The 56,452-nt window shown below is 66.6% G+C and carries 50 protein-coding genes, 5 tRNA genes and 1 pseudogene (2 of these 56 only partly in view); 38 read left to right on the top strand and 18 right to left on the bottom strand.

What is annotated here, in order from left to right:
* A protein-coding gene (locus tag ACVCL3_RS06155) for a nitroreductase family protein (protein WP_447099360.1) crosses the window boundary here: on the bottom strand, positions 1–228 show its 5' portion. Its footprint begins 342 nt before the window's first position; only the first 228 of its 570 coding nucleotides appear in the window; the start codon lies at positions 226–228; its stop codon lies beyond the left edge, outside the window.
* 161 nt (positions 229–389) lie between these two features.
* A complete protein-coding gene (gene cdd / locus ACVCL3_RS06150) occupies positions 390–806 on the bottom strand; it encodes a cytidine deaminase (RefSeq protein ID WP_447100718.1) in 417 nt (138 codons plus the stop codon).
* A 129-nt stretch (positions 807–935) separates the two neighbouring features.
* Here cdd and ACVCL3_RS06145 point away from each other — a divergent pair, with 129 nt between their 5' ends.
* The gene (locus ACVCL3_RS06145; RefSeq protein ID WP_447100717.1) at positions 936–2,036 is read left to right on the top strand and encodes an NAD(P) transhydrogenase subunit alpha; all 1,101 of its coding nucleotides are present in this window, start codon (positions 936–938) and stop codon (positions 2,034–2,036) included.
* Positions 2,037–2,066: 30 nt separating this feature from the next.
* Here ACVCL3_RS06145 and ACVCL3_RS06140 read toward each other — a convergent pair whose 3' ends face one another.
* From ACVCL3_RS06140 to ACVCL3_RS06130, 3 genes are read right to left on the bottom strand one after another with little or no spacing between them, the layout of a single operon-like run.
* Positions 2,067–2,600: a DUF3106 domain-containing protein gene (locus tag ACVCL3_RS06140; RefSeq protein WP_447100716.1), complete on the bottom strand. Its 534-nt coding sequence runs from the start codon at positions 2,598–2,600 to the stop codon at positions 2,067–2,069.
* Between the two features lie 4 nt (positions 2,601–2,604).
* Positions 2,605–2,997 (bottom strand): hypothetical protein, encoded by a 393-nt coding sequence (locus tag ACVCL3_RS06135; RefSeq protein WP_447099357.1) that lies wholly within the window; start codon positions 2,995–2,997, stop codon positions 2,605–2,607.
* The gene (locus tag ACVCL3_RS06130; RefSeq protein WP_447101573.1) at positions 2,994–3,593 is read right to left on the bottom strand and encodes an RNA polymerase sigma factor; all 600 of its coding nucleotides are present in this window, start codon (positions 3,591–3,593) and stop codon (positions 2,994–2,996) included. Before ACVCL3_RS06130 ends, ACVCL3_RS06135 begins: the two co-directional genes overlap by 4 nt.
* Before the next feature lie 213 nt (positions 3,594–3,806).
* Here ACVCL3_RS06130 and ACVCL3_RS06125 point away from each other — a divergent pair, with 213 nt between their 5' ends.
* Entirely contained in the window at positions 3,807–4,112 is a 306-nt protein-coding gene (locus ACVCL3_RS06125) for an NAD(P) transhydrogenase subunit alpha (protein WP_447100715.1), read from the top strand.
* The gene (locus ACVCL3_RS06120; RefSeq protein WP_395117180.1) at positions 4,112–5,569 is read left to right on the top strand and encodes an NAD(P)(+) transhydrogenase (Re/Si-specific) subunit beta; all 1,458 of its coding nucleotides are present in this window, start codon (positions 4,112–4,114) and stop codon (positions 5,567–5,569) included. Before ACVCL3_RS06125 ends, ACVCL3_RS06120 begins: the two co-directional genes overlap by 1 nt.
* Positions 5,570–5,650: 81 nt before the next feature.
* Here the strand turns inward: ACVCL3_RS06120 and ACVCL3_RS06115 are convergent, their stop codons facing one another.
* Positions 5,651–6,097, bottom strand: a complete 447-nt coding sequence (locus ACVCL3_RS06115) for a hypothetical protein (protein ID WP_447100714.1) — start codon at positions 6,095–6,097, stop codon at positions 5,651–5,653.
* A gap of 213 nt (positions 6,098–6,310) precedes the next feature.
* Here ACVCL3_RS06115 and sufT point away from each other — a divergent pair, with 213 nt between their 5' ends.
* From sufT to ACVCL3_RS06100, 3 genes are all read left to right on the top strand, one after another.
* Positions 6,311–6,868: a putative Fe-S cluster assembly protein SufT gene (gene sufT, locus ACVCL3_RS06110; RefSeq protein ID WP_395117184.1), complete on the top strand. Its 558-nt coding sequence runs from the start codon at positions 6,311–6,313 to the stop codon at positions 6,866–6,868.
* Between the two features lie 499 nt (positions 6,869–7,367).
* Complete coding sequence (locus ACVCL3_RS06105) at positions 7,368–9,518, top strand: M4 family metallopeptidase (RefSeq protein ID WP_447100713.1); 2,151 nt, start codon at positions 7,368–7,370, stop codon at positions 9,516–9,518.
* Between the two features lie 619 nt (positions 9,519–10,137).
* Entirely contained in the window at positions 10,138–11,052 is a 915-nt protein-coding gene (locus ACVCL3_RS06100) for a LysM peptidoglycan-binding domain-containing protein (protein WP_447100712.1), read from the top strand.
* Between the two features lie 85 nt (positions 11,053–11,137).
* On the opposite strand, the gene ACVCL3_RS06095 is transcribed toward ACVCL3_RS06100, so the two are convergent.
* The 4 genes from ACVCL3_RS06095 to ACVCL3_RS06080 all read right to left on the bottom strand — a co-directional run bounded on the left by ACVCL3_RS06095 (position 11,138) and on the right by ACVCL3_RS06080 (position 15,836).
* Positions 11,138–12,796 carry a protein kinase domain-containing protein gene (locus ACVCL3_RS06095; protein ID WP_447100711.1) on the bottom strand — a complete coding sequence of 553 codons (1,659 nt, stop codon included), beginning with the start codon at positions 12,794–12,796 and terminating at the stop codon, positions 11,138–11,140.
* Positions 12,793–13,326 carry an FHA domain-containing protein gene (locus ACVCL3_RS06090; protein WP_447100710.1) on the bottom strand — a complete coding sequence of 178 codons (534 nt, stop codon included), beginning with the start codon at positions 13,324–13,326 and terminating at the stop codon, positions 12,793–12,795. The genes ACVCL3_RS06095 and ACVCL3_RS06090 overlap by 4 nt, the downstream gene beginning before the upstream one ends.
* Before the next feature lie 105 nt (positions 13,327–13,431).
* A complete protein-coding gene (locus tag ACVCL3_RS06085) occupies positions 13,432–13,926 on the bottom strand; it encodes an asparaginase domain-containing protein (protein ID WP_447100709.1) in 495 nt (164 codons plus the stop codon).
* Between the two features lie 266 nt (positions 13,927–14,192).
* On the bottom strand, positions 14,193–15,836 hold the full coding sequence (locus tag ACVCL3_RS06080; protein WP_447100708.1) for an acyl-CoA dehydrogenase family protein: 1,644 nt from the start codon (positions 15,834–15,836) through the stop codon (positions 14,193–14,195).
* Between the two features lie 102 nt (positions 15,837–15,938).
* Here ACVCL3_RS06080 and ACVCL3_RS06075 point away from each other — a divergent pair, with 102 nt between their 5' ends.
* Together ACVCL3_RS06075 and ACVCL3_RS06070 are read left to right on the top strand one after the other, a co-directional pair.
* Positions 15,939–16,724 (top strand): acyl-CoA thioesterase, encoded by a 786-nt coding sequence (locus ACVCL3_RS06075; protein WP_447100707.1) that lies wholly within the window; start codon positions 15,939–15,941, stop codon positions 16,722–16,724.
* Between the two features lie 467 nt (positions 16,725–17,191).
* Positions 17,192–17,494: a hypothetical protein gene (locus ACVCL3_RS06070; protein ID WP_447097645.1), complete on the top strand. Its 303-nt coding sequence runs from the start codon at positions 17,192–17,194 to the stop codon at positions 17,492–17,494.
* A 713-nt stretch (positions 17,495–18,207) separates the two neighbouring features.
* Here ACVCL3_RS06070 and ACVCL3_RS06065 read toward each other — a convergent pair.
* Positions 18,208–19,774: pseudogene (locus tag ACVCL3_RS06065) on the bottom strand (IS1182 family transposase).
* Between the two features lie 1,025 nt (positions 19,775–20,799).
* Here ACVCL3_RS06065 and ACVCL3_RS06060 point away from each other — a divergent pair.
* The 4 genes from ACVCL3_RS06060 (at position 20,800) to ACVCL3_RS06045 (ending at position 23,724) form a co-directional block, all read left to right on the top strand.
* Positions 20,800–21,261: a hypothetical protein gene (locus ACVCL3_RS06060; RefSeq protein WP_447100706.1), complete on the top strand. Its 462-nt coding sequence runs from the start codon at positions 20,800–20,802 to the stop codon at positions 21,259–21,261.
* A 316-nt stretch (positions 21,262–21,577) separates the two neighbouring features.
* Positions 21,578–22,132: a GNAT family N-acetyltransferase gene (locus ACVCL3_RS06055; protein WP_447107247.1), complete on the top strand. Its 555-nt coding sequence runs from the start codon at positions 21,578–21,580 to the stop codon at positions 22,130–22,132.
* A 5-nt stretch (positions 22,133–22,137) separates the two neighbouring features.
* On the top strand, positions 22,138–22,827 hold the full coding sequence (locus tag ACVCL3_RS06050; protein ID WP_447100704.1) for a GNAT family N-acetyltransferase: 690 nt from the start codon (positions 22,138–22,140) through the stop codon (positions 22,825–22,827).
* A 126-nt stretch (positions 22,828–22,953) separates the two neighbouring features.
* Positions 22,954–23,724 (top strand): SDR family NAD(P)-dependent oxidoreductase, encoded by a 771-nt coding sequence (locus tag ACVCL3_RS06045; protein ID WP_447100703.1) that lies wholly within the window; start codon positions 22,954–22,956, stop codon positions 23,722–23,724.
* Positions 23,725–23,789: 65 nt separating this feature from the next.
* On the opposite strand, the gene ACVCL3_RS06040 is transcribed toward ACVCL3_RS06045, so the two are convergent.
* Entirely contained in the window at positions 23,790–24,164 is a 375-nt protein-coding gene (locus tag ACVCL3_RS06040) for a DUF2069 domain-containing protein (RefSeq protein WP_447100702.1), read from the bottom strand.
* Positions 24,161–24,763 carry an NAD(P)H:quinone oxidoreductase gene (gene wrbA / locus ACVCL3_RS06035; RefSeq protein ID WP_447099345.1) on the bottom strand — a complete coding sequence of 201 codons (603 nt, stop codon included), beginning with the start codon at positions 24,761–24,763 and terminating at the stop codon, positions 24,161–24,163. Before wrbA ends, ACVCL3_RS06040 begins: the two co-directional genes overlap by 4 nt.
* Before the next feature lie 105 nt (positions 24,764–24,868).
* Between wrbA and ACVCL3_RS06030 the strand changes: the two genes are divergently transcribed.
* The 3 genes from ACVCL3_RS06030 to ACVCL3_RS06020 are packed head-to-tail and all read left to right on the top strand — an operon-like array spanning position 24,869 to position 26,882.
* Positions 24,869–26,146, top strand: coding sequence for a YihY family inner membrane protein (locus ACVCL3_RS06030; protein WP_447100701.1), 1,278 nt, complete (start codon positions 24,869–24,871; stop codon positions 26,144–26,146).
* On the top strand, positions 26,143–26,616 hold the full coding sequence (locus ACVCL3_RS06025) for a TlpA family protein disulfide reductase (RefSeq protein ID WP_447100700.1): 474 nt from the start codon (positions 26,143–26,145) through the stop codon (positions 26,614–26,616). Before ACVCL3_RS06030 ends, ACVCL3_RS06025 begins: the two co-directional genes overlap by 4 nt.
* Positions 26,616–26,882 carry an acylphosphatase gene (locus ACVCL3_RS06020; RefSeq protein WP_447099344.1) on the top strand — a complete coding sequence of 89 codons (267 nt, stop codon included), beginning with the start codon at positions 26,616–26,618 and terminating at the stop codon, positions 26,880–26,882. Before ACVCL3_RS06025 ends, ACVCL3_RS06020 begins: the two co-directional genes overlap by 1 nt.
* Positions 26,883–26,995: 113 nt before the next feature.
* Here the strand turns inward: ACVCL3_RS06020 and prfA are convergent, their stop codons facing one another.
* Together prfA and hemA are read right to left on the bottom strand one after the other, a co-directional pair.
* On the bottom strand, positions 26,996–28,078 hold the full coding sequence (gene prfA / locus ACVCL3_RS06015; RefSeq protein WP_447099343.1) for a peptide chain release factor 1: 1,083 nt from the start codon (positions 28,076–28,078) through the stop codon (positions 26,996–26,998).
* 70 nt (positions 28,079–28,148) lie between these two features.
* The gene (gene hemA / locus ACVCL3_RS06010; protein ID WP_395117229.1) at positions 28,149–29,420 is read right to left on the bottom strand and encodes a glutamyl-tRNA reductase; all 1,272 of its coding nucleotides are present in this window, start codon (positions 29,418–29,420) and stop codon (positions 28,149–28,151) included.
* A 165-nt stretch (positions 29,421–29,585) separates the two neighbouring features.
* Between hemA and ACVCL3_RS06005 the strand changes: the two genes are divergently transcribed.
* From ACVCL3_RS06005 to ychF, 8 genes are all read left to right on the top strand, one after another.
* On the top strand, positions 29,586–31,277 hold the full coding sequence (locus ACVCL3_RS06005; RefSeq protein ID WP_447100699.1) for a tetratricopeptide repeat protein: 1,692 nt from the start codon (positions 29,586–29,588) through the stop codon (positions 31,275–31,277).
* Positions 31,274–31,879, top strand: a complete 606-nt coding sequence (gene lolB, locus ACVCL3_RS06000) for a lipoprotein insertase outer membrane protein LolB (RefSeq protein ID WP_447100698.1) — start codon at positions 31,274–31,276, stop codon at positions 31,877–31,879. Before ACVCL3_RS06005 ends, lolB begins: the two co-directional genes overlap by 4 nt.
* Positions 31,880–31,934: 55 nt before the next feature.
* Positions 31,935–33,314 (top strand): 4-(cytidine 5'-diphospho)-2-C-methyl-D-erythritol kinase, encoded by a 1,380-nt coding sequence (gene ispE, locus ACVCL3_RS05995; RefSeq protein WP_447100697.1) that lies wholly within the window; start codon positions 31,935–31,937, stop codon positions 33,312–33,314.
* 40 nt (positions 33,315–33,354) lie between these two features.
* Positions 33,355–33,431: transfer RNA gene (locus ACVCL3_RS05990), tRNA-Gln, on the top strand.
* Positions 33,432–33,482: 51 nt separating this feature from the next.
* Entirely contained in the window at positions 33,483–34,424 is a 942-nt protein-coding gene (locus ACVCL3_RS05985) for a ribose-phosphate diphosphokinase (protein WP_395121353.1), read from the top strand.
* A 161-nt stretch (positions 34,425–34,585) separates the two neighbouring features.
* The gene (locus ACVCL3_RS05980; protein WP_395117236.1) at positions 34,586–35,281 is read left to right on the top strand and encodes a 50S ribosomal protein L25/general stress protein Ctc; all 696 of its coding nucleotides are present in this window, start codon (positions 34,586–34,588) and stop codon (positions 35,279–35,281) included.
* Between the two features lie 53 nt (positions 35,282–35,334).
* On the top strand, positions 35,335–35,916 hold the full coding sequence (gene pth / locus ACVCL3_RS05975; RefSeq protein WP_447101572.1) for an aminoacyl-tRNA hydrolase: 582 nt from the start codon (positions 35,335–35,337) through the stop codon (positions 35,914–35,916).
* Between the two features lie 88 nt (positions 35,917–36,004).
* Complete coding sequence (ychF, locus tag ACVCL3_RS05970) at positions 36,005–37,093, top strand: redox-regulated ATPase YchF (protein WP_395117239.1); 1,089 nt, start codon at positions 36,005–36,007, stop codon at positions 37,091–37,093.
* Positions 37,094–37,186: 93 nt separating this feature from the next.
* On the opposite strand, the gene ACVCL3_RS05965 is transcribed toward ychF, so the two are convergent.
* The 3 genes from ACVCL3_RS05965 to ACVCL3_RS05955 all read right to left on the bottom strand — a co-directional run bounded on the left by ACVCL3_RS05965 (position 37,187) and on the right by ACVCL3_RS05955 (position 41,962).
* Complete coding sequence (locus ACVCL3_RS05965; protein WP_447100696.1) at positions 37,187–40,246, bottom strand: TonB-dependent receptor; 3,060 nt, start codon at positions 40,244–40,246, stop codon at positions 37,187–37,189.
* A gap of 92 nt (positions 40,247–40,338) precedes the next feature.
* Positions 40,339–41,397, bottom strand: coding sequence for a FecR family protein (locus ACVCL3_RS05960; RefSeq protein ID WP_447100695.1), 1,059 nt, complete (start codon positions 41,395–41,397; stop codon positions 40,339–40,341).
* Positions 41,387–41,962, bottom strand: a complete 576-nt coding sequence (locus ACVCL3_RS05955; protein WP_395117244.1) for an RNA polymerase sigma factor — start codon at positions 41,960–41,962, stop codon at positions 41,387–41,389. The genes ACVCL3_RS05960 and ACVCL3_RS05955 overlap by 11 nt, the downstream gene beginning before the upstream one ends.
* Before the next feature lie 132 nt (positions 41,963–42,094).
* Between ACVCL3_RS05955 and ACVCL3_RS05950 the strand changes: the two genes are divergently transcribed.
* From ACVCL3_RS05950 to rpoC, 15 genes are all read left to right on the top strand, one after another.
* A complete protein-coding gene (locus ACVCL3_RS05950; protein ID WP_447100694.1) occupies positions 42,095–43,135 on the top strand; it encodes a cyanophycinase in 1,041 nt (346 codons plus the stop codon).
* Between the two features lie 106 nt (positions 43,136–43,241).
* Positions 43,242–43,730, top strand: coding sequence for an acyl-CoA thioesterase (locus ACVCL3_RS05945; RefSeq protein WP_395117248.1), 489 nt, complete (start codon positions 43,242–43,244; stop codon positions 43,728–43,730).
* 93 nt (positions 43,731–43,823) lie between these two features.
* Positions 43,824–43,909 (top strand) — tRNA-Tyr (locus ACVCL3_RS05940).
* 48 nt (positions 43,910–43,957) lie between these two features.
* Positions 43,958–44,031, top strand: a tRNA-Gly gene (locus tag ACVCL3_RS05935).
* A 172-nt stretch (positions 44,032–44,203) separates the two neighbouring features.
* Positions 44,204–44,279 (top strand) — tRNA-Thr (locus ACVCL3_RS05930).
* 79 nt (positions 44,280–44,358) lie between these two features.
* Positions 44,359–45,549 carry an elongation factor Tu gene (gene tuf, locus ACVCL3_RS05925; protein WP_395117250.1) on the top strand — a complete coding sequence of 397 codons (1,191 nt, stop codon included), beginning with the start codon at positions 44,359–44,361 and terminating at the stop codon, positions 45,547–45,549.
* Positions 45,550–45,655: 106 nt separating this feature from the next.
* Positions 45,656–45,731 (top strand) — tRNA-Trp (locus ACVCL3_RS05920).
* Between the two features lie 81 nt (positions 45,732–45,812).
* Positions 45,813–46,208 carry a preprotein translocase subunit SecE gene (gene secE / locus ACVCL3_RS05915; protein ID WP_395117252.1) on the top strand — a complete coding sequence of 132 codons (396 nt, stop codon included), beginning with the start codon at positions 45,813–45,815 and terminating at the stop codon, positions 46,206–46,208.
* 7 nt (positions 46,209–46,215) lie between these two features.
* Positions 46,216–46,776, top strand: a complete 561-nt coding sequence (nusG, locus tag ACVCL3_RS05910) for a transcription termination/antitermination protein NusG (protein ID WP_136258106.1) — start codon at positions 46,216–46,218, stop codon at positions 46,774–46,776.
* Between the two features lie 299 nt (positions 46,777–47,075).
* Complete coding sequence (rplK, locus tag ACVCL3_RS05905; RefSeq protein ID WP_027491701.1) at positions 47,076–47,504, top strand: 50S ribosomal protein L11; 429 nt, start codon at positions 47,076–47,078, stop codon at positions 47,502–47,504.
* A gap of 3 nt (positions 47,505–47,507) precedes the next feature.
* Complete coding sequence (gene rplA, locus ACVCL3_RS05900) at positions 47,508–48,215, top strand: 50S ribosomal protein L1 (RefSeq protein WP_395117254.1); 708 nt, start codon at positions 47,508–47,510, stop codon at positions 48,213–48,215.
* Between the two features lie 349 nt (positions 48,216–48,564).
* The gene (rplJ, locus tag ACVCL3_RS05895) at positions 48,565–49,098 is read left to right on the top strand and encodes a 50S ribosomal protein L10 (protein WP_136258108.1); all 534 of its coding nucleotides are present in this window, start codon (positions 48,565–48,567) and stop codon (positions 49,096–49,098) included.
* 51 nt (positions 49,099–49,149) lie between these two features.
* Positions 49,150–49,521, top strand: a complete 372-nt coding sequence (gene rplL / locus ACVCL3_RS05890) for a 50S ribosomal protein L7/L12 (RefSeq protein ID WP_136258109.1) — start codon at positions 49,150–49,152, stop codon at positions 49,519–49,521.
* Positions 49,522–49,777: 256 nt separating this feature from the next.
* On the top strand, positions 49,778–53,941 hold the full coding sequence (gene rpoB / locus ACVCL3_RS05885) for a DNA-directed RNA polymerase subunit beta (RefSeq protein ID WP_395121355.1): 4,164 nt from the start codon (positions 49,778–49,780) through the stop codon (positions 53,939–53,941).
* A gap of 154 nt (positions 53,942–54,095) precedes the next feature.
* On the top strand, positions 54,096–56,452 hold the 5' portion of the coding sequence (gene rpoC, locus ACVCL3_RS05880; RefSeq protein WP_395117258.1) for a DNA-directed RNA polymerase subunit beta'. It continues 1,855 nt past the right edge of the window; 2,357 of the gene's 4,212 nt are visible here — the first part of the coding sequence; the start codon lies at positions 54,096–54,098; the stop codon falls past the right edge of the window.

Below are 56,452 nucleotides of genomic sequence, written 5' to 3'. Positions count from 1 at the left end.
CATCGCCGGGTTGTTTCGGATACCGATCGCGGTCACCTGTTCGCCGAACGCCAGCTTGGCCTCGTCGCGCAGCAGGATCAGCCGGAACGGCACCAGCTTGCCGTGATCGGGCACGCGGATGGCCGCTTCGAGCAGGGTGTGCAGCGTGGCGTCATCCGGCGCCGGCTCGCCGAGCTGGCGTGCGGGGACGGAATGGCGTTGCTGCAGCAGGGAAAGCGCGTTGGTCATGGGGTGGTTCGACGGGGCGGAACGCTCCATCCTAGCTGGCGGGTCGCCAAGGTGCGAACCGTCGAACGTAGGGCGGGCACTGCCCGCCGGCATTCTGCTTCGCGACGGCGTGACGGGAAGCGGCGGGCAGTGCCCGCCCTACGCTATTTCCACACAACCTCTCAAGCTCGCAGCGGCAGCTTGAACGAGCCGGGCAGCAGCGCGGCCACGCTGGTTTCGCGGGTGGCGCCGGTGAGGTTGGCCAGCAGCACCGGGGTAGCCTCGTCACACAGTTCGGCCATCACCTGGCGGCAGGCGCCGCAGGGCGTGACCGCCTCCGGGGTATCGGCGACCACCGCGATGGCAGCGAAATCGCCGGGTCGGCAACCGGCGGCGACCGCGCTGAACAGGGCCGTGCGCTCGGCGCAGTTGCACAGGCCGTAGGCGGCGTTCTCCACGTTGCACCCGCCGAACGTCCGGCCGTCACGGGTCAGTACCGCGGCACCCACGTGGAAGCGGGAATACGGCGCGTAGGCGTGTTCGCGCGCGGCGCGCGCCAGCGTGAGCAGGTCATCCAGGGCGGGGGGGCTTGCGGGCATCGTGATCTCCGGCGATGACCCCGGCGCTGCGTGCGGCGCGATCCGGCGGGCCAGCTTACTCTCGTGCGCGCGTCCGGATCAAAGCCAACTGCCGCTAAGATGGCAGGAACATTCCACGGGGATCGCGCCATGCCTGTCACCATTGCCGCCTTGCGAGAGACTGCCGCCGGTGAGCGGCGCGTGGCGATCACCCCGGAGATGGCGAAGAAGCTGCGCGGCAAGGGGCTGCGCGTGCTGCTGGAGCACGACGCCGGGCGCGCAGCCGGCTTTCCCGACCAGGCCTATGCCGACGCCGAGTTTGCCGATGCCAGCGACGTGCTGGCGCAGGCCGACGTGCTGGCGTGCGTGTTGCCGCCCGAGGACGCGGTGTTCTCCAGCCTGCGCGAGGGCAGCGTGGTCGTCGGCCAGTTGCGGCCGTACGGCGCCGCCGAGCGCATCGCCGCGCTGACCGCGCGCAAGCTGACCGCGTTCTCGCTGGAGCTGCTGCCGCGCACCACGCGTGCGCAGGCGATGGACGTGCTCAGTTCGCAGGCGGCGGTGGCCGGTTATCGGGCCATGCTGATCGCGGCCGAGGCGTCGCCGAAGTTCTTTCCGATGCTGACCACCGCGGCCGGCACGATCCGGCCGTCGAAGGTGCTGGTGATCGGCGCCGGCGTGGCTGGGCTGCAGGCGATCGCCACCGCGCGCCGGCTCGGCGCGCAGATCGAGGGTTACGACGTGCGCCCGGAAACGCGCGAGCAGGTGGAATCGCTGGGCGCGAAGTTCCTCGACCTGGGTGTCAGTGCCGCCGGCAGTGGCGGCTATGCACGCGAGCTGTCGGCGGAGGAACGCGCCGCGCAGCAGCAGGCGCTGGCGAATCACCTGAAGTCGTTCGACGTGGTGGTGAGCACCGCGGCGGTGCCAGGTCGGCCGGCACCGAAGATCCTCACCACCGCGATGGTCGAGGGCATGAAGCCCGGCGCCCTGATCGTCGACCTCGCCGCCGAGGGCGGCGGCAACTGCGAGCTGACCCGTCCCGGCGAGCACGTCGAGCATGGCGGCGTGACGATCATCGGGCCGCTGAACCTGCCGGCCGGCGCGCCGCTGCATGCCTCGGAGATGTACGCGCGCAACGTGTACAACTTCGTCGAGCTGCTGCTGCACGACGGTGCGCTGAAACCGGATTTCGACGACGAGCTGCTCGCCAGGAGCTGCCTGGCGCACGCCGGGGAGACCCGCTTCCAGGGCTGATGGCCGCGGTCATCCGCGGCCCGGCGTGAGTTACCGGGGCGGATGCCCGGTGCCGGTGCCGCCGTCGCGGTCGTGCTGCTGGATTCGCTGCTGCCGCTGCTCGGGCGACAGCTGGCGCCATTCGCGTTTCAGCTGTTCGCGCTGCGCGGGGGGCAGGCTCTGGAAGCGCTCGAAGCTGCGGTGCACGCGCTGGCGTTCTGCCGGCGACATCTCGCGGAACCGGTGCTCGTTGGCGCGCGCCTGACGGCGCTGCTCCGGCGTCATCTGCTGCCAGTGGACGATGCGCTGGCGGATCTCCTCGCGGCGCTCGGGTGGCAGCGTGGTCCAGTACCGGGTGCGGTGCAGCAGGTGCGCCTGCTTGCGTGGCGACAGCTGATCCCATTCGTCCTTGAGCGGCGCCAGCATCTCGCGCTGGCTCGGTGCCAGGCCGTTCCACGGGGTGCGTGCAGGCGCGTCCGCGCTCGCCGGTGGCGGCGTGGGCGTTTGCGCGCACAGCGGCGTGGCCGCGACCCCGAGCAGGGCGGCAAGCAACAGCGACAAAAGGGAAGGCAGCGGGTTGTTCATGGGGTCAGCGTGAGGTCGGGTGCCGGTCGTTGGCGGCGAGCCAGGCGTAGAAATCGAGGTTCTGGTACAGGCCCGGATCGACCTGCTCGGCGTCGGGCGGCAGCTCGTTGTCCACGTCCTGCGGGGCGCTGCTGGCCGCCTGGTTCGCCGATGGCGCGTGCGCGTGCGGCAGCGGTTGCCACACCATCATTACCGCCAACGCCATGGCCGCCAGCGCGCCGGTGGGGATCAGCCAGCGCACCGCCTGACGCTGCGGTGCGGTTGACGGCTGCAGCGCTTCGCGACGGGCGGCGCGCAGCCGCGCGGTCGTGCTCGCGTCAAGATGGTGTGCGGCCTCGCGCCACAGCTTGTGCGCGCGCCGTTCGATCGGTTCGTGCTCGTGCTCGGGCGAGTTCATCGCCAATCCTCCAGTTGGTCGCGCAGCTGATGCATGGCGCGCGACAGATGGGTTTTCACGCTGCCTTCGCCGCAGCCCATGGCGCGTGCGGTCTCCGCCACGTCAAGCCCTTCCAGCATGCGCAGGATGAACGCCTCGCGCTGGCGCCTGGGCAAGCGCTGCACCGCCGCGGCCATGTCCGCGTACGACTGCGCGTCGTGCAGCCGGCCCAGCGGGTCCTTGCCCGGGTCGGCCGGCTCCCACACGGGCAGCTCGTCGCCGCCGTCGTCATGCCCGCCGCCGAGCCAGCCGACCACGATCGAGCGCACCTTGCGCCGGCGCTGCAGGTCCACGATGCGTCGACGCAGGATGCCCCAGAACAGCGGCGCCCATTCCGCGGCCGGCTTGTCGCGATAATGCCGTACCAGTCGCAGCATGGCGTCCTGCACCGCGTCCATGGCGTCCTCGCGATGGCGCAACTGCAGCTCGGCCATGCGGAACGCGCGGCGCTCCACGTCGGCCAGGAACGCATCCAGCGTGGCCGGCACCGCGCGCGCATCGCCCGGCTCGCCCGCGGCGAGCAGGTCGGCCTCGAGCATGCCGGCGGCGGCATTCACGGCCGACGCTCCGCTGCCATCGGTGATGTCATCGACGGGCTCCATCGGTGGTTCCTGCCTGTTCAACGCGGCAGGCCCGCCGGGGTTGACCGCCTGCGCGAGTCGCGCGGCGCCGTGCGCCGATCGGCGGCCCGGCTTCGACGCACGCCGGGCTTCCCGTATGATGCAGGTTCGGATGCATCCTGGCGGGCGGCTCTCACGGGGGATGGGCTCATGATCGACGGTTTCCTGGCGCTGTACATCTTCATGCTGGCCGCCTTTACCGGCTATGAAATCATCGCGCGGGTGCCGGTGATCCTGCATACGCCGCTGATGTCCGGTTCCAACTTCGTGCACGGCATTGTGCTGGTCGGGGCGATGATTGCGCTAGGCCACGCGAACACGCCGTTCGAGATCGCGATCGGCTTCATCGGCGTACTGCTTGGTGCGGGCAACGCCGCCGGCGGCTACGTGGTGACCGAGCGGATGCTGGAAATGTTCAAGTCCAGCAAGCCGGGCGCCGGCAAGGGGGCCAAGTGATGAGCTGGCTGCCCACCGTCATCAAGGCCTGCTATTTCCTCGCCGCGCTGCTGTTCATCCTGGGCCTGAAACGCATGAGTTCGCCGCGCACCGCGCGCGGCGGCATCGTGTGGGCCGGTTACGGCATGGTGCTGGCGGTGCTGGCCACGTTTTTCCTGCCGGACATGCACAACCGCGGGCTGATCCTTGCCGCGGTGCTGATCGGCGTCAGCGCCGCGTGGTGGACCGGCCGCCGCGTGGCAATGACCGCGATGCCGCAGATGGTGGCGCTGTACAACGGCATGGGCGGCGGCGCGGCGGCGGCGATCGGCGCGGTCGAGCTGATCGGCTACGCGCGTTCGTCGGGACTGCTGCACGCGGTGCCGGATACCTCGCCGCTGCGGCCCGAAGCCTGGGCGGTGAACGGCCTGCCGCCGGCGCTGTCGCCGACCGAGCTGGCGCTGGGCGTGCTCGGTGCGCTGATCGGCGCGGTGAGCTTCTCCGGTTCGCTGGTCGCGTTCGCCAAGCTGCAGGGCTGGATGGACAAGCGCTTCGTGTTTCCCGGCCAGCGCGCGGTGAATCTGTTGTTGCTCGCCGCGGCGGTGGTGGTCGGCGTGCTGCTGGCGACCGGTCATGCCAGCCCGGCGCTGATCGCGGCGTTCTTCGCGCTGGCGCTCGCCTTCGGCCTGATGATGACGCTGCCGATCGGCGGCGCCGACATGCCGGTGGTGATCTCGCTGTACAACGCGTTCACCGGCCTGGCGGTGTCCTTCGAGGGTTTCGTGCTGGGCAACGAGGCGATGATCATTGCCGGCATGGTGGTCGGCGCGGCGGGTACCTTGCTGACCCAGTTGATGGCCAAGGCAATGAACCGCTCGATCGGCAACGTGCTGTTCGGCAGCTTCGGCGCGGCCGGCGGCGAGGCGCAGGCGATCGAGGGTGCGCAGAAGCCGATCGACGCCGCCGACGCGGCAGTGATGATGGCCTACGCCGAGCGCGTGGTAATCGTGCCCGGCTACGGCCTGGCGGTGGCGCAGGCGCAGCACAAGGTGTGGGAGTTCGCGCAACTCCTGATGAAGCGTGGCGTGAAGGTGAAGTTCGCGATCCACCCGGTCGCCGGTCGCATGCCCGGCCACATGAACGTGCTGCTGGCCGAGGCCGGCGTGCCGTACGACCTGATCGCCGACATGGACGACATCAACCCGGAGTTCGCCACCACCGACGTGGCGCTGGTGATCGGTGCCAACGACGTGGTCAATCCGGTAGCCAAGACCGACCCGGCCTCGCCGATCTACGGCATGCCGATCCTGGACGTGGTGAACGCGAAGCAGGTGATCGTGATCAAGCGCGGCAAGGGCACCGGCTTCGCCGGCATCGAGAACGCGCTGTTCTACGCCGACAACACCCGCATGCTGTACGGCGACGGCCAGGCGGCGGTGGGCGAGCTGGTCAACGAGGTGAAGGCGATCGACGGCTGAGGCCGCCTCGCTGCATGCCGTGGCGGGCACGGCCCGCCGGCTCTTGCTTCGCGGAATGAAAGGCGGCGGGCCGTGCCCGCCCTAGGTGTTCTTCACGGGTGGGGGTGAACGCCGTTGGCGGGAGGCCAGCCACCCGGCCAGCAGCATGGCCAGCAAGGTCCAGATGAAATCGGCGGGGGTCAGGCCCATGCGCGCCAGCTGCCACAGCATGCCGATGCCGGCGGTGCGCATCGCCTCGATCAGGTCCAGGCCCATGCTGCCCGCGACCTTCACGCCGGCGATCAGCAGGTTGACGTAGATCGCCGACAACGCGGTGGCGCCGGCGGCCAGCAGCAGCGCGCCGATGCCGGGGCGATGCACGCCGGCGCGGATGACCCACGCCAGCATGACGCCGATCGGCACCACCAGCCAGGGCAGGGGATGGCGCGAGTACAGCGCCACCACCATCCACGCGGCGCCGGCGGCAAGCCCAAGCATGGCGGCGCTGAACAGCGCAAACAGCAGGGCCGGCACGCTGCGCGCCCTCATTGGTGGCGTCCCGCCAGGTGGGTGCAAGGCATCGCTTGATCCGTCGGCAAAGCGGCCATCATACCGTGCGTTGTGCGCCGGGACGGGCGGGCAAAACGTCGCCTCATCTCCCGCCGGGCTGATCTGGAACAAGCGGTCGCGCGCCGCGGGCGGCATAATGGGCACTTCGGCATGGCATGTGGCCGCGCCTGTGGATACGGGAAAGTCGTTGGCATGAGTGGTTTCAGTCTGAGCAGCGAACCGGTCACCCTGGTGCGCGATTGCAGCGCCGTGATGGTGCCGCAGGGCGAGGTGGTGACGTTGCCCGCGGGCCAGATCGGCTACATAACCCAGGCCCTCGGCGGCAGTTTCACCGTCTACGTCGAGGGCAACCTGTTCCGCGTGGCCGGCGACGATGCCGATGCGCTGGGCAAGGATCGGCCGGTGCCGATCGAAGTGCCGCCGGACGCCACCGATGCCGACGTGGAGAAGCTTGCCTGGGACCAGTTGCGCACGGTGTTCGACCCGGAGATCCCGGTCAACGTGGTCGATCTCGGGCTGGTCTACGACCTGAGCATGGAGCACGGCGAATCCGGCGAACGCAAGGTCTACGTCAAGCTCACCCTCACCGCGCCCGGTTGCGGCATGGGCGACATCCTGGTGGACGACGCGCGCACCAAGCTGGAGATGATCCCCACCATCTCCGAGGCCGACGTGGACCTGGTGTTCGACCCGCCGTGGAACCACTCGATGATGTCCGACGAGGCGAAGCTGGAAACCGGCATGCTCTGAACGGCGCGAGGTCGGTGTCGGAAAATCTTGCGTCGCGCTGACGCGCAGGAACAGTTCGGTACCATCGCGCCCGCAGCGCTCGTCGATGGACTTTCGCGTTCGCGAAAGTGACCACGGACAAGCCATCCGAAAGCTTCCGAAGCATCCGCGACGCTGCGGCGTCGATGTCGTGCGCGCATCCGGCAGGACGTGACCGCGATCACCCGGCGTAGGAAAAAGTCGGATTGTCAGGCGGTATCGCAAGTAATAACGTCGCCGGGTCCACCATCTGGGAGGCTGGGGGATGATCCCGTGGCGACGCCTTTGTCGTCTTGCAGTTACGCGTCCATGTGCTGTCCCTGCAGGGAACCTCAGGGGGAAGGCAGCCACCGGCGGACGTAGTTCGGGATCGCCGGACCGCTGACGAATACCAACGCCGTGTCTCGCACGGAAATTCTTGCATGGGGCTTTGCGGCCGCATCGGGCGCGTTTGTCCCCAATTTTTCCAGGAGCTCATTACATGCCCTATCCATCCCGCCTGAAATTGCTGGTGGCCGCCATCGGCATGGCCACCGCCACGGCTGCCACCGCCGCCAACACGCAATCCCTGCGCGCACAGAACCTGGGCGCCGTACCCGTCGCCTCGCTCGCCACCCAGTTGAACCTGGGCCCGGGCATGACGCTGGCGCCGCACGGCGCCGTGGCGCTCGCCGGCCAGCACCGCGTGGTGCGCCAGCAGCAGATGTACCAGGGCGTGCCGGTGTACGGCCGCAGCATCGCCGTGGTGCAGGACGCCCAGGGCAACGCCTTGCGCGCCACCGGCGAGCTGATGCAGCAGGGCCAGCAGCAGATCTCGGTGCGCCCCCGGCTGAATGCCGCGCGCGCGATCGCGGCGCTGAAGGCGCACGCGCACACCGTGCTGGTCGCCGGTACGGCGATGGAGAACGCCCGCGCCGACCTGTTCGTGTATCCGCAGGAAGGTGCGGCGCCGCGACTGGTCTATCGTGTCTCGTACTTCGTCAACGGCGCCAACCCGACGCGCCCCACCGCCATCGTCGATGCCAACACCGGCGCGGTGATCAAGAGCTGGAACGGTCTCACCGACGCCTCGGCCAACGGCCCGGGCGGCAACCAGAAGACCGGCATGTACACCTACGGCACCGACTACGCGGCGCTCGACGTCACCCAGTCGGGCAGCACTTGCACGCTGCAGAACACCAACGTCAAGACCTACAACCTCAACCACGCCAGCAGCGGCGGTTCGGTGGTCAGCTTCACCTGCCCGACCAGCAACACCGACGCGATCAACGGCGCCTATTCGCCGGTCAACGACGCCCATCACTTCGGCGGCGTGGTGCACGACATGTACCAGTCCTACACCGGTGCGCCGCCGCTGAGCATCCAGCTGCTGATGAAGGTGCACTACCAGTCCAACTACGAGAACGCGTTCTGGGACGGTTCGGCGATGTACTTCGGCGACGGCGCCAGCACGTTCTATCCGCTGGTGTCGCTGGACGTGACCAGCCACGAGATCAGCCACGGCTACACCGAGCAGAACTCCGGCCTGGAATACAGCGGCCAGTCCGGCGGCATGAACGAGGCGTACTCCGACATCGCCGGCGAGGCGGCTGAATACTTCGATCGCGGCTCGGCCGATTTCCTGGTCGGCGCGGACATCGTCAAGGCCAGCGCCGGCATCGGCGACGCGCTGCGCTACATGTGCAACCCACCGCAGGACGGCGGCTCGATCGACAACGCGGCCGACTACACCTCCAGCCTCGACGTGCACTACTCCAGCGGCGTCTACAACAAGTCGTTCTGCCTGCTGGCCAAGACCACGGGCTGGGACGTGAAGAAGGCATTCCAGGTCTACGCGCTGGCCAACAAGGTGTACTGGACGGCCACGTCCACGTTCAACTCCGGCGCCTGCGGCGTGGAGTCGGCCGCGACCGACCTGGGCTACGACAAGAATGCGGTGATCGCCGCGTTCAACGGCGTGGGCGTGACTTGCCCGGGTACCGGCGGCGGTGGCGGTGGCAGCACCACCGAGCTGCAGAACAACGTCGGCGTCACCGGCGTGTCGGGTGCCGCCGGTGCCGACAACGACTATTTCATCACCGTGCCGACCGGCGCCAGCAACCTGGTGATGTCGATCTCCGGCGGCACCGGCGACGCCGACCTGTACACCAAGTTCGGCAGCGCGCCGACCACCAGCAGCTACGACTGCCGCCCGTACAAGGCCGGCAACTCGGAAAGCTGCAGCGTGGCCTCGCCCGCCGCCGGCAAGTACTACATCAAGGTGCACGGCTACTCGTCGTACTCCGGGGTAACCGTCAAGGCTTCCTATTCCACCGGCGGTGGCGGTGGTGGTGGCAGCTCCGACTCGGTGAACCTGCCGACGGTAAGCACGGGCAACTGGTCGGCCACCTACAGCGAGACGGTGCAGGCCGGCCACACCGCGACCTTCGCGATCTCCGGCGGTAGCGGTGATGCGGACTTGTATGTGCGGGCGGGTGCGGAACCGACCACCAGTTCCTACAGCTGCCGCCCCTACAAGACCGGCAACAGCGAGAGCTGCACCTTCAAACCGTCGACGACCACCACCTATTACATCAAGGTGCGGGCGTACCAGACGTTCTCCGGCGTGACGTTGACGGAAACGATGAACTGAGGGTTGGTGGATTTTTCCACCTCGAAGCGGGAAGACCCGGCGTGGGCATGCTGAGGACATGGCGAGGGCATGGATGCCCGGGTCGAGCCAACGCTTCAGCAGTTGCCCGATGCCCGGGTTGAAGCAACGCTTCGGGCAGTTGCCCGATGGCCGGGCGCGAGGGGTGCGCAAGTGCGCGATGCGCCTGAGCGCGTCCGGACGTGTGTCAGGCTCGCGATCGAAGAAGGCCGCAGGAAGCGGCTTTCTTCATCAGCCTGGACGGGCCATGGACAGCCCGTTGTACTGATCGGGGAGAAGTACCTGCAAGGCAGGCCTGGCTGGTTCGAGCAGGCCTGCCTTGCCTTGTCCTGGAACCGCCGCTGGCGGCATGACGGGATTTCACGAACATTCGTCGCGGCCCCGCGCCGCGGCAATCCGGGCGCCCGCCGCTATAATGGCCTTCGCCGAACGCATGGCCCGTCCCCGGGACGGATGCGGCGCAGGGGGACTGCCGGATGATGTTCAAACACCTTGGATTTCCGCGTGTCGCCACCCGCGCTTGCCGCGCCGGGCACGAGCGCGCACGCCGAAGCCGCCACTGGTCGTGGCCGGCGCGTGATGGGCTGACGAATCAATGGGCATGAGCCATGCGCATCGCCTGGCCTCGACACGCCACGTTCGCCTGCCTTGGCGGCCGGCGACGACGCTGATTCTCGCCGCACTGGCCGCCGTGTGCGTGTCCGGCTGCCGTTCGTTGGGCGGCTATTCCTCGGCCGTGGTCACCCCGGCGCAATCGTCGGCGCCGCCGACACCGGCCGTGCCCGCGGCGACAGCCCCGGCACCGTCGCTGGCCTCGATCGTCGAGCACCAGCTGCAGCCTGGCCACTACGCCGAAGGCGAGCAGGCGCTGCGGCTGTACGTGGAGCAGCATCCGCAGGATCGCGCCGCGCGCGGCATGTTGCGCCAGCTCACTGCCGATCCGGAGCGTTGGCTCGGCAGCCGCTCGCGGGCGCATGTGGTGCAGTCGGGCGAGTCGTACAGCACGCTGGCGGCGCGCTATCTGGGCGACGCCAACCTCTTTCTGATCCTCGCGCGCTACAACCACTCCACCAATCCGTCGCTGCTGCGCACCGGCCAGACGCTGCGCATCCCGTTGTCGGCGCGAGGCGCATCACCGGCGGCGGGAGCGGCGGCCAGCAGCGCGGCGCCTGCCGGCCAGGCCGTCGCCGAATCGTCGGTGGCTAAGGCGCGCCGCTTGCAGGACGAGAGCGTGTCGCTGTTCGACCAGGGCCATGCGCAGCAGGCGCTTGCCCGCATGGACGAGGCGTTGCGCCTCGATCCGCGGCTGCAACCGGCCGGCGCCGAAGCTGCCAGTCTGCGCAGTCGCCTGCTGGACTCGTACCACGAGCAGGCCGTGGTGCTGTACCGCGACCAGCAACTGGACAAGGCCATCGCGCTGTGGAACCGCGTGTTGGCGATCGCCCCGAACTACGAGCCGGCCGTCGCCTACCGCGCGCGTGCGCTCGAGCTCAAGCAGCGGCTGAAACAATACTGATTCACGCCACCGCAGGAGCCCGCCCGCGGGCGATGCTCTTGTGTCGGTACTCGGCAAAAGAAAAGCATCGCCCGCGAGCGGGCTCCTACGGTGGTGCGGGCGGAACGGGCGTGAGGGTGACCTCGGCCGCTACCGTCGACATGATGCGGGTCGGGCGGGTGACGTCCGCCTCGCCGGCTGGCGGTGCGGCTTCGGCGGTGCGGCGCCGGCGGGCCTGCAGGGTGCTGTTCATCAGGTTGAAGGTGGCGAACAGGCGGCCGAATTCGTCGCGCCGCACCAGGCGGATGCGGTGGCCAAAGTCGCCGCGGGCCACGCGCAGCAGGGCGTCGCCGAGCAGGCCCAGCATCATCAGCGGGCGGCGGAACAACCAGTATGCCGCGCCGACCACGGCAGCCAGGGTCAGCGCCAGCACCAGCGCGATCACCCACAGCGTGGTCTTCTGTGCCGCGCGCAGTCCCGCATTGCTGATGCCCAGGCGCAGGCTGCCGATGGTCTTGGTCTGGTACTGGATCGGCACCTCGAACAGCAGCATGTCGCCTTGCCGCTCCGCAGCGGGCAGCTTGCGGCCGACCTCGGCCTGCTGCGTGCTGGCGATGACTTCGCCGCTGCGGTCGGCGATCGCCAGGTAGTGGATCTGCCGGTTGCGCGAGACATCGGTAACCAGCGCGCGGGTGGCGGCGTGGTCGCCGAGCAGCAGGTTCTCGGCCGATTCGCCGGCGATCATGCGCCCCATCGAACTGCCGAAATCCAGCGCCAGGCCGGTCACCGCCGCATGCTGCTTGGCGTAGATCGCGGCCAGCCCCAGCACCAGCACCAGGCTCAGGATCGCGCCGAGGCTGCTGGCCCAGCGCAGTCGCAGCGAGATGATGCGCTTGGCCAGCGGCTTTTCGCGTTCGCGTTCGTACTCGCGTGCGGCCAGGCGCAGGTCGTCGATGACTTCCGCGCCGCGCTGGTAGCGCGACTCGGCCGCGCTCGCCAGCAGCGTGCGCGCGATGCTGATCAGCATCGACGGCGTGGCCGGGTCGCGCGGGCGGATCGGCGGCAGCGGCGAGCGCAGCCGCTTGCGCATCAGCTGCTGCACATTGCCCGGCTCCGGCCACGGCAGCTTGCCGGTGAGCAGCCAGTACAGCACCACGCCCAGCGAGAACAGGTCGCTGCGCGCATCGCTGCGTTCGCCGCGCAGGCGCTCCGGCGCCATGTAGGCCGGCGTGCCGCCGACTTCCTTCGCTCGCCGCGGCGTGTCGCGGGGCGAGGCGCGGCGTTCGGCGATGCCGAAATCGCTGATCTTGGCGTAGCTCCAGCCGTCGAGCAGCATGATGTTCTCGGGCTTGATGTCGTGGTGCAGCACGCCGCGCGCATGCGCGTAGTCGAGCGCGGCGGCGAGCTGGCCGATCAGGTCGATGATCGCCGGCAGCGGCGGGAATCCCTCGCGGCTGACCTTGCCGGCCAGCGTCTCGCCCGGCAGTCGCTCCATCGCGATGTACGAACGGCCGTCGTCGGTCTCGCCGACGTCGAAGATGGTGACGATGTGCGGGTGGGTCAGGTGGCCGGCGGCGCGGGCCTCGACCAGGAACCGGCGCCGGTACGCGGGGTCGGCAGCGACCTCCTGGTGCAGGCACTTGATCGCGACATTGCGCTGGATCTCCGGGTCGAAACCCGCATAGACCACCGCCATCGCGCCTTCGCCGAGCACGCCCTCGACGCGGTAGCGGCCGACCCTGGACGGCAGTGCGCGCGCGCTCACGGCGAACGCAGCCACCACCAGGCCACGGCACCGGCAACCAGCAACAGCGCCACGGCAGCGCCGATCCAGCGCCACGGCGAGTGCCTCGGCTGACCGTGCTCGCGGGTGAGGAACACGAACTCCGCCTGACCGAGGCGGATGTGGTCGCCGTGGCGCAAGGCCACTTCGTGGATGCGCCGGTCGTTGACGAAGGTGCCGTTGGTGGACAGCGTATTCATGATGATGCAGCGGCCATGCTGCTGGGTGATCCACGCATGGCAGCCGGACACGCTCAGGTCGTCGACGACGATGTCGTTGTCGAGCCGGCGGCCGATCGCCTGCCGGCCGGGGCGGATGACGAAGCGCCGCCCTTCGATGCCGGGGCTGCTGCCTTCCAGCACCGGCGTGCGCGTGCTGACTTCGCTGTCCCGCCCGTTCGCGGCATCGCTGGCGTATTGCCGCAAGGCCTCGGTCGAGAAGAAGCGGGTGCCTTGCGGCCCGGAAGATCGCTTGCCGGAATGGCGAGACGGTTCTTGCTTGCTGTCACTCATTGATTCCCCGGATGGCCCCTGCCTGTCGGCACTATAGCCAAGCCGCGGGTGCGGCAAGCGTGATCGCCACCTCAATGGCGTTCGGCCGGCACGGCTGCCGGGGGATCAGGAGGGCTTCGCTTCCTCGAAGCGGTTCTCCGCGCGGTTTTTGCGCACCTTGGCCGGATCCCACACGCGGCCGTTCATGGCGATGTAGACGCCGTCGGGCAGGGTCTGCACCGCGGCCACCGCGCAGCCGATGTTGAACACCGCGTCGGAGCCCTGGAAGCGCGCCGGGTTCAGCGCGCCGGTCAGCACGATCACCTTGCCCTTGATGCTGGCCAGCTCGCGCGCGGTCTCGACCATGGTGTCGGTGCCGTGGGTGACCAGCACGTGGCGGTGCGGCTGCGCCTCGATCGTCGAGCGCACCAGCGCGCGGTCCTCGGCGCCCATGTGCAGGCTGTCCTTGCGCAGGATCGGGATCACGTCGAACTCGAAGGCCACGCCGAGGTGGCCCAGGATCTCGCCGATCTGCGGCGCGCCGATCTTGTAATCCGACTTGTCGTCGAAATAGATCTTGTCGATGGTGCCGCCGGTGGTGACGATGGTCAGGTGCTGCATGTCGGTGCGCCAGGGAGGGAATCGCCGCATTTTAGCCCGCGCCGGCCAGGCGCGCCCGCGGGAGCGTACCTGGGCGATCCGTGCCGCCCCGACGTCCCGGTAGGAGCGCACCCTGTGCGCGATTCTCTTGCTGCGGGGATTCGGGATTCGGGATTCGGGATTCGCAAGAACATCGCGCACAGGGTGCGCTCCTACGGCGAGGCGCTTCAGGGTAGGGCGGGCACTGCCCGCCGCTCTTGGTGCCGGCGCGCGGCGCCCGCCCTGCGTCAGCTCAGCAGCGACGCGGTGTTGCCGGCATCGGGTGCGACCAGCCGGTCGAGGCCGCGGCCGACGAAGCGGTGCAAGGCTGCGGCGGGGCGCGGCTCGCCGCGACCTTTCGACCATGTGGCCTGGCGCGCCAGCAGCGCCGCGGCGGCGCAACGCGCGAGGGTGAAGGCGAGGCCGCGTGCGCCGGCTTCCAGCGTGTCGCGCGCGGACGCGTGCTGGTCGAGCCAGCGCGCGGCGGCGTCCAGCGTCTGCCGGATCGCGCTGGCCGCGTGCATGTCGTCGTTGCCGTCCAGCCAGCGGCCGGTCGCATGGCGCAGGGCGCCGAGGCTGTCGCCGGCCAGCGCGCGCAGGCTGTCCAACGAAAGGACATTCGTGGTGCCTTCCCAGATCGCGTAGACCTGCGCGTCGCGCAGCAGCTGCGGCAAGCCGGTGTCCTCGATGTAGCCGGCGCCGCCAAAGCATTCCAGCGTTTCGGAGCAGGCCTTCACCGCCAGCTTGCCTGTCCACAGCTTGGCCAGCGGCGTGAGCAGGCGCAGCACCGCGGCTTCCTCCGCGCTGACTGCGCCGTGCTCGACGCGGCCGAGCAGATGGGCGACCTCGAAGGCCAGCGCGAATGCGGCCTCGAAATCCGCCTGCATGTCGGCCAGCGTCTGCGCATGCAGCGGCTGCTCGATCAACGGACGGCCAAACGCGCGGCGGCGGGTAGCGAAATCCCGCGCCAGGCTGATCGCGCGAGCCATGCTGGCCACCGCGCAGATCGCGTTCCAGCTGCGGGTGACGTTGAGCATCGGCGCCACCTGGCGCACGCCGTTGGCAAGCTCGCCCAGCGGCCAGGCGGGCAGGCCGTCCAGATGGATTTCCGCGGTGGGCAATTCCTGCGTGCCGAGCTTGTCCTTCAGGCGGTCGATCACCAGTTCGCTCTTGCGCCGCGCGCCGTCCATCGTCTCCACGTAGAACAGCGCCAGCGCCGCGGTGCCCGCGGCAGCCGCGCCTTCGGGCCGCGCCAGCGCCAGCGCCGCCTCGCCGACCACCGCCGAGCTGAACCACTTGCGGCCGTACAGCCGCCACTGGCCGGCGGCGTCCTGCCGCGCGAGGGTTTCGGTATCTCCCACGTCGGAGCCACCGGCGGTCTCGGTCATCCATTGGCCACTGAGCCAGAAGGTGGCCGGATCGCGGCTGAGGAAATGCGGCAGCACGCGCTCGATCAGTTCGCGGTTGCCGGAGGCCTTGAGCGCGGTGGCGGCGCCGTCGGTCATCGCCAGCGGGCAGGTGTAGAACCCGCTGGCGAGGTGGTACAGGTAGACGCGGGCGAATTCCTCCAGCCGCGCGTGCTCGCTGTCCGCATGGCCGGCGGCGAGCACCGCATGCCGCGTCGTCATCGCCGCGCCTTCCTGCCACGCCGGTGTCAACTCGATGCGGTCCACCCGTTGTCCCCACGCGTCCCACTGGGTCAGTACCGGCTTGCGCCGCGTCGTGGTGCATGCGCGCTGCCAGGCCATCAACGCGTAGTCGCCCAGCGCGTCGAGGTCGGCGTCCAGCGCGGCGCGGCGCTCGGCCGGCAGCGCACGATCGAGCAGGGCCAGCAGAACGCGGTCGCTGCGATACGGGTGCGGCAGTTGCGGTGAATCCTGCAGGAAGGCCATGGCACGCTCCGTCCAGAGTCGAGGTGTCGAGTATAGGCATGCGGGCATTCGGCGCGTGGCGCTGGCATCATCGAAAGCCATTCCCCGGCGCAGGCGCCTTCCATGCGATTTTCCGAAGCGATGCATACGGTCACGCGCCATGGCGATGGCTGGCAGGCCACGGTCAGCGAGGACTGGCTGCAGGGGCGCAGCGCCTTCGGCGGACTGCAGGCGGCGCTGGCCCTGCGTGCGATGCGCGAGTTGGTGCCGGCGGACATGCCGCTGCGCACCCTGCAGGTGACGTTCATCGCGCCGGTGCCGGCCGGCAGCGTGGCCATCCGCGCGCGATGCCTGCGCACAGGGCGCAGCGTCATCCAGGTCGAGGCCAGCCTGTGCGACGGCGAGCAGACGCTGTGCCGGCTGCTCGGCGTATTCGGTAGCGCGCGCCCCTCGGTGCTGGACTTCCAGCCCGAACAACCTCACGTCGAGGCGCCGGCGCCGCAGGAACTGCACTACGTCGAAGGCCGCATGCCCGCCTTCACCCAGCACTTCCGCGCCAACTGGCTGCGCGGCGACCTGCCGTTCAGCGGCGGCCAGCAGCGCGACAGCGTGCTGCAGCTTTCCCTGCACGACGACGGCCCGCCCGACGAAACCCACGTGCTCGCCTTCGCCGACTTCATCCCGCCGATCGCCCTGTCGATGTTCGCCGCGCCCACCCCCGGCAGCTCGCTCACCTGGATGCTCGAACTGCTGCGCGACCGCTACGACGACCTCGGCCTGGACGACTGGCGCGTCGACGCCCAACTGATCGCTGCCCGCGACGGCTACACCAACCAGAGCGTGATGCTGTGGGGACCGCGCGGGGAGGCGGTGGCGTTGAGCCGGCAGAGTATGGTGGTGTTTGGGTGAGGTGGGGTGATTCGGGTACGGCGTTCGCGCCTGGATCGTGCGCGTGGAAACACGGCGGGATTAGGCGGCGAGATTAGGCTGCACCAAGCGCAGCAACTCGTTGATCTGTTTAGGCCTGAGCCCGGTCGTGTAGGGTGACGAGCGCGGGATAGGCTGCGGGGTTACACTTCATTTCGTAATCTACATAGCGTTAGTCGGCAGCTCGTGTTGGTTTGTCGTATCGTGTGTTTCGCCCAGCTTCGCGCTAGCTTGTCGTCCATCGTCGCAGCAGCATTTCGCGCAGCGTCGTCGCAAGCCTGAGCTTTCAGAGCTGGCAGTTTTGGGGTGGTTGGTTGCTCAAGCTTCGCGTTCGTCGTGCGCCCACATCGTCGCCCGAGCGTGCTGCGTCGCAACCGTCTAACTCCTCGTCCAAGCGGACGGCTGCGCCGCCGCTTAACTCAGGCGTTAGGCCATATTCGGACACATTCATGCAGCCAGAGGCCCATCTCGACCGACATTACATCGGCATTCGGAAGCGGTCCGAGACAGAACAGGTATGCCACTATGAGTTCATCTGCACGGAATACAGGCGGATCGGCACCAAGCGTCTTGAACAGCTCGGGCACGTTACCGGCACCTTTCAGATAGACAAGCAAACGGGGGCTACAGAGCTGGTGCGTCCTATGCCCGGCGATGAGAGTCTTAGCGCCTTCAACCGTGCGAGCTACATGATCCACAAGCGCTGGCTGGCCGGCGAGCTTCCAAACTCAGCGCAATACTGTGCGGGCTGATGTGGCCTAACATTTCGTTCAAGGCGGACGGCTTCGCCGCCGCTTAACTCCAGCGTTAGAGCCCATGAAGAATATCGCACGCCTTGCCCTTGCCGCCCTTATATTGACTAGCCTGCTGGCCTGCTCAGATGCTTACAATTCGTTCTTTGGATGCAAGCCCGATCTCATTAGTACGGTTCCATCTCCTGACGGAAAGTACAAAGCAATCACTCGAGTATGCGGCTGCAGTGCGGATGTGGGACGTCATCTGAGTACCGCAATTGTCCACTCGAACACACAAGGTAGCTGTCACGACCTTAAAGACGAGTCTCTTGCGATCTCTTGGAATAATACTGACAAGTCAAGCGCATCTGTACTCTGGCAGGACAATCGAACGCTAGAGGTAAAGTATTCTGCTGGCACCACCAACATCAACAACGAGCCACTAACATTACCTAGGCGCCGAATCTCATCATCCTTGGCGCCGAGAATAGTTGGGCCGACGAACAGTCTCTAACACCTCGTTCAAGGCGGACGGCTACGCCGCCGCTTAACTCCAGCGTTGAGGCTGTAGAAAAACCCCTTTCCACGGACGGATAGACGGCCAACACGATGACCGTGGCATCTCGTCACTCAACGGCGTGGTTTCCCGGGGTCTCGCGTTGCGGGTTGCCCGGCTTGATTTGACGCCATGGGCACGCGTTTCAGGCGGCCGTGGGCACGCCTTGTACCGCTCAGGCTGCCTTGCGGTAGTTCGCCCACTTCTCGATGTTGTGGACCAGCGCAAACAACTTCCATTGGCCGTCCACCTTCGCCTGGCCGCGCAGGGTGAAGCGGTTGAGCCGCTTGTTGGCGCGCACGTTGCCGAAGACGGGTTCGACGGTGGCGAAGCGTCGCCCGTACTGTTCGCGTCCCCACGCGCTGTCGATGCGCTCGCGCATGCGCTGGCTGTGGGTGGGTTCGGCCTTGCGGGTGAGCACGGCAACTTGCCGCGAGCGCGTGGTCTGGGGTTTGCGCAAGCACTTCGTGCGCAGCGGGCAGCCTTGGCAGGCAGCCTCCGGTGCGCGGAACTTGATCGCGGCGTAGCCGCCGATGGTGCAGTCCTTGCCGTTGCGATGCAGGCGCTTTCCGGCCGGACAGGTCGCATGGGACTGGTCCGGCGCGATGATGAAATCCGCGCTGCCGAAGAGACGTGGCTTGGTCGGTTGGCGGGTCTTGTCGTGCAGCGGATCGGGCTTGGCCAGGTGCTTATCCTGCTCGGCGAAACGTTCGTCGCGCCGGCGCATGGCGTTGTCGGCGATCAGGGCGTCGATGCCCCTCTCGGCCAGCGCTTCCAGGTTGGCTTCGCTGTGATAGCCGGCATCGGCGGTGATCAGCGTGGCTGTCGTGCGCTGGCCGGCGCAGGCGTCGAGGACGGGTAGCAACAGCTCCTGTTCCGCGCCGGTGCCGTGGGCGGATGCCTCGACGATCACCTGATGCTTGTCATCGACCACGGCGACGCCGCAGTAGCCCTGGATCACGCCCTTGTCCGTGGCCAGCTTGGCCGATTCGTTGTCGGTGCGGTTGGACTTGCGAACCTTGCCGCGCGAACCGGGCCGGTCTTCCGGATGATCGGCCAGCCACTGGCGGATCTTGGTTGCCTCGCGGGTCAGTCGCTCGAGGCGAGCAGCGGCCTTGGCATCTCGTACGTCTTCGGCTGCGCCGGCGTCGTTGGCCTGGTGGCGTTCCAGCATGGTGGTCGCCGCACGCTCCATCTTCTGCGCCTGCGCGAGGAACTCGGCGCGGGTGCCGGAGCGATGTTTGGAGGCGTTCGAGGGCAACTTGACGCCATCGATGGCGAACACGACCCACAGGGATGTGGGAAGTGGTTGTTGGCGTCTGGAACGCCAACAGGCCCTCGCGACCGATCAGGCCCTCGCCATCGAGCAGGGTCAGCACTTGGGCAAATATCGTGGCTATGGCTTCGCGCGAACGACTGACGAAGTCCGCGAGGGTGGTGAAGTGCGGCTTGGCATCGCCGGTCAGGGCAATGAACAACACGTTGTCGCGGCACGCCCGCTCGATCGAACGCGAACTCACCATGCCTTGCGAGTACGCCAGCAGCACGGCCTTGAGCAGCATCGCCGGTGCATGGGCCGGCGCGCCGGCCTCATCATTGCGGTAGCGCGCATCGAATGCCGTCAGATCCAGCTGATCGACCAGATGGTGCACGGCATGGGCAAACGATCCCGGCACCAGCTGCGCTTGCAGGTCCACCGGCAACAGCCGCGGACTCATGTCGATGTGTCGGTAGCGTGCCATGCCGGTTCCACTTGTTCGCGTGGGGCTATTGAAGCAAGATCGGCAGAGGTTTTTCTACAGCCTCGTTAGGCCTCACATGAAGTTTCAGATTCCCCCGATGGCCCCGTGGAAAGATGTGCTAGTCCATCTGGCGATCTGGGCGACCCTGTTGTCAGTACCGTCAATCTTTTATTCCTTCTTTCCAAAGCCTGAGTTCGGCACTGCGCTACGTAGCCGGTATCCTCATGAAATTGCGCTCGTCATGGGCGGCAGAGATTCTTTCAGCGGCAACACAACATATGCTCGGCGAACTTATTTGCTTCTTCCGTCTGCCCTACAAGTCCCAAAACTCGTACAAATTACGCAAGAGAACTCCGCCCCTCCAAAAGTGGTCGTGCAAGGAAATTTATTCTTGGTATTGCTACTAATTTTCATCGGGCTCAGCTGCTACTATTTCCGCAAGCGGTGGCGCGCTCAGCGAAGTGATGCCTAACCACTCGTTCGAGGCGGACGGCTTCGCCGCCGCTTAATTCAAGCGTTGAGGTTGTAGAAAAAGTCGGTTTGCCAAGTTGATCGCGGCGGCGCCGAAAATCGCCCTCACAGGAGGCGCTAGAATCGACGCGCAGCACCTTGGGAGGGGTCGAAGTACCCCCGGAAATCGGCAAATTTCTTGACCAAGGACTTTTTCTACAACCTCGTTATGTTTAGGGGCAGCTGTGTGTAACGCATGGAATCATTCGTCATCTTGCACTTGCGGCTGGGGAGGCTTTGGCCACCTTGGCCGGCCAGGGCGCAACATGCATGCGGACCATGCAAAATGGCCCGCTGGCATACCGCCGATCAACGGATCCATCGGTTCCATCACGATACCAAATGCTCAGTGCCCGGTGTGCGGTGACCTCGTCTTCTACTACTGCAATGAGTACGGAAGCTCAGTCTTTTTTGACGAGCTTGGCCCGCCTTGGCCCAAGCATCCGTGTACTGATCGCGCAGCCAGCGTTCAACCCATATCGTCCTCAGCACGCGCAGCGACCTCATACTCACGCATGCCACGCTGGTCTGTGGATGGCTGGCACCTAGCTGCTGTCGGCCACGTTACTTCGATCGACAAGCATGTCTATGAAATCGGCATTCATGACAAAATTTCTGGCGCAGATAACGTTCTGTACGCAACATCCCGTCAAGCTATAGGCAACGTAGACATCATCGGCAGTTTCACCAATCGAGCACTGGTTTTCATACGTCAAGTTCGCCACGGAGTATTTGCGCTCTCCACGCTCGAGCGCTCGCTCAAGCCTACGCAGTTCGAGGGATTCAACTCCCGTATAGCGTTACACGAACAGATGCGTTTACTGGGTAGCTTTTCACAAGGAAAGCCTCACCGTAAGAAGTCCAAAACCAGTAATCTTTATGAGGGTGCCCGCTCGCCGGCAAAGGAAAATACAGCCATGAGCGAAGCCTTCGCAAAAGCAGAGCAACATAACAATTCGTTCAAGCGGACGGGATAGTTCCTACGCTTTAGTGGACACCCTGAACTACCACTTCAGGAGTTCCACAAGATGCCCAAACCAGGTCCACGAACCACCTACCGCTATACCCAGGAATTCAAGGCAACCGCTGTCCGTTTGAGCCTGTTGCCGGGCGTCGCGGTGTACCGCCGAACGGGGTCAGGTTCACTTACCCACTCAATCCGGACGGGATTAAGCAAGCCTGACCACGCTTTTACCGCGCGCCATTGCGCCGGAAGCACGCCATCGAGCAGCGCCAGTAGCCAGGCGGTTGCCGCATTGAGGGGCGAGTCGCGGGGCGTCCTGCCGAAAGGCCATGGCATCCTCGGCGAGGCGAAGCGGGGAGTTCGAGTACAGGCGCAGCGATCAGGAGGCGATCCCGCTCGCGGACTTGGCTGCGCTACCATCCGCGCACATGGATATCCGGCCCGACGATCTCACCGCGCCTGCCGTCATCGACCTGCTGCGCGAGCACCTGCAGGGCGTGGCGCTGCACTCGCCGCCGGAGAGCATCCATGCGCTCGACGTCGACGCATTGCGCCGTCCGGAAATCAGCTTCTGGAGGGCGTGGCAGGATGGCGAACTGCTGGGTTGCGGTGCGCTGAAGCGGCTCGATGCACAGCAGGCGGAGGTCAAGTCGATGCGTACTGACGCACGCCATCTGCGCAAGGGCGTCGCCGCGGCGCTGCTGCGGCACATCGTCGACGAGGCGCGGCGGCGCGGTTGTCGTCAGATCTTCCTGGAAACCGGCTCGGCCGCGGCGTTCGCGCCCGCCCACCGCCTGTACGCCAGCTTCGGTTTCGTTCGCTGCGAGCCATTTGCGGATTACGTCCCTGATCCGTACAGCGTGTTCATGAGTCGCGAGCTTTAGTGGCCATGCAGCCGCCGGTATCGGCCATCCTCGACAACATCTTCTGGCATGCGCTGAGCGGGCCGCAGGCGGGTTTTGCCCAGGGTGCGGGCGGCGCGCGGCGGTTCGCGCCGGGGTTTTCGCCGATCCTCGGCTTTGCCGATCCGGCCGAGCCGGCATTCGACGCATTGCGGCCGTTCTGCACGGCGGGCGAGTCGTTCTACACCGATGGCTGGTCGGGACCGGCTCCGGCCGGTTGGAGCGTGGAGCTGGAATCGACCATGTTCAAGATGCACTGGGCAGGCGAGCTCCCCGAGCAGGATGACGCGCCGGAAGCCTTGCCGCTGGGCCCGCAGCATGCGGAGCAGGCGATGGAACTGGCCGCGCTGACCAAGCCCGGTCCGTTCGGGCCGCGCACGCTGGAGCTGGGCGATTACTTCGGCCTGTTCGATGGCGCGCGATTGATCGCCATGGCCGGCGAGCGCGCCTTCGCCGGCGGCTGGCGCGAGGTCAGCGGCATCTGCACCCATCCCGATGCGCAGGGACGCGGATTGGCGCGCCGGCTCACCGCCCGGCTGGTCCAGCGCCAGCTGCTGCGTGGGGAAATGCCGTTCCTGCACGTGATGCGTGCCAACGAGGGAGCTCGTGCGCTGTATCGGCTCATGGGCTTCGTCGACCATCGCGAATCGGTGGTGCGGGTGGTCCGGCGGGCTTGACGCTCAGTGCGGCGTGCTGCGCCGCTTGGGTCAGGTTCACTTACTACCTCAATCCGAACGGGATAAGTAAACCTGGCCTCGTTTTTAACCCCCTTTTTTTATGCACTTTCAATTGGAAACACGCCGGTGTATGAATTTAAGTCCAAAATCGTATTGATTATCGGCGGGACGAGTGGAATCGGACTCGCCACGGCAAAAGCATTTGAATCTGAAGGCGCCGTGATAATTCTGGCTGGCCGGAATCCCGAGAGAGGCTTGCTGGCCAAAGAAGAACTGGCAAACATGGGCGCGGAGGCAACCTTCATTCAATGCGATGTGGGCGATCCGTCGTCGGTGGATAAACTTCTGACCGTAGTGGCCGAACGATTCGGAAAGGTGGATTGCGCCGTCAATAGCGCGGGCTATGATTTCAAACCGACTAGAATGCATGAGGTGCGGAGTCAGGCTGCGTCCGACCAGTTGGCGACTGACTTCACTGGCGTATTCAGTTGTATGCGAGCTGAAATAGCGGCAATGCTGTCGCGGGGCGGTGGGACAATCGTCAACGTAGCCTCAACCACGGGGCTGAGTGGAGTACCGACGGCCGCCTTGTACAGTGCTGCCAAGCATGCAGTCATCGGCCTTACGCGCTCCGCCGCGAAGGAGTACATCACCGACGGAATTCGCATCAATGCCGTGTGTCCGGGCGTAACTGACACACCTCGGCGCGAACGAAGGACGGCACATCTCAGTGAAAGCGATGTCCTGAAAATCAAGGAAGATCTGGTTCGCGAGATTCCTATTGGCAGAGCAGCCAGCGCAGGTGAAATCGCTCAGGCCATACTTTGGCTGAGCAGTAATTTATCGTCCTATGTGGTCGGCCACAGCCTGGTCATCGATGGAGGGCTTACCGCGTAACATGCGGGCCTTCTGATCAGCGATCCAAGCCAAATAATTGCTTCGTTTTCGCGGCTCGGATTAATTCAATCAGGCCGCTTTCCGTCCGGTTCTTTGCGCTTGACGCCAGCCCCCAGCGCCGCGATCAACAACACGGTAAGCACGATCTCCGCCACCGCCAGCCAGCGCTCGCCTGCCGAACTCCATGCCTCGGTCACGCCGTGGCAGAAATAGAACAGGCTGAGGATGCCGACCCACAGCAGCGCGCGGCGCGCGTTGCGGAGCGCCAGCAGCGGCAGCAGCAAGGGAATCACGGTGATCGCCAGCACCAGCCAGGCGGACAGGGTTTGCGATGGCACCAGCCAGGCATGCCAGACGAGCTGCAGCACGACGAGCAAGGCCCAGGCGGCCAGGCCGACGCGATAGACGGGCAGGATGGGCGCGTGCGTGGCGGCGGTCATGGCGTATCCGCCAGGCGGCTGGCCACGTCGGCCAAGCGGCGGCCCAGCGCGCGGGCCAGCTCGCGCTCGTGTTCGCTGATCGGGTTGTCGCCCTTGGCGCCGGCGACGTGGCTGGCACCGTAGGGGGTGCCGCCGCTCTGCGTGCTCGTCAGCGCCGGCTCGGTGTACGGCACGCCGACGATCAGCATGCCGTGATGCAGCAGCGGCAGCGCCATCGAGAGCAGGGTGGATTCCTGGCCGCCGTGCATGGTGCTGGTGGAGGTGAACAGCGCCGCCGGCTTGCCGGCCAGCGCGCCGCTGGCCCATTCGGCGCCGGTGGTGTCGAGGAAATATTTCAGCGGCGCGGCCATGTTGCCGAAGCGGGTGGGGCTGCCCATGGCGAGTGCGACGCAGTCGAGCAGATCCTGCTTGGTCACGTATGGCGCGCCGTCCTCCGGTTCCGGCGGCTGCGCGATGTCGGTCACCGGCGCCACCGGCGGCACCTGGCGCAGGCGCGCGCGCATGCCGGGTACCTCCTCGATACCACGCGCGATCAGGCGCGCCAGTTGGGCGGTGTGTCCGCTGCGGCTGTAATACAACACCAGGATTTCTCGGGCCATGCGGCGATTCCACGCGTTGAGGCGTTCACGGGCAATGGGCTAGTGTACCGGCCGATACCCCGAACACCGGAAGCGGCAGGCTGCCGCGACAACCCGAGGATAGCGATGGCCCGCCGCTTCGATCCCGATCGCATGCGCTATTTCCGCCGCTTCGTGTGGCAGCGCTTCATCGACGACAAGTGCTTCGAGACGGCCGGCGCGCTGTCCTACACCACGCTGGTGTCGCTGGTGCCGCTGACGGTGGCGGTGCTGGCGATGTTCGCGGTGTTCCCGGTGTTCGCGGGCGCGCGCGACACGCTGCTCAATTTCGTCTTCAACAATTTCGTGCCGACGGCCGGCGAAAAGGTGCAGGCGGCGCTGCAGAGTTTCGCCGACAACGCCAAGGGGCTCACCGGCGTCAGCATCCTGGTGATGCTGTTCAGCGCGCTGTCGATGATGATCAGCATCGAGGACCGGCTCAACCGGATCTGGCGCGTGCACCAGGCGCGCCGCTGGAGTTCGCGCCTGCTGCTGTACTGGGCCGCGCTGACGCTGGGGCCGATCCTGGTCGGCGGCGGCATCGCCACCACGTCGTACGTCACCGCGATGCCGTTCCTCAGCGTGGCGGCCGGCCAGATCCACTCGATCGGCGCCAGCCTGCTGGCGACGCTGCCGTTCCTGGTGACCTTCTGCACGTTGTGGCTGATGTACGCGGTGATCCCCAACACGCGGGTGTCGCGTCGCGACGCGGCGATCGGCGCGCTGCTGGGCGCGGTGCTGTTCGAGATCGCGCGCTGGGGCTTCGGCCAGTTCGTGGGGCACGCGCAGACCTATCAGCAGATCTACGGCGTGCTGGCGACGATCCCGATCTTCCTGCTGTGGATCTACCTGTCATGGGTGATCGTGATCCTGGCCGCCTCGGTGGCGGCGTCGATCTCCGCCTACGAGTACGTGCCGCCCTCCGCAACCCTGCCGGCAGGGGCCGAGTTCCTGGGCCTGCTGGTGGTGCTGGGGGTGTTCGTCGACGCGCAGCGCAAGGGTGCGTGCGTGGACGTGGCCGAGGTGCGCCTGGGCGCGCCGAGCCTCAGCGCGGGTGCGGTCGCCGGCTATTTCGACGACCTGCAGGACGCCGATCTGATCCAGCGCGGGGAGGCGGGCGGCTGGCTGCTCTGTCGCAGCCTGGACAGCACCGACCTGCTGCGGCTGTATCGTTGCACTCATCATCGCCTGCCGCTGCAACCGCGCGAGGAAGCCACGGCGATGAACGTGGTGCTGCCGGCGGAGCTGCTGCTGCTGCTCGACGAGGTGGCCGCCGCGTTGCATTCGAAGCTGGGCACCCGGCTCGACCAGATCTATCCCCCGGCCGCCGACCCGGCCGCCGACACCGAGGAACTCCCCGCATGATGTTGCTGAGCCGTTTCGCCGCCGTCGCCCTGGCGCTGGCTTTCGTCACTCCGTTGCAGGCCGCGATGCCGGAGCAGCCAACGCTCAAGGTCAGCACGCTCGATGGCAAGAGCTTCGACCTGGCCGCGCAGCGCGGGCACTGGGTCATCGTCAACTACTGGGCGACCTGGTGCGTGCCGTGCATCAAGGAAATGCCGGACATCTCGCACTTCGTCGCCGCGCACCAGAACGTGCGCGCGATCGGGCTGGCCTACGAAGACAGCGACACGGCCGACATCAAGGCGTTCCTGGCCAGGCACCCGGTGGTCTATCCGATCGCCCACGTCACCGTGGACAAGCCGCTGAAGGATTTCGACGCGCCGCGCGGCCTGCCGATGACCTACCTGATCGACCCGCAGGGCAAGGTGGCGCAGCGGAAGCTGGGGCCGGTCACCGAGGCCCTGCTCAAGCAGTGGATCGGGGCGGACTGATGCCGACGGCGCGGTTTCTCGTGGACGGTCGCGTGCAGGGCGTGTTCTTTCGCGCCAGCACCCGCGAGCAGGCGCTGGCGCTGGGCATTGCCGGTCACGCGAGGAACCTGGATGACGGTCGCGTCGAAGTGCTGGCCAGCGGCAATGCCGAAGCGCTCGACGCGCTGGGGCGGTGGTTGTGGCAAGGTCCGCCAGCCGCCGCCGTGACCGCGGTCAGGCGCGAGGACCTTTCCGACCGGCAGTTGCAGGGTTTCCACACCGCCTGAGGTCGCCCGAACCCTGCGGCATGACTGTTTCTGCGGTAGGTGGACTTCAGCGCGTAGGGCGGGCACTGCCCGCTGGCGGCTTCGAGGCGCGACGGTGGCGGGCCGTGCCCGCCCTACGAGGCGCCGCCGAGAGCCTGGAGCTGGTCGGCCTGGTGCTCACGGGTGAGCGTGTCGATCAGTTCGCCCAGGTCGCCCTGCATGATCTCGGGCAGGCGGTAGAGGGTGAGGTTGATGCGGTGGTCGGTGATGCGGCCCTGCGGGTAGTTGTAGGTGCGGATGCGCTGGCTGCGGTCGCCGGAGCCCACCTGCAGGCGCCGTTCCTGCGCCTGCGCGGCGGCCTGCTTGCCTTGCGCCTCGTCGAGCAGGCGCGCCTTCAGCAGGCTCATCGCGCGCGCGCGGTTCTTGTGCTGACTGCGTTCGTCCTGACACTCCACCACGGTGCCGGAGGGCAGGTGGGTGATGCGGATTGCCGAGTCGGTCTTGTTGACGTGCTGGCCGCCGGCGCCGGAGGCACGGAAGGTGTCCACTTTCAGGTCGGCCGGGTTGATCTCGATCTCGTCGATCTCGTCCAGCTCCGGCAGGATCGCGACGGTCGCGGCCGAGGTATGGATGCGGCCCTGCGATTCGGTTTCCGGCACGCGCTGCACGCGGTGCGTGCCCGATTCGAACTTCAGTTGCGAGTACGCGCCCTTGCCCTCGATGCGCGCCACGATCTCCTTGTAGCCGCCGTGCTCGCCGGCGTGCTCGCTGAGCACCTCGACGTGCCAGCGGCGGCTCTCGGCGTAGCGCACGTACATGCGGAACAGGTCGCCGGCGAAAATCGCCGCCTCGTCGCCACCGGTGCCGGCGCGCACTTCCAGATAGAGATTGGCCTCGTCGCGCGGGTCCTTCGGCAGCAGCAGCAGCTGCAGTTCGCCGTCGAGATCCTGCAGGCGACGCTCCAGGCGGGCGACGTCGTCGACGGCCATCTCTCGCAATTCGGGATCGTCCAGCATCGCGCGCGATTCGGCCAGATCGCGCTCGGCGCGCTCGTGCTCGCGCAGCGAACCGGCGATCGGTTCCAGCTGGGCGTACTCCTGCGACAGCTCGCGAAAGCGGCTGTTGTCGGCCAGCACCTCGGGCTGCGACAGCAGCAGGCCGATTTCCTGGTGGCGCTCGGCGAGTGCTTCGAGCTTGCGGCGGATCGAGGGGGTCATGGGGAGGGGCGAGAAGTGAGTGGAGAGGAGTGAGAAAAGAGAGGACCGGAGCGATGCTTTCTCTCACTTCTCACTTCTCATCACTCGCTTCTGAATCAAGCCCGTACAGCCGCCCCGCGGCGTGCAGCAGGTCGAGATCGCCGCTCAGGGCGGCTTCGCGCAAGCGCGCGCTGGGATGGTGCAGCAGCTTGTTGGTCAGCGTGTTGGCGAGAAAGGCCAGTGCCTCGTCCGGCGACTTGCCGTGGGCGAGCATCGCGCGGGCCTTGCCCAGCACCTCGTCGCGGTAGACCTCGGCGTGCTGGCGCATGTCCAGGGCGGGGTTCTTCGTGGTCAACGCGCGGCGCCAGGCCATGTAGCGGTCGACTTGCAGGTCGATGATCGCATCCGCCTCGCGGGCGGCCGTTTCGCGCGAGCGGCGGTTGTCGTCGATCACCTGGCGCAGGTCGTCGATGCCGTAGAGATAGACGTCCGGCAGTTCGGCGACGGATTCCTCGATGTCGCGCGGCACCGCGATGTCCACCATGAACATCGGCTTGCGCCGGCGGCTCGCCATTGCCTGCCCGACCATCGCGCGGGTGACGATCGGCTGCCGCGCCGCAGTGGAGGAGATCACGATGTCCGCCTCGGCCAGGTGTTGCGGCAGGTCGGCCAGTGCCACCGCGTAGCCGCCGTAGCGGCCGGCCAGATCCTGCGCGGTTTCCAGCGTGCGGTTGGCCACGATCAGGCGGCGGGCGTGGCGTTCGGTCAGGTGGCGCGCGGCCAGCTCGATGGTGTCGCCGGCGCCGATCAGCAGTATGCAGGCCTGTTCCAGGTCGGTGAATACCTGCTCGGCCAGGCGCACCGCGGTGAATGCCACCGACACCGTGTGCGCGCCGATGCGGGTGTCGGTGCGCACCCGCTTGGCCACCGCGAAGGTGTGCTGCAGCAGGCGATCCATGGGCGCCTTCAGCGCATGCGCCAGGCGCGCCTGCTGGTAGGCGTCCTTCACCTGACCCAGGATCTGCGGCTCGCCCAGCACCATCGAATCCAGCCCGGTGGCGACGCGGAACACGTGGCGTACCGCATCGCGTTCCTCATGCCGATAAAGGAACTCATCGAGTTTGCCGGGGGTCAGATGATGATGACGGTTCAACCACACCTGCGGGATGTCCTCGGCACCTTCGGCCACGCCCACGTACAGCTCGGTGCGGTTGCAGGTGGACAGGATCATCGCCTCCTCGATGCCCGGCTCGCTGGCCAGCTCGCGCAGCGCTGCGCTGGCGGCGTCCTCATCGAACGCCACCTGCTCGCGCAGGCTGACCGGCGCGGTGAGGTGATTGAGCCCGAGGGCGATCAGTGGCATGGGATGGCGGATATCTCGGCGGCAGGAGTTTGGCGGCGTAGGCTAAGCTTGGCGCGAGCGCCGATCATCGCGGATACGGCTGCAGCAGGTCGGTTGACGGAGAACAGTGTGCGGAGCGGGTCGAACAAGTTCAAGCAACTGCGGCATTTTACGGCACTGGCCGCAATGGCGCTCGCGCTGGGCGCCTGCACCACGGCGCCGCTGCGTCCGCAGGCCGCGCCGACGCCGCAGCCGCTGGCGCACTTGGTGGTGGCCACGCCGGATGCCGACCACGACTTGCTGGCCCAGTTGCTGGCCGGCGAAATGGCGTTGGGGAACACCGATCTGCCCGCCGCGTCGGCTCATTACGACAAGGCGATGGCCCTCAGCACCGATCCCGCCGTTGCCGAGCGGGCAGCGGAGCTGGCCATCGCCGTGCATCACGGCGAGGCGGCCGGCCGCGCGTTGGACCGCTGGCAGGCCTTGGGCGCCAAGCCCGCATCCATTGCCCGCGCGCGCGCCGAGCTGGCACTCGACCAGGGCAATGCGACCGAGGCGGAACAGCAGCTGGAACGCCTGGTCACCAGCGGCGACAAGGATGCCTGGCGCCAGTTCGGCCGCGTGCTGCTGGGCGCGCGCGACCAGGCGCAGGCGGCGCGCCTGCTGGAGGCGCTGGCCGTGCCGGCGCGATTGCCGGCCGACCCCAAGGCCTGGCTGGCGATGAGCGAACTGGGCGACAAGCTCGGCCGCCATGCCTATGCGCAGCAGATCGCCACGGCGGCGGTGCAGCGCTTCCACAACGCCGAGACCTACGCCTGGGCCGCGCAAATGAAAGCCAAGGACGGCGACCGTGCCGGCGCGCAGGAACTGTTGCGCAAGGCGCTGGCACAGGCACCGTCCGATACGCGCCTGCGCCTGGCCTACGCCGGCCTGCTCAGCGCGTCGGGTGACGACGCGGCCGCCAGCCGGCTGCTCGCGCACGGCACGCAGGACGCCGACACCTACGCCATGCGCGCGGGGCTGGCCGCCCGCCACCAGGACGCGAAGGCCCTGGCCACGCTGTACCGCCAGTTGCAGCAGGCCCCGCCCGACGTGCGCGTGCAGAGCAGCTACCTGCTCGGTCAGCTGGCCGAGATGCAGCATCGCGAGGCCGAGGCGCTGGACTGGTACGAGCAGGTCGGCGACGACGATCCGCATGCGTTCGACGCCGCGATACGCAGTGCGCTGATCCTGCACACGCAGGGCAAGCGCGAACAGGCGCATCAGTTGCTCGCCCAGCTGGAAATCGACTACCTCGAACAGCCCGAGCAACTGAGTCAGGCCTTGCAGGCCGATGCCGAACTGTACCTGCGCGAGCAGGACTACGCACAGGCGGAAACCGCGTTCGGCCGCGCCCTGCAGGTGATGCCCGACGATCCCGGCCTGCTCTACGGTCGCGGCCTGGCCTATGCCCAAGCCGGCCAGATCGACCTGGCGGTGAAGGATTTCCAGCACCTGCTGAAGATCAAGCCCGGCGACATCGACGCCAGCAACGCGCTGGGCTATACCCTGGCCGACGCCAATCGCGACCTGGCCGAGGCGAAGAAGCTGCTGCAGGTCGCGCGCGCGGCCAAGCCCGACGATCCGGCCATCGCCGATTCGTGGGGTTGGCTGCAATATCGCCTCGGCCATCTGGCGCAGGCCGAGCAAACCCTGCGCGGCGCCTGGCTGGCGCGCAAGGACGCCGATGTCGGCGTGCATCTGGGCGAAGTGCTGTGGAAGCAGGGCCGTCGCCACGATGCGCAGCAGGTGTTCGACGAGGTGCGCAAGCTCGACCCGCACAGCCTCGCCCTGCGCGATGCCCTGAAGCGCCTGCTGCCGGTCGGAGCGCATCCTTGAGCCGGATCACCGCGTACGGCGCGGCATTGCTGCTGCCGTTGCTGTTGGCCGCCTGCGCGCCGGCGGTACGCATGCCCGGCGACGCCGGCCTGCTTGCCGCCCAGCGCGCGCGCGAACACGCGCTGTCCGACGCCGGGCACTGGTCGCTGCAAGGCCGGCTGGGCGTGTCGGATGGCCACGAAGGCGGCAGCGGCAGCTTCAGCTGGAGCCAGGACGGCGCGCGTTACGAGTTCGTGCTGCGCGCGCCGGTGACCGGCAAGAGTTTCCGGCTCAGCGGCGATGCGCACGATGCCTTGCTCGAAGGGCTGGACGGCGGGCCGCTGCGCGGCAACGACGCCGAGGCGCTGATGCGCAAGGCACTGGGCTGGGAAGTGCCGCTGCGCGAGTTGCGCGCGTGGGTGCTGGGCCTGCGTGCCGCTGGCGGCCCGGCGGAAATCCGCTTCGGCGAAAACCGGCTGCCGTCGCTGCTGCGGCAGGACGGCTGGTCGGTGGAATACCGCAGCTGGGACGAAACCCGCGATCCGCCGTTGCCGACCAAGGTCTACGCCGCGCGACCGCCGTACAAGGTGCGGCTGTCGATCGAATCCTGGCAGTTTCGGTAAGCGCCATCGGTTGGGTTAGGCTTTGCGCCCTGCCGACGGTGCGCCGCTGCCATCCATGAACGTCCACATCGACCGTGCCCAGCCGGGCCATGTCGCCGCCCTGTGTGCGATCGAACGCAAGGCCGTGCAGCTGTTTCGCGGCCATCCGGCGTGGCCGGCGTACGCGGCGGTGTCGATGCCGGTCGAACTGCTGCGGCAGGCTGTCGAGCGCGGCCTGGTCTGGGTGGCGCCGGATGAAGCGGGCGATCCGCTCGGCTTCATCTGGCTGGACGAGGAGCCGGGCGACGGTGCGATCGGCGTCGCCGAGATCGACGTGCTGCCCGGGCATGGTCGCCGCGGCATCGGCGCGGCCCTGCTCGAACACGCCTGCAACTGGGCGCGCGAGGCGGGCTATCGGCGGGTGGATCTGGGCACCCTTGCCGACGTGCCGTGGAACGCGCCGTTCTACGCACGGCATGGTTTCGCGGTGGTCGACAAGAACGCTCCGGCGTTCGCCAACGCCCGCCAACGCGATCGCGAGCACGGTTTTCCCGACGACCTGCGCGTCTTCATGAGCCGCCCGCTGGCCACGCCGGCGCGCGGTGAATGGACCGCATGGCCCGCGCCGGCCAAGCTGAACCTGTTCCTGCGCATCACCGGTCGCCGTGCCGACGGCTACCACGAACTGCAGACCGTGTTCCGCCTGCTGGACTGGGGTGACGAAGTGCGCCTGCGGGTGCGCGACGATGGCGAAGTGAAGCGCCTGCACGGCGCGCGGGGGGTGGCCGAGTCGGACGACCTGGTCGTGCGCGCGGCCTGCTTGCTGCAGCAGCATGCCGGTTGTGCGCTGGGCGCGGATCTCGCCGTCGACAAGCGCATCCCGATGGGCGGCGGCCTCGGCGGCGGCAGTTCCGACGCGGCCACCGTGCTGGTGGCGCTCAATCACCTGTGGCGGCTGGATCTGGACGAGGACAGCCTGGCCGCGCTGGGCGGCCAGCTCGGTGCCGACGTGCCGGTATTCGTGCGCGGGCGTTCGGCCTGGGCCGAGGGTGTCGGCGAGCGGCTCAGTCCGATCCATCTGCCGCGAAGGCATTACGTGGTGCTCGACCCGCGCGAGCAGGTGCCTACTGCAGCGCTCTTTCAAGCGCCTGAATTGACACGAAATGCGCCGCGGGCGACAATTTCGTCCTTTGTTTCCGGCGCAACGGTCGAGAACGCCTTCGAGCCGGTCGTGCGGGCGCGTTACCCGCGGGTCGCGGCGGCGCTGGCGTGGCTGGGCGGTTTCGGCACGGCGAGGCTTTCGGGTACCGGCGGCTGCGTGTTCCTGGAGCTGCGCTCGCTCGCGCGTGCCCACGCCATCGCAGAACGTTGTCCGGCGACATTCAGGGTACACGTGGCGAGCGGGATGGATGTCTCGCCGCTGCATCAGGCGCTGGCGCGGCAACGCGCAAGTTGACGGATTTCAGGCAAAGGCACGACCGAATACACCAAGACACTGGGGCGTCGCCAAGCTGGTTAAGGCACGGGATTTTGATTCCCGCATTCGCAGGTTCGAATCCTGCCGCCCCAGCCACTTCATTGTTGGCTGAGTTTTCGAGGTAGCACCGTGGACACGTCCACCCCGATGATGCTGTTCACCGGCAATGCGCATCGCGCATTGGCCGAGGATGTCGCCCACCGCCTGGGCGTGCCGCTGGGCAAGGCCCTGGTCGGCACCTTCAGCGACGGCGAGGTGCAGATCGAGATCGAGGAGAACGTGCGCCGGCAGGAAGTGTTCGTGATCCAGCCGACCGGTGCGCCCAGCGCGGTGAACCTGTTCGAGCTGCTGGCGCTCACCGACGCGCTCAAGCGCGCCTCGGCGGCCAGCGTCACGGCGGTGATCCCGTACTTCGGCTACGCCCGGCAGGATCGCCGGCCGCGCTCGGCGCGGGTGCCGATCACCGCCAAGCTGGCCGCCCGCATGATCGGCGCCGCGGGCGTGGACCGGGTGCTGACGGTGGACCTGCATGCCGACCAGATCCAGGGCTTCTTCGACATCCCGGTCGACAACGTGTACGCCTCACCGGTGCTGCTGGCCGACATCTGGCGCAAGTACAGCATGGAAGACCTGATCGTGGTCAGCCCGGACGTGGGCGGCGTGGTGCGTGCCCGGGCGATCGCCAAGCGGCTGGACGATGCCGACCTGGCGATCATCGACAAGCGCCGTCCGCGCGCCAACGTCTCCACCGTGATGAACATCATCGGCGACGTCGAAGGCAAGACCTGCGTCATGGTCGACGACATCGTCGATACCGCCGGCACCTTGTGCGCGGCCGCTGCAGCTCTCAAGGAGCGTGGCGCCCGCAAGGTGGTCGCCTACTGCGTGCATCCGGTGCTGTCCGGCGCGGCGATCAGCAACATCGAAGGCTCCCAGCTCGACCGGCTGGTGGTCACCAACACCTTGCCGCTGCGCCCCGAAGTCCAGGCCTGCAGCAAGATCCGCCAGCTCTCCGTCGCCGAACTGCTGGCTGAAACCATTCGCCGCATCGCCTTCGGCGAGTCGGTGAGTTCGCTGTATGTGGATTGAATCCGGGAATAGGGAGTAGGGAATAGGGAATCGAAGAGCCGCACCCACGCTTTTCCTATTCCCTATTCTCCATTCCCTATTCCCCTCCAAGGGCTCTCCTGGTCGCGGGAGAGTCACCCATCCGTCGCAAGGCGGAAAACGCAACCCAAGGTAATAAAACAATGACCCAGACTCATGAAATCAAGGCGCAGAGCCGCAAGGACGAGGGGAAAGGTGCGAGCCGCCGCCTGCGTCGCGCGAGCTTCGTGCCGGCCGTCGTCTACGGTGGCAGCCAGCCGCCGGAAAGCATCCAGATCGAGCACAACACCATCCTGCTCGCCGCCAAGAACGAATGGTTCTTCTCCTCGATCCTCGACCTGAACGTCGATGGCAGGGTGCAGAAGGTGCTGGTGCGCGACTGGCAGAAGCATCCGTTCAAGCAGCTGATGATGCACATGGATTTCCAGCGCATCGACGAGAACGCGAGGCTGCGCGCCAACGTGCCGCTGCATTTCCTGAACAAGGAACTGTCGCCGGCCGGCAAGATGTCCGGCGTGGTGATCTCGCACAACCTGACCGAAGTGGAAGTCAGCTGCCTGCCGAAGGATCTGCCGGCGTTCATCGAGCTGGATCTGGGCGCGCTGCAGGCCGGCGACATCATCCACCTGTCGCAGCTGAAGCTGCCGGCGAACGTGGAACTGCCGGCTTTGCAGCTGGGTGAAGCCCACGACGTCGCCGTGGTGACCGTGAACGCGGTCAAGGAAAGCGCCGCGGATGTCGCGGAAGACGCTGCCGAAGCCGAGGCCGAAGCGACCAAGGCCGCGGCTGCCAAGCCGGGTGCGAAGTCCGACGCCAAGCCGGCTGCCGACAAGAAGTAAGTTGTGCGGCCCCGCGCCCGACCGGCGCGGGGCCATGCATGGCTGGCTGCGCAATGGCTGGATTGAAACTCATCGTCGGGCTGGGCAATCCCGGCGCCGAATACCTCAGAACCCGGCACAATGCCGGGTTCTGGCTGGTGGACGCCCTTGCCGGCGGCCAGGGCGAACGGTTCGCCTTCGACGGCAAGCTGCATGGCGAGAGCTGCCGCGTGCGCCTTGGCGGCGAACCGGTCTGGCTGCTCAAGCCCGCCACCTTCATGAACAAGAGCGGCATCGCCGTGGTTTCGGCGCTGCGCTATTACAAGATCGAACCCGAACACTGTCTGGTCGCGCATGACGACCTGGACCTGCCGCCCGGTACCGTGCGCCTGAAGTTCGACGGCGGCCACGGTGGGCAGAACGGCCTGCGCGACATCATGGGCCACCTCGGCCACGGCAAGTTCCATCGCTTGCGCGTGGGCATCGGCCACCCCGGCCACAAGGATCAGGTCACGCCGTGGGTGCTGGGCCGGCCTTCCGCCACGGACGAAACCGCCATCCTGGACGGCGTCGCGCGCGCCCTGGACGTGCTGCCGCTGGCGGTGGATGGGCAGTTCGACAAGGCGATGCAGCAGTTGCACACGACGAGGGAATAGGGAATGGGGAATAGGGAGTCGCAAGAGCATCCCGACCCCCGCTTTTCCTATTCCCCATTCCCTATTCCCTATTCCCGGAATCAAATCCATGGGCATCAAATGCGGCATCGTCGGACTGCCCAACGTCGGCAAGTCCACCCTGTTCAACGCGCTGACCAAGGCCGGCATCGCGGCGGCCAATTTTCCGTTCTGCACGATCGAGCCGAACGTGGGCGTGGTGCCGGTGCCGGACCCGCGGCTGAATGCGCTGGCGGCGATCGTCAACCCGCAGAAGGTGGTGCCGACCGCGGTGGAGTTCGTCGACATCGCCGGCCTGGTCGCCGGCGCGTCGAAGGGCGAGGGCCTGGGCAACAAGTTCCTGGCCCACATCCGCGAGGTCGACGCGATCGCCCACGTGGTGCGCTGCTTCGAGGGCGACGTGATCCACGTCGCCGGCAAGGTCGATCCGATCGCCGACATCGAGACCATCGACACCGAGCTGGCGCTGGCCGACCTGGAGTCGGTGGACAAGGCGCTGAACCGCGCCGAGCGCGCGGCCAAGGCGAACGACAAGGATGCGTTGGCGAAGAAGCCGGTGCTGCAGAAGCTGGCTGCCGGGCTCAACGAAGGCAAGTCCGCGCGCAGCCTCGGCCTGGACGAGGAAGAGAAGGCGCTGGTGCGCGACCTGTTCCTGCTCACCCTGAAGCCGCTGATGTACATCGCCAACGTCGCCGACGACGGCTTCGAGAACAACCCGTTGCTGGACGCCGTGCGCGAGCGCGCCGTCGCCGAGGGTGCCGAGGTGGTGCCGGTGTGTGCGGCCATCGAGGAGGAACTGGCGCAACTCGACGAAGCCGACCGCGACGAGTTCCTGAAGGACATGGGCCTGGACGAGCCGGGCCTGAACCGGGTGATCCGCGCCGGCTACAAGCTGCTCGACCTGCAGACCTATTTCACCGCCGGCGTGAAGGAAGTGCGCGCGTGGCAGGTGAAGCGCGGCGCCACCGGGCCACAGGCTGCCGGCGTGATCCACAGCGATTTCGAGAAAGGCTTCATCCGCGCCGAAACCGTCTCCTACGACGACTTCATCCAGTACAAGGGCGAAGCCGGCGCCGCCGCCGCCGGGCGTCTGCGCAAGGAAGGCAAGGACTACATCGTCAAGGACGGCGACGTGCTGCACTTCCTGTTCAACGTCTGACCGGCGCGTAGGGCGGGCACTGCCCGCCGCTCCCGATGGGTGCGTTGAAGCGCCGGCGGGCAGTGCCCGCCCTACCTCGCCGCAAAGAGTCGCCTACAGCGCGCTGCCGCCGAACTTGTAGGTGAACTGCACGAAGTAGCTGCGGCCGGCAGCGTCGAACCATGAGATGTCGTAGTACGGATACGACGTATAGGTGGGGTCGCGCGGGGGCATCTTGTCGAACAGGTTGTCCACTGCCAGCGACAGCTGGGCATGGTCGTTGAACTTGTACTGCAGCGTGGCGTTGTAGCGATAGGTGGCGTGGACCCACGCGGGATCGCCGGCCGAGGTGTCGACGACCTGATCGTACGACCACGAGTTTGGCAGGCGGCCCAGGCGGGTGCCGAACAAGGTGGCCGACCAGGCCTTGCGCTCCCACGAGATGCTGGCGCTGGTCTTTTCACGCGGGATGTCGAAGCCGCTGTTGACCGCCAGTTCATCCCGGGTCGGGTCACCGGGGTATTGCTGGAACAGGTGGTTGCGGGTCCAGGTGTAGTTGCCGGCGAAACGGAAGGTGCCGATCGCGGTTTCCAGCTTGTAGTGCGCGCTGGCGTCGATGCCGCTGGTGCGCTCGTTGGCGACGTTGATCGGGTTGACAAAGATGCCGTACAAGCGACCCGTACCAGCGGTGCGGGTGACGCGCGCCACCGCGTCGATGCAACTGGGCGAGTTCGGGTCGACCGGATTGCCGTTGACGTCCTTGCCGATGCGGCAATCGGCTTCCAGTTGCAGGATGCGGTCGGTGCTGAGGTCCTGCACCTGGTTCTGCATGCGGATGTTGAAATAGTCCACCGACAGATCCAGGTTCGGCGTCGGCGACCACACGAAGCCGCCGGTCCAGGAGGTGCTGGTCTCGGAGTTCAGGTCGCGGTTGCCCTGGCGCGTGCGGATCAGACCTTCGTCGGAATACGAGCAGTCGGTGATGTCCTCGTCCGGCTCCTCGGTGCGGCAGCGGTAGTAGTCGTTGCCGGAGGTCTCGTCGTTGCCGATGCCGGCGTAGACGTAGTGCAGGTCCGGCGCACGGAACGCGGTGCCGTAGGAGCCGCGCAGCAGCAGGCTGTCGAGCGGGCGCCATTCCAGCCCGGTGCTGTAGGTCAGCTTGCCGGTCTTGTGGCCGGAGAAGCGGTACTGGTCGTAGCGGCCGGCCAGGCTGAGGTTGAGCGATTCCAGCAGCGGCAGGCGCAGCTCGCCGGCGGTAGCCCAGCGGTTGCGGCTGCCGTGGCCGTCGGAATCCTTCCAGCTGTAGTAGTAGTACTGGGTGGCCAGCGGGTCGGGGTTGAGGTCGTAGGCCTGGTTGCCGAACTCGACCACGCCGGCGAAACCCGCCGGCCCGGCGGGCAGGTTGAACAAGGCGGTGTTGGTCAGGGTGAACGCCAGCGTGTCGCTGCGCGATTCGGGGTGGTAGTTGGTGCGCGCGGTGATCGCGTCGTACTCGGCGCGGGTCAGCGGCGTGTACAGGCGGACGGGATCGGCGTCGAAGATCGGCAGGCCGCTGTCCGGGTCCACGCCCAGTTGCGGGCCGAGGTAGAGATCGTTGGCCTTCGCGGCGACGGTTTGCGGCCAGCTGATCAGCGCCTTGTACTGCGAGTGGCTGAGCGAGGCCTCGTAATCCCAGGCCTGGCCGAACGTGCCCTTGAAGCCGGTGGTGAGGCTGAAGGTCTTCTGCGTGTTCTCGATCATGCCGCGGCCGAGGCCGCCCATTTCCTCGGGCGTGAACTGGCGATACCAGTTCTCGATGCCGCCGCTGTGCGCGTTGTAGAAGTAGCCGTCCTCGTTGCCGTCGGGCGCCTGGTAGTTCCATTGCTCGACGTCGCGGAACAGCTCGACCTTGCTCCAGCCCAGTTGCATGTCGCCGAACCAGCTCAGGTTGTCGTTGATCTTGAAGTTGGCCGAGGTGTAGGTGTTGATGCCGCGGCGCTGGCTGAGGATGGTGCCGTAGCCGATCGACTCGGCGCTGCCACAGAAATTGCCGTAGCGCGGCCGGTTCGCATACACCGTGGTGCCGCCGTTGAGGTACGACAGCGCGTCGCAGGTGGCCTGGCCGGGGTCGATGTAGTCGTCGTTCCAGTCGCCGTTGAGGAAGGTGCGGCGCGGCACCTGCGAGCGCGCGGTGGGCGCGTCGGCGGTGGAGTCCTGGATCTTGCGGTCGTAGGCCCACAGCGGCTTCTGGTCGATCAGCTCGGCGCCGAACACCAGGTTGAAGTCACCCTGCGAGAAGCCGGTGGAGAAGTTCAGCTTGGTCGACGCGCCGCCGCCGCGGGTGGTGTCGCCGTAGCGCAGGTCGATGGTGGTGCCGTCGGCGTGGTCCTTCAGGATGAAGTTCACCACGCCGGAGATGGCGTCCGAACCGTACACCGCCGAGGCGCTGCCGGTGAGCACCTCGATGCGGTCGATCATGCCGATCGGAATGTTGGAGATGTCGGTGAAGTTGCTGCGGCCCTTGAACGGCAGCGGAAAATCGGCGATGCGCCGGCCGTTGACCAGTACCAGGGTGTGGTTGGGGCCGAGCCCGCGCAAGTCGACTTCCTCGGCGCCCGGCGAAAAGTCGGCGCCGCTGGAGGATTGCTGGCTCTGCGTCTCGCCGCTGTTCTGGGTGATCGCGCGCATCACGTCGGGCACGCTGGCGAAGCCGGCGGCCTTGATCTCCTGCGCGGTGACCACGGTGACTGGCGCCGGGCCCTCGACCTGCACCCGCGGAATGCGCGAGCCGGTGACCTGCACTTCGTCCAGCCGTGTGGCCTGTTCCGGGTCCGGTTCGGCGGAGCCGCTGCCGGCAGGCGCGGGTGCGGTTGGCGGCGCGGTTCGGCGGGCCGCCTTGACGATCACTACCGCGCCGGACTCGTCGTGCTGCGTGGTGAAGCCGCTGCCGGCCAGCAACCGCCGCAGCGCCTCGTCCGTCGACAGCGTGCCGCGCACGCCGGCGGTGCGCAGTCCGCGCAGCTGGTCGGCCTGGTAGATGAACTGCGCGCCGGACTGGCGGGCCAGCGTATCCAGCGCGGTGACCAGGTCACCGGCCGGGATGTCGACCGGCCGCGTCGCCGGGGCCTGTGCGGCGGCGAGGGCCGGTGCCGAGGAAGCAAGGATCAACAGCGCGCCGCGTAGCGAACGAGTCATGTGCAGTTCTCCCCAGGCAGGCGCGCACGATGCGCACCGCGTAGATGCCATGACGAGCGGGCGCGGAAAATCCCCCCCAGGCACCGCTCCGCTCAGCGCGGACTCAACACGATGGTGTTCCCGCGCGCGGTGGCCTTGACCGGGAAGCCGCGCGTCAGCAGCCGCACGAAGGCGTCGGTGTTGGACCAGCGGAAGTTGCCGCCCACGCGCATGGCGCCGACCCGCGCATCGTCGATCACGATCTTGCGCTGGTTGTAGCGGTTGAACTCGGCCACGGCGGTGGCCAGCGGAGTGTCGTGGAAGCTGACGAAACCGTTGCGCCAGCTCAGGTATTCCTGCGCCTGCTGCACGGTTCCCGAATGCACGACCACGCCGCCATCGTTGGCGATGGCCACGCTGCCGGCCGGCAACAGGGTGGTGGCCTGGTGCGGGCCGTCGGGACGACCGTCGGATTCCAGCCGCACCAGGCCCTGGGTGACCACCACGCGCAGATCCGCCGCGTCACGGCGCACCGCGAAGCGTGTGCCGACGGCGATCACCCGGCGCGCGTCGGCGCTGACCACGAACGGTCGTGCGCGATCCTTGGCCACGCTGAAGAACGCCTCGCCTTGCTCGAGATCGACGTGGCGTTCGCGGCGCGACCAGGTCAGCCGGATGCGGCTGTCGCTGCTGAGCGTGGCCACCGAGCCGTCCGCCAGTTGCACCTCGCGCAGCTCGCCGACGGCGGTTCGATAGGATGCCTGCTCCACCGCGCCGTACCCATGCCAGGCCAGCGCCAGCGTCACGACCACCAGCAGCGAAGCGGCGACCGCCAGCAGCCGGGCGTGCGGCCAGGATCGGCGTCGCGTGGCTGCCCGCCAGCCGCGCGGAGTCGCGGCAGGGTGCGGTTGCGCCAGCGCAGGTGCACCGGTGTGCGGCGTCGCCCAACTGCCACGCGGCGGCACGCCGCCGGCGCGCCAGCCGGCACCCAGCGCCTGCAGCCGGCCGCTTTGCTGCCACGCCGCGTCGAGCCGCACGTAGGCCACCCGGTGCGCGGTTGACGCATCCAGCCACGCGTCCAGCCGGCGCTGGTCGCGCTCGTTCCAGTGCTCGCCGTCGCGTCGGGCCAGCCAGCTCGCGGCGATGTGTTCGATCTCCCTGCTACTGGTCATGACCAAGCTCGATGGCGGTTTCCTGTTCGCCTGCACGGGTGTGGCGATGGGCGTGGCGATCGCCGTGCACATACTGAGCGATCAGCCGCGCGCCCTTGGCGATCTGCTTCTCCACGGTCTTCTCGCTGATGCCCATGCGGGCGGCGACCTGTTTCTGCGACAACTGCTCGACGCGGCGCAGCCAGACCACCTCGCGGCAGCGGTCGGGCAGGCGGTCGAATGCGTCGGCGAGGCGTTTCAACTCCTGGTGTGCGTCCAGCCGGCGGTCCGGCGTGACCTCGTCCACCGAGACGTTCAACGCGTCGATATCACCCACGGCCTCGATCGAGACCACCCGTTCGCGGCGCAGGCGGTCGGTCATCAGGTGGCGCGCCGTGGTGAACATGAACGACTTGGGTTGGGTCGGGCGCGACCGTGCCGCGGCTTCGTAGACGCGAACGTAGATCTCCTGGCGCAGGTCGTGGACCTCCTCGCGACGGAACCAGCTGCGCCGCAGATAGCGCATCAGGGCGCCCTCGTGGACGAGGATTTCGCGGGCAAACCAGCTGTTGAGGGAATTGTCCACGTGGCGACCTTAGCGCCAATCCGGGGCGGCTGGACAGCGGGGCGAACGTGGGGGATATCCGCGGGCCGCTCGTCCCGGACGATAACCACGGACGGGCATGCGCCCGCTCTGTCATGGCCCGGGGAAGTGCCGATGAAAACGTTCCGACCAACTTTCCGCTGGCTGTGGCTGGCGTGCTGCCTGCTGTTGGCGGCCTTCGGGCCCGGCAGCGTGGCCAAGCCGTCGGGTGCAGGCTACGACTATTACCGGATCGGCAAGCTCGACGCCGCGCGCCCCGGAACCACCGAGCCGGCGCTGCTGCTGATGGGCGGTGGTGACTGGCCGCCGGCGGCGTTCGCATGGTTCGCCGCCAGGGGCGGGCACGGGCATTTCGTGGTCCTGCGCGCCTCCGGTGCCGATGAATTGCAGAAGGAGCTGTACGAAGACATCGGCGGCGTGGCCTCGGTGCAGACCCTGGTGTTCCACGACCGCGCGGCGGCCAGCGATCCGCGCGTGCTGGAGATCGTGCGTTCGGCCGACGGCATCTTCATCGCCGGCGGCGACCAGGCCAACTATGTGCGGTTCTGGAAAGGCACGCCGTTGAACGCCTTGCTGGAACGCCATGTGGCGCAGGGCAAGCCGCTGGGCGGCACCAGTGCCGGCCTGGCGATCCTCGGCCGCTTTGCCTATGGCGCGCTGGACGGCGGCAGCATCACCTCGGATGAAGCGCTGGCCGATCCGCTGGGCAAGGCGGTGACCGTGGTCGAAGGTTTCCTGCATCTGCCGTACCTGCGGCACGTCATCACCGACACCCACTTCCATGCGCGCAAGCGGCTGGGCCGGTTGGTTGCGTTCATCGCCCGGTTGCGCCACGAGGGGCATGCCGACGTGATCGGCCTGGGCGTGGATGAGGATGCCGCGTTGTGCGTGGAGGCCGATGGACAAGGGCATCTGGTCACCCTGAACGACGGTTTCGCCTGGCTGGTGCGCCCCGCGGGTCCGCCGGCGCGGGTCGTTGCCGGCCAGCCGCTGGACTATCGGGGCATTCGCGTGACCGGCATCGGCCCGCACAGTCGGATCGACCTGCGCGATCTGAGCGTGCAACGCCCGGCGTTCGAGGTCACCGCTGACGTGCGCGACGGCAAGCTTGAGTTGCACGGCGATGCCGTGCCGGCCGCGACGCCGGCACGTTAGCTGGCTTCGGCGCGCGCATGGCGACGCCGGTTGCCGGCGTAGCGATCGTGGTGAGTGGGTGAAGCGGGCATAATCGCCCTTCCGATCTTGCTTTCGCGGACCCGCCATGCCCGGAAAACAGCAGGAAGTCAGTTTCCGTTTTCTCGCCCAGCCCACCGACGTCAACTTCGGCGGCAAGGTGCACGGCGGCATGGCGATGAAGTGGATCGACCAGGCCGGTTATGCCTGCGCGGTTGCCTGGAGTGGAGCGTATTGCGTCACGGCCTCGGTCAGCGGCATCCAGTTCGTGGCGCCGATCCTGATCGGCGACCTCGTCACGGTGAGGGCGCGCCTGATCCATACGGGCCGCAGCAGCATGCATCTGGCCGTCGACGTGATGGCCAGCGACTTGCGCAAGGGCGACCAGCGCCTGGCGACCAGCTGCGTGATGGTGTTTGTGGCGCTGGACGGCGCCGATGGCAAGCCCACCCCGGTGCCATGTTGGGAGCCGCGCAACGAGGCCGATCGGCGCCTGCAGGCCAAGGCCCGGCAACTGCTCGAGTTGTCCCGGGGGATGGAGCAGTTGGTCGATCCGCAAGACCTTGCCGACACCTGACGGGCACGGCCGGATGGCGCGCCGACATGCGATATGCGTGCCATGAGGTGTTGACAGTTCCCGGCACGATCCACACAATACGCGTTCTTTGTTGGAGGGATACCCAAGCGGCCAACGGGGGCAGACTGTAAATCTGCTGGCTTACGCCTTCGGTGGTTCGAATCCACCTCCCTCCACCAGCAACAAGCGACGCGAAAGCGGCGCGCAAGACACGATTTCCGCGCAGGGCGGGAGTAGTTCAATGGTAGAACCTCAGCCTTCCAAGCTGATGATGCGGGTTCGATCCCCGTCTCCCGCTCCATTGCACTGCAAGTGTCAGAAGCTGTTGATCGACGCGATCGCGGCATAAGTTTCGAATCATCCGGCAGGACGCCGGTCTGTTCTTCGTCATCATGGAGGATGGCTGAAGTTATGAAGAGTCCGACAGGATGTCGGTCTTGTCTTTGCCGTCATGGAGGACGGCTGAAATACACGCTCATGTAGCTCAGTCGGTAGAGCACTTCCTTGGTAAGGAAGAGGTCACAGGTTCGATTCCTGTCATGAGCACCAGCTTCCGGCCTTCACGGCCAGCCCGTAAACGGGCTGTTCTTTTTCTACAATTGATTGACTCCATCGGGGTTTAGCGCGCATGGCAAAGGGTAAATTCGAACGCACCAAGCCGCACGTCAACGTCGGCACGATTGGTCACGTGGATCACGGCAAGACGACGCTGACGGCGGCGCTGACGAAGGTCGGTGCCGAGCGTTTCGGTGGAGAATTCAAGGACTACAGCGCGATCGACGCGGCGCCGGAAGAGAAGGCGCGCGGCATCACGATCTCGACCGCGCACGTGGAATACGAGTCGCCGACCCGTCACTACGCGCACGTCGACTGCCCCGGCCACGCGGACTACGTGAAGAACATGATCACCGGTGCGGCGCAGATGGACGGCGCGATCCTGGTGTGCTCGGCCGCGGACGGCCCGATGCCGCAGACGCGCGAGCACATCCTGCTGTCGCGCCAGGTCGGCGTGCCGTACATCGTGGTGTTCCTGAACAAGGCGGACATGGTCGATGACGCCGAGCTGCTCGAACTGGTCGAGATGGAAGTGCGCGAGCTGCTGAGCAAGTACGACTTCCCGGGCGACGACACCCCGATCATCCATGGTTCGGCGCTGAAGGCGCTGGAAGGCGACCAGAGCGAAATCGGCGTGCCGGCGATCATCAAGCTGGTGGACGCGCTGGACAGCTACATCCCCGAGCCGGTGCGCACGATCGACAAGCCGTTCCTGATGCCGGTGGAAGACGTGTTCTCGATCTCCGGCCGCGGCACCGTGGTGACCGGTCGTATCGAGCGCGGCGTGATCAAAGTGGGCGACGAAATCGAAGTGGTCGGCATCCGCGACACGCAGAAGACCACGGTCACCGGCGTGGAGATGTTCCGCAAGCTGCTGGACCAGGGCCAGGCGGGCGACAATGCCGGCCTGCTGCTGCGCGGCCTGAAGCGCGACGACGTGGAGCGTGGCCAGGTGCTGGCCAAGCCGGGCACGATCACCCCGCACACGGACTTCGAGGCCGAGGTGTATGTGCTGTCGAAGGACGAGGGTGGCCGTCACACGCCGTTCTTCAAGGGCTACCGCCCGCAGTTCTACTTCCGCACGACCGACGTGACCGGTGCCGTGACCCTGCCGGAAGGCGTGGAAATGGTGATGCCGGGCGACAACGTGAAGATGGTGGTGAGCCTGATCCACCCGATCGCGATGGACGAAGGCCTGCGTTTCGCCATCCGCGAGGGCGGCCGCACCGTCGGCGCCGGCGTGGTGGCCAAGGTCATCAAGTAAAATACATCGGGAGTAGGGAATCGGGAATCGGGAATCGCTGGAGCGAAGCACGACACGCTCCGGATCGGTTACCATTCCCGATTCTCTATTCCCTGTTCCCGTTTTTACGCCAGTAGCTCAATTGGCAGAGCAGCGGTCTCCAAAACCGCAGGTTGGGGGTTCAAGTCCCTCCTGGCGTGCCACTTTTCCCGAGGATTCGGACGAGTGACGATGGCAGGGTCGACCGCAAGGCTCGGCGTGCTGCCGCCACTCGACAAGCGCACATGATTACCAAGGCAGAACAGCCCAAGGGCACCAACGCTGGCGACATCGGCAAGCTGATACTGGCGGGGCTGGTACTGGCAGCGGGCATCTTTGCCTATTCCTGGTTCGGTCGTGACGGCAGCGTCCCCGTGTCGATGCGCCTGCTGGGCGTGCTCGCCGCGCTGGTGATCGCCGTGGCGATCGCCGCGTTCACCGGGCTGGGGCGGCGGGTCAGGAATTTCCTGGCCGAATCGCAGTTCGAGATGCGCAAGGTGGTCTGGCCCACGCGCGACGAGACGATCAAGACGACCGGCGTCATCCTGCTGGTGGTGATCGTCCTGTCGCTGCTGCTGGGGTTGATCGACCTGATCCTGAAGTCGGTCATCCTCGACTGGCTGTTGAAGCTGGGTGGTTGAGATGAGCATGAGCAAGCGCTGGTACGTGGTGCACGCCTATTCGGGCTTCGAGAACCAGGTCAAGCGTTCTCTCGAGGAGCGCATCAAGCGCGCCGGGATGGAAGAGAAGTTCGGCGAAGTGCTGGTGCCGACCGAGGAAGTGATCGAGATGCGCGGCGGGCAGAAGCGCCGCAGCGATCGCAAGTTCTTCCCCGGCTACGTGCTGGTGCAGATCGAGTGCAGCACCGAGGGCAAGGCGCCACGCATCGACGACGAGTGCTGGCACCTGATCAAGGAAACCCCCAAGGTCATGGGGTTCATCGGCGGCACCGCCGATCGCCCGTTGCCGATCAAGGACAGCGAAGCCGACGCCATTCTCAGTCGCGTGCGCGAGGGCGTCGAGAAGCCCAAGCCGAAGGTGCTGTTCGAGCCGGGCGAGATGGTGCGCGTCACCGAGGGCCCGTTCAACGATTTCAACGGCGTGGTCGAGGAAGTCAACTACGAGAAGAGCCGCCTGCGCGTGGCCGTGTTGATCTTCGGGCGTTCGACCCCGGTGGAACTGGAGTTCGGTCAGGTCGAAAAGGCCTGAGTCCAGGGAAAAGATTGCCCGGAGCGCACTCGCTCGGCATCTTCGTCTTTTCCTCCGCTGGCGGGGGAGGGTAGCGCCGGTCAGGCCGACACTCTCCGCTTCCAATTTCGGTCTTGGTGCCGCAACTGGCACGGGGCTTGCTGATGATCCGGTAAATCTCTATACTGCGCGGTTCACGCGGGGTCTTTTTGGCCCGGCGTGTCCGCGTTTCGGATCTGCACGAGGCAGGTCTTCCTTCCATCCACGGAGCGGTGAACAGCGAGGAGCCGCAAGGCGCCTGGACTCGCGAGGAAAATCCCATGGCAAAGAAAGTTGTCGGTTACATCAAGCTGCAGGTCAAGGCCGGTCAGGCCAACCCCTCGCCGCCGGTCGGTCCCGCCCTCGGTCAGCGCGGCCTGAACATCATGGAGTTCTGCAAGGCGTTCAATGCCGCCACGCAGAAGCTGGAGCCGGGTCTGCCGATCCCGACCATCATCACGGCCTATTCCGACCGCAGCTTCACCTTCATCACCAAGACCCCGCCCGCCACCATCCTTCTGAAGAAGGCCACCGGCGTCGCCAAGGGTTCGCAGAAGCCGAACACCGACAAGGTCGGCAAGGTCACCCGCAAGCAGCTGGAAGACATTGCCAAGCAGAAGGAGCCGGATCTGACGGCTGCCGATCTCGACGCCGCGGTGCGCACCATTGCCGGTAGCGCCCGCAGCATGGGCCTTGTGGTGGAGGGTTAAGACATGGCAAAGCTCACGAAGCGCATGAAAGCCGCGCAGGCCGCGGTGCAGCCGGGCAAGTTCTACGGCCTGGAAGAGGCCCTGAAGATCGTCAAGGACAACGCCAAGGCGAAGTTCGCCGAGTCGGTGGACGTGGCGGTGCGCCTGGGTATCGACGCAAAGAAGTCGGACCAGGGCGTGCGTGGCTCCTCGCTGCTGCCGCATGGCACCGGCAAGACCGTCAAGGTCGCCGTGTTCTGCCCGCCTGGCGAGAAGGCCGAGGCGGCCAAGGCCGCCGGTGCCGACGCGGTCGGCATGGACGACCTGGCCGAGCGCATGCAGGGCGGTGATCTCGACTTCGGTCGCGTGATCGCCACGCCGGACGCGATGCGCGTGGTAGGCAAGCTCGGCCAGTTGCTCGGCCCGCGCGGCCTGATGCCGAACCCGAAGGACGGATCGGTCACCGCCGACGTCGCCACCGCGGTGAAGAACGCCAAGGCCGGCCAGGTGAAGTTCCGCAACGACAAGGCTGGCATCGTCCACGCCACCATCGGCAAGGCCAGCTTCGAGGCCGCCCAGCTGGCGGACAACCTCAACGCGCTGATCGCCGATGTGATCAAGGCCAAGCCGTCGACGGCCAAGGGCGTGTTCCTGCAGAAAGTGGCGTTGTCCAGCACGATGGGCGTCGGCGTTGCCGTCGATACCTCGTCGCTGACAATCGCCGCCAAGTAATCAAGCCCCGCGTCGACCTCGAAGTCGACGCGGGCAGTTTTTGAGGGCAGTCCCGGCCCGTTCGCGAAGCCGGGATCGCTGTCAAAGACCGCAGGCGCAACCAACGCGCGACGACGACGGGCAGGGAGCTCGAACCTGGCAGGGAATCGCCGCGTCGCCAACGGGGTTGCTTAATCGGAGTCGCCACGATCCGGCCTGCGCAGATGGTGCTGCCCCTACTGGAACGGTTCGTTGTTCAGTTCTGGAAAGGCCAACACCCGGGGCACGAGGTGTCCCCGGCGCCAGGGATGGCGTCGCCCAGGACCGCAAGCGGCAGGAGCCGCGAGCGGAGTTCATTTGGAGGAGTGCAATGGCTCTCAATCTGTCTCAGAAGCAAGAAGTAGTCGCAGAGCTGGCTGAAGTTGCCGCGAAGGCTCACTCCCTGGTCGCTGCCGAGTATGCGGGCACCACGGTCGCTCAGATGACCGCGATGCGCAAGAAGGCCCGCGAATCCGGTGTGTACTTGCGAGTCGTCAAGAACACGCTGGCGTCGCGCGCCGTGGCCGGTACCGAGTTCGAGGTCGTCAAGGACGCCCTGGTCGGTCCGCTGCTGTACGCATTCTCGACGGAAGAACCCGGCGCTGCCGGGCGTCTGATCAAGGAGTTCGCCAAGGACAACGACAAGCTGCAGGCGAAGCTCGTCTCGGTCGAAGGCAAGCTGCTGCCGGCCTCGCACGTCGACGTGCTGGCCTCGCTGCCGACCCGCGAACAGGCGTTGGCCATGCTGGCCCGCGTGCTGGCCGAGCCGGCCACGATGTTCGCCCGCGTCGTCAAGGCGGTGGCCGACCAGCAGGGTGGTGGCGAAGTCGCCGCCGAAGCCCCGGCTGAAGCCGAACCGGCCTGATCGATCTGCGTCTCATCAAACCGAACCGAAATACATCCAGAGGTAAATGCAATGTCCCTGACCAACGAACAGATCGTTGAAGCCGTCGCCGCCAAGTCGCTGATGGAAGTGATGGACCTGGTGAAGGCGATCGAAGAGAAGTTTGGCGTGACCGCCGCCGCCCCGGTGATGGTCGCTGCCGGCCCGGCTGCTGCCGGCCCGGCTGCCGAAGCGCAGACCGAGTTCGACGTGATCCTGAAGAGCGCCGGTGCCAAGAAGGTCGACGTGATCAAGGCTGTCCGCGCGATCACCGGCCTGGGCCTGAAGGAAGCCAAGGACCTCACCGAGGCCGGCGGCGTCCTGAAGGAAGCCGTGTCGAAGGAAGACGCCGACAAGTTCAAGAAGGATCTGGAAGCTGCCGGCGCCACCGTCGAATTGAAGTAATCGGCGTTTGTACGCCGCTGCTTCGACTTGATGTCAAGCGAGCCTGGGAGCGAAAGCTCCCGGGCTTTGCCCGTTTGAACGGGAATGGGGAATGGAGAATGGCGAATCGTCAGTAACGGCCTTCGGGCCTTGACCGATTCCCCATTCTCGATTCCCGAATCCCCGGCCCGGATGGCGTTGGCCGTCCGGCAAAGACAAATCATCCCTTCAGCCGGTGTGTGCACCGCCGGCGTCACTGCGAACCGAGGCGCTACCGATCATGGCCTACTCGTTTACCGAGAAGAAACGCATCCGCAAGGACTTTGGCAAGCGTCCGCCCGTACTGGGCGTGCCCAACCTGCTGACCATCCAGACCGATTCCTACCGTGAGTTCCTGCAGGAGCACGTCGCGCCGAAGCAACGCGGCGAGAAGGGTTTGCATGCCGCGTTGAAGTCGGTGTTCCCGATCTCCAGCTATTCGGGCAATGCCGCACTCGAGTATGTCGACTACCGCCTCGGCGAGCCGGCGTTCGACGAGCGCGAATGCCGCAACCGCGGCATGACCTTCGGCGCGCCGCTGCGCACCACCGTGCGTCTGGTCATCTACGACAAGGACAGCCCGGCCTCCAAGAAGGTGGTCAAGTACATCAAGGAGCAGGAGGTCTACATGGGCGAGATTCCGCTCATGACCGACACCGGCACCTTCATCATCAACGGCACCGAGCGCGTGATCGTCTCGCAGCTGCATCGTTCGCCGGGCGTGTTCTTCGACCACGACCGCGGCAAGACGCACAGCTCGGGCAAGCTGCTGTTCTCGGCTCGCGTGATCCCCTACCGCGGCTCATGGCTGGACTTCGAGTTCGACCCGAAGGACGCGCTGTTCACCCGCATCGATCGTCGCCGCAAGTTGCCGGTGACGGTGCTGCTGCGTGCGCTCGGCTACAACAACGAAGAGATGCTGGGCATCTTCTTCGAGCACAACGTGTTCCACCTGGGCAAGAAGGGCGGCACCACGCTGGAGCTGGTTGCCGAGCGCCTTCGCGGCGAGACGCTGAGCTTCGACCTGGCCATCGGCGGCAAGGTGCTGGTGGAAGCCGGCAAGCGCATCACCGCGCGCCACGTGCGCCAGCTGGCGGCCGAGAACATCACCGCGCTGGAAGTACCGGATGACTATCCGGTCGGCCGCATCGTGGCGAAGGACATCGTCGACAGCAAGACCGGCGAGCTGCTGGCCTCGGCGAACGACGAGATCACCGCCGAGCAGTTGGAGAACTTCCGCAAGGCCGGCATCGAGATCGTGCCGACGTTGTACGTCAACGACCTGGACCGCGGCGCCTACATCTCGCACACCCTGCGCATCGACAACACCACGACGCCGCTGGAGGCGCTGGTGGAGATCTACCGCATGATGCGTCCGGGCGAGCCGCCGACCAAGGACGCCGCGCAGAACCTGTTCTTCAACCTGTTCTTCACCTTCGACCGTTACGACCTGTCGAGCGTGGGCCGGATGAAGTTCAACCGCCGCGTGGGCCGCAAGGAAATCCTCGGCCCGGGCGTGCTGTACGACTACAAGTACTTCAGCGAACGCAAGGAAGAGGAGTCGCAGCGACTGGTCGCCGAGCAGGGCGAGAGCTCCGACATCCTCGACGTGCTGAAGGTGCTGATCGACATCAAGAACGGCCACGGCACCGTGGACGACATCGACCACCTGGGCAACCGCCGCGTGCGTTCGGTGGGCGAAATGGCGGAGAACACCTTCCGCATCGGGTTGGTGCGCGTGGAGCGTGCGGTTCGCGAACGCCTCAGCCTGGCCGAGGCCGATGGCCTGACCCCGCAGGACCTGATCAATGCCAAGCCGGTCGCGGCGGCGGTGAAGGAGTTCTTCGGTTCCTCGCAGCTGTCGCAGTTCATGGACCAGAACAACCCGCTGTCGGAAGTCACCCACAAGCGCCGCGTCTCCGCGCTCGGGCCGGGTGGCCTTACCCGCGAACGCGCCGGCTTCGAGGTGCGCGACGTGCATCCGACCCATTACGGCCGCGTCTGCACCATCGAAACGCCGGAAGGCCCGAACATCGGCCTGATCAACTCGCTGGCCGTTTACGCGCGCACCAACGCCTACGGCTTCCTCGAGACGCCGTACCGCAAGGTGGCCGGCGGCAAGGTCACCGACACGGTCGATTACCTGTCGGCGATCGAGGAGGGCGACCACGTGATCGCGCAGGCGAACTCGCCGCTGGACAAGCATGGCGCCTTCATCGAGGACTTCGTGTCCTGCCGCTTCCGCGGTGAATCCGAGCTGCGCCCGGCGTCCGAAGTGGACTACATGGACGTCTCGCCGATGCAGACCGTGTCGGTCGCCGCGGCGCTGGTGCCGTTCCTGGAGCACGACGACGCGAACCGCGCACTGATGGGCGCGAACATGCAGCGTCAGGCGGTACCGACCCTGCGTTCGCAGACCCCGCTGGTCGGCACCGGCGTCGAGCGCGCCGTGGCGCGCGACTCCGGCGTCATCGTCTCGGCCAAGCGCGGCGGCGTGATCGACCAGGTCGACGCGGCGCGCATCGTGGTGCGCGTGAACGAGGACGAGGTGGGCGACAACGACGCCGGCGTCGACATCTACACGCTGACCAAGTACACCCGCTCCAACCAGAACACCAACCTCAACCAGCGTCCGCTGGTCAACGTCGGTGACGTGGTGGCAAAGGGCGACACGCTGGCCGACGGCTCGTCGACCGACCTGGGCGAGCTCGCGCTCGGCCAGAACATGCTGATCGCGTTCATGCCGTGGAACGGCTACAACTTCGAAGACTCGATCCTGCTCTCCGAGCGTGTCGTGCAGGAAGACCGCTACACCTCGATCCACATCGAGGAGCTGTCCTGCATCGCGCGTGACACCAAGCTGGGCGCCGAGGAAATCACCGCCGACATCCCGAACGTGGGCGAGCAGGCGCTGGCGCGCCTGGACGAGTCGGGCATCGTCTACATCGGTGCCGAGGTGAAGGCCGGCGACATCATGGTCGGCAAGGTCACGCCGAAGGGCGAGAGCCAGCTGACCCCGGAAGAGAAGCTGCTGCGCGCGATCTTCGGCGAGAAGGCATCCGACGTGAAGGACAGCTCGCTGCGCGTGCCGCCGGGCATGGACGGCACCGTCATCGACGTGCAGGTGTTCACCCGTGACGGCATCGAGAAGGACAAGCGCGCCAAGCAGATCGAGGAAACCGAGGTCAAGCGGGTGCGCAAGGATCTGGACGACCAGTTCCGCATCCTGGAAGGCGCGATCTACAGCCGCATGCGCACCCAGCTGGTCGGCAAGACCGCACAGAGCGGTCCGGGCGGCCTCAAGCGCGGCACCGAGATCACCGACGCCTACCTCGACGGCCTGAAGAAGGACGACTGGTTCAAGATCAACGTCAAGGACGAGGACGTCACCGAGTTCCTCGAGCGTGCCGCCGACCAGATCAAGCGCCACAAGGAAGAGTTCGACAAGCGCTTCAAGGAGAAGCAGGGCAAGATCACCCAGGGCGACGACCTCGCGCCGGGCGTGCTGAAGATGGTCAAGGTGTTCCTGGCCGTGAAGCGCCGCATCCAGCCGGGCGACAAGATGGCCGGCCGCCACGGCAACAAGGGCGTGGTTTCCAACGTGGTGCCGGTCGAGGACATGCCGTACATGGCCAACGGCGAGGCGGTGGATATCTGCCTCAACCCGCTGGGCGTGCCTTCGCGCATGAACATCGGCCAGATTCTGGAAGTGCATCTGGGCTGGGCCGCCAAGGGCCTGGGCAAGAAGATCCAGAAGATGCTCGAGGCGCAGGAGAAGGTGGTCGAGATCCGCAAGTTCCTCGACCAGATCTACAACACCCACGTCGCCGGCGCGGTGCAGCACGTCGACCTGAAGTCGCTCACCGACAAGGAGATCCTGGCGCTCGCCACCAACCTGCAGGAAGGCGTGCCGATGGCGACGCCGGTGTTCGACGGCGCCGAGGAGACCGAGATCAAGGCGATGCTGAAGCTGGCGGATCTGCCCGAGTCGGGCCAGACCACGCTGTACGACGGTCGCACCGGCGAGGCGTTCGATCGCCCGGTCACCGTGGGCTACATGCATTACCTGAAGCTCAACCACCTGGTTGACGACAAGATGCACGCACGCTCCACCGGCCCGTACTCGCTGGTCACCCAGCAGCCGCTGGGCGGCAAGGCGCAGTTCGGCGGCCAGCGCTTCGGCGAAATGGAAGTCTGGGCGCTGGAAGCCTACGGCGCGGCCTACACCCTGCAGGAAATGCTGACGGTGAAGTCCGATGACGTGCAGGGCCGCAACCAGATGTACAAGAACATCGTCGACGGCAACCACGAGATGTCGGCAGGCATGCCGGAGTCCTTTAATGTGCTGGTGAAGGAAATCCGCTCGCTCGCCATCAACATCGACCTGGAAGAGGTCAAGTGATCGACGGGGTTCGGGATACGGGATTACCAGACATTCGTCTGTTAAAAGCCGGGATTTGCAAAAGCAAACCCGGTCCCGGCCCCGGATCCGGCGAACCTGATCTTGTTCGAACTGCGGACCTCGACCCAAGAATTTGCTCCGACCGGAGATTCAAATGAAAGACTTGCTCAACCTCTTCAACCAGCAGCGTGCGACGCCGGATTTCGACGCGATCAAGATTGCGCTCGCGTCGCCGGAGCTGATCCGCTCGTGGTCGTACGGTGAAGTGAAGAAGCCGGAGACGATCAACTACCGTACCTTCAAGCCGGAGCGTGACGGCCTGTTCTGCGCGGCCATCTTCGGTCCGGTGAAGGACTACGAGTGCCTGTGCGGCAAGTACAAGCGCATGAAGCATCGCGGCGTGGTCTGCGAGAAGTGCGGCACGGAAGTGACGCTGGCCAAGGTGCGTCGCGAGCGCATGGGCCATATCGAACTGGCCAGCCCGACCGCCCACATCTGGTTCCTCAAGTCGCTGCCCTCGCGCATCGGCCTGATGCTGGACATGACCCTGCGCGACATCGAGCGCATCCTGTACTTCGAAGCCTTCGTGGTGATCGACCCGGGCATGACCGCGCTGGAGCGCGGCCAGCTGCTCAGCGAGGACCAGTACCTGGAGGCGACCGAGGAACACGGCGACGAGTTCGACGCGCGGATGGGTGCCGAGGCGGTATTCCACCTGCTGAAGTCGCTCGACCTGCCGGGCGAAGTCATCCGCCTGAAGGAAGAGATCGCTTCCACCAATTCCGAGACCAAGCTGAAGCGGCTGACCAAGCGCGTCAAGCTGATCGAGGCGTTCCTGGAATCCGGCAACAAACCGGAGTGGATGGTGCTGACCGTTCTTCCCGTGCTGCCGCCGGATCTGCGTCCGCTGGTGCCGCTGGATGGCGGCCGCTTCGCGACCTCCGACCTGAACGACCTGTACCGTCGCGTCATCAACCGCAACAACCGCCTGAAGCGGCTGCTCGAGCTCAATGCGCCGGACATCATCGTGCGCAACGAGAAGCGCATGCTGCAGGAATCGGTCGATGCGCTGCTCGACAACGGCCGCCGCGGCCGTGCCATCACCGGCACCAACAAGCGCGCGCTGAAGTCGCTGGCCGACATGATCAAGGGCAAGCAGGGCCGCTTCCGCCAGAACCTGCTGGGCAAGCGCGTTGACTACTCCGGTCGTTCGGTGATCGTGGTCGGTCCGACCCTGCGCCTGCACCAGTGCGGTCTGCCGAAGAAGATGGCGCTGGAGCTGTTCAAGCCCTTCATCTTCGCCAAGCTGCAGGCGCGTGGCGAAGCCACCACCATCAAGGCGGCGAAGAAGCTGGTCGAGCGCGAAGAGGCCCAGGTGTGGGACATCCTCGAAGAGGTGATCCGCGAACATCCGGTACTGCTGAACCGTGCGCCGACCCTGCATCGCCTCGGCATCCAGGCGTTCGAGCCGAAGCTGATCGAAGGCAAGGCGATCCAGCTGCATCCGCTGGTCTGCACCGCGTTCAACGCCGACTTCGACGGCGACCAGATGGCTGTCCACGTGCCGCTGTCGATCGAGGCGCAGCTGGAAGCGCGCACCTTGATGATGTCGACCAACAACATCCTGTCGCCGGCGAACGGCGAGCCGATCATCGTGCCGACCCAGGACGTCGTGCTGGGCCTGTATTACCTGACCCGTGAGCTGATCAACGCCAAGGGCACCGGCATGGTGTTCTCCGGCATTGGCGAGGCACGTCGCGCATACGACAACCGCGCAGTCGAGTTGCACGCCAAGGTCAAGGTGCGCATGAAGCTGGTGCACATCGCCGAAGACGGTACCCGCACGCAGCAGACCAGGATCGTCGATACGACGGTCGGTCGCGCCTTGCTGGCCGAGATCATGCCCGAGGGCCTCCCGTTCGAGCTGGCCAACACCGAGCTGACGAAGAAGAACATCTCGCGTCTGATCAACTCCAGCTACCGTCTGCTGGGCCTGAAGGACACGGTCGTGTTCGCCGATCAGCTGATGTATGCCGGCTATCGCTACGCGACTCGTTCGGGCATCTCGATCGGCATCGACGACATGCTGATTCCGGCCGAGAAAAAGCCGATCCTGGAAGAGGCCGAGAAGGAAGTCGTCGAGATCCAGCAGCAGTACCAGTCCGGTCTGGTCACCGCCGGCGAGCGCTACAACAAGGTGGTCGACATCTGGTCGCGCACCAGCGAGCTGGTGGCCAAGGCGATGATCGACGGCATCGGCACCGAGAAGGTGGTCGATGCCGACGGCAAGACGGTCAACCAGAAGTCGATGAACTCGCTGTACATCATGGCCGACTCCGGCGCGCGTGGCTCGGTGGCGCAGATTCGCCAGCTGGCCGGCATGCGCGGCCTGATGGCGCGCCCGGACGGCTCGATCATCGAGACCCCGATCAAGGCCAACTTCCGCGAAGGCCTGAACGTGCTGCAGTACTTCAACTCGACCCACGGCGCCCGCAAGGGCCTGGCCGATAC

It is taken from the genome of Rhodanobacter sp. UC4437_H4 (genome assembly GCF_052978425.1).
Note: the sequence above shows the minus strand (reverse complement) of the source record. Positions and strands in the feature narration are given on the sequence as shown.

Bases quoted from the DNA above. Each gene is read 5' to 3' on its own strand.
- ACVCL3_RS05985 (WP_395121353.1), top strand. From the start codon at position 33,483: ATGATGCTGTTCACCGGCAATGCGCATCGCGCATTGGCCGAGGATGTC.
- ACVCL3_RS06025 (WP_447100700.1), top strand. From the start codon at position 26,143: ATGATGTTGCTGAGCCGTTTCGCCGCCGTCGCCCTGGCGCTGGCTTTC.
- rplK (WP_027491701.1), top strand. From the start codon at position 47,076: ATGGCAAAGAAAGTTGTCGGTTACATCAAGCTGCAGGTCAAGGCCGGT.
- rplL (WP_136258109.1), top strand. From the start codon at position 49,150: ATGTCCCTGACCAACGAACAGATCGTTGAAGCCGTCGCCGCCAAGTCG.
- ACVCL3_RS06085 (WP_447100709.1), bottom strand. From the start codon at position 13,926: ATGCAGCACCTGACCATCGTCACCACCGGCGGCACCATCGACAAGATC.
- ACVCL3_RS06060 (WP_447100706.1), top strand. From the start codon at position 20,800: ATGCCACGCTGGTCTGTGGATGGCTGGCACCTAGCTGCTGTCGGCCAC.
- ACVCL3_RS05980 (WP_395117236.1), top strand. From the start codon at position 34,586: ATGACCCAGACTCATGAAATCAAGGCGCAGAGCCGCAAGGACGAGGGG.
- ACVCL3_RS06055 (WP_447107247.1), top strand. From the start codon at position 21,578: ATGGCATCCTCGGCGAGGCGAAGCGGGGAGTTCGAGTACAGGCGCAGC.
- ACVCL3_RS05960 (WP_447100695.1), bottom strand. From the start codon at position 41,397: ATGACCAGTAGCAGGGAGATCGAACACATCGCCGCGAGCTGGCTGGCC.
- ACVCL3_RS06070 (WP_447097645.1), top strand. From the start codon at position 17,192: ATGCAGCCAGAGGCCCATCTCGACCGACATTACATCGGCATTCGGAAG.
- secE (WP_395117252.1), top strand. From the start codon at position 45,813: ATGATTACCAAGGCAGAACAGCCCAAGGGCACCAACGCTGGCGACATC.
- ACVCL3_RS05965 (WP_447100696.1), bottom strand. From the start codon at position 40,246: ATGACTCGTTCGCTACGCGGCGCGCTGTTGATCCTTGCTTCCTCGGCA.
- ACVCL3_RS06090 (WP_447100710.1), bottom strand. From the start codon at position 13,326: ATGAGTGACAGCAAGCAAGAACCGTCTCGCCATTCCGGCAAGCGATCT.
- ACVCL3_RS06030 (WP_447100701.1), top strand. From the start codon at position 24,869: ATGGCCCGCCGCTTCGATCCCGATCGCATGCGCTATTTCCGCCGCTTC.
- rplA (WP_395117254.1), top strand. From the start codon at position 47,508: ATGGCAAAGCTCACGAAGCGCATGAAAGCCGCGCAGGCCGCGGTGCAG.
- ACVCL3_RS06080 (WP_447100708.1), bottom strand. From the start codon at position 15,836: ATGGCCTTCCTGCAGGATTCACCGCAACTGCCGCACCCGTATCGCAGC.
- pth (WP_447101572.1), top strand. From the start codon at position 35,335: ATGGCTGGATTGAAACTCATCGTCGGGCTGGGCAATCCCGGCGCCGAA.
- cdd (WP_447100718.1), bottom strand. From the start codon at position 806: ATGCCCGCAAGCCCCCCCGCCCTGGATGACCTGCTCACGCTGGCGCGC.
- ACVCL3_RS06140 (WP_447100716.1), bottom strand. From the start codon at position 2,600: ATGAACAACCCGCTGCCTTCCCTTTTGTCGCTGTTGCTTGCCGCCCTG.
- ACVCL3_RS06120 (WP_395117180.1), top strand. From the start codon at position 4,112: ATGAGCTGGCTGCCCACCGTCATCAAGGCCTGCTATTTCCTCGCCGCG.
- prfA (WP_447099343.1), bottom strand. From the start codon at position 28,078: ATGACCCCCTCGATCCGCCGCAAGCTCGAAGCACTCGCCGAGCGCCAC.
- ACVCL3_RS06075 (WP_447100707.1), top strand. From the start codon at position 15,939: ATGCGATTTTCCGAAGCGATGCATACGGTCACGCGCCATGGCGATGGC.
- ACVCL3_RS05945 (WP_395117248.1), top strand. From the start codon at position 43,242: ATGCCCGGAAAACAGCAGGAAGTCAGTTTCCGTTTTCTCGCCCAGCCC.
- ACVCL3_RS06100 (WP_447100712.1), top strand. From the start codon at position 10,138: ATGAGCCATGCGCATCGCCTGGCCTCGACACGCCACGTTCGCCTGCCT.
- ACVCL3_RS06020 (WP_447099344.1), top strand. From the start codon at position 26,616: ATGCCGACGGCGCGGTTTCTCGTGGACGGTCGCGTGCAGGGCGTGTTC.
- ACVCL3_RS06135 (WP_447099357.1), bottom strand. From the start codon at position 2,997: ATGAACTCGCCCGAGCACGAGCACGAACCGATCGAACGGCGCGCGCAC.
- rplJ (WP_136258108.1), top strand. From the start codon at position 48,565: ATGGCTCTCAATCTGTCTCAGAAGCAAGAAGTAGTCGCAGAGCTGGCT.
- hemA (WP_395117229.1), bottom strand. From the start codon at position 29,420: ATGCCACTGATCGCCCTCGGGCTCAATCACCTCACCGCGCCGGTCAGC.
- wrbA (WP_447099345.1), bottom strand. From the start codon at position 24,763: ATGGCCCGAGAAATCCTGGTGTTGTATTACAGCCGCAGCGGACACACC.
- sufT (WP_395117184.1), top strand. From the start codon at position 6,311: ATGAGTGGTTTCAGTCTGAGCAGCGAACCGGTCACCCTGGTGCGCGAT.
- ACVCL3_RS06005 (WP_447100699.1), top strand. From the start codon at position 29,586: ATGGCGCTCGCGCTGGGCGCCTGCACCACGGCGCCGCTGCGTCCGCAG.
- tuf (WP_395117250.1), top strand. From the start codon at position 44,359: ATGGCAAAGGGTAAATTCGAACGCACCAAGCCGCACGTCAACGTCGGC.
- ACVCL3_RS06125 (WP_447100715.1), top strand. From the start codon at position 3,807: ATGATCGACGGTTTCCTGGCGCTGTACATCTTCATGCTGGCCGCCTTT.
- ACVCL3_RS06145 (WP_447100717.1), top strand. From the start codon at position 936: ATGCCTGTCACCATTGCCGCCTTGCGAGAGACTGCCGCCGGTGAGCGG.
- ACVCL3_RS06050 (WP_447100704.1), top strand. From the start codon at position 22,138: ATGCAGCCGCCGGTATCGGCCATCCTCGACAACATCTTCTGGCATGCG.
- ACVCL3_RS06115 (WP_447100714.1), bottom strand. From the start codon at position 6,097: ATGAGGGCGCGCAGCGTGCCGGCCCTGCTGTTTGCGCTGTTCAGCGCC.
- ispE (WP_447100697.1), top strand. From the start codon at position 31,935: ATGAACGTCCACATCGACCGTGCCCAGCCGGGCCATGTCGCCGCCCTG.
- ACVCL3_RS05950 (WP_447100694.1), top strand. From the start codon at position 42,095: ATGAAAACGTTCCGACCAACTTTCCGCTGGCTGTGGCTGGCGTGCTGC.
- nusG (WP_136258106.1), top strand. From the start codon at position 46,216: ATGAGCAAGCGCTGGTACGTGGTGCACGCCTATTCGGGCTTCGAGAAC.
- ACVCL3_RS06105 (WP_447100713.1), top strand. From the start codon at position 7,368: ATGCCCTATCCATCCCGCCTGAAATTGCTGGTGGCCGCCATCGGCATG.
- ACVCL3_RS06040 (WP_447100702.1), bottom strand. From the start codon at position 24,164: ATGACCGCCGCCACGCACGCGCCCATCCTGCCCGTCTATCGCGTCGGC.
- ychF (WP_395117239.1), top strand. From the start codon at position 36,005: ATGGGCATCAAATGCGGCATCGTCGGACTGCCCAACGTCGGCAAGTCC.